Raw genomic sequence first — 54426 nt, 5'->3', positions numbered from 1 at the left:
GGAGTATTGAAAAACAAATCCTCCACTCGAATGGTGGTGCCAAGATTACAGCCTGCCGCCCCTATCTCTGTGGTTTTGCCACCAGTGATTTTTATCTCCGTCCCCAGCTCAGCTCCAGCCTGTCTAGTCTGAAGGTTAAATCTGGAAACAGAGGCAATGCTGGGCAAAGCCTCTCCACGAAAGCCCAGGGTGGCAATAGCCTGCAAATCATCTACCTGAACAATTTTGCTGGTAGCATGACGCAAAATAGCCTTTTCCGCATCCTCCCGGCTCATGCCGATACCATTGTCTGACACCCGCATAAAGCTGGTGCCCCCAGCCATAATCTCCACCTCAATACGATCGGCTTTGGCATCAATGGCATTTTCCACCAGTTCCTTAATTACAGAAGCAGGCCGTTCTACTACCTCGCCAGCGGCGATTTTGTTAATGGTATTATCATCCAAGACATGAACAAAGCTCATCCCAGACCAGCCTCCTTCTTCGCCTGCTGCTGCAGCTTGTACAGCTCATTCATAGCCTCCAATGGCGTCATGGTCATAACATCCAGTTTAAGCAAATCCTCGGTGAGAGTATTGCCAAAAAGGGAGCCCATGCCATTTTCCTGCTCCTGAGCAGGGTGATCTTTTTCCTGCTGTACTCTTGCCACCTCTGCCACAGTATCCAAGCCGTTTTCCTCCAAGCTGGCCAAAATCTTTTCAGCCCTGTTGGTAACAGCCTTGGGCAGTCCAGCCAAACGAGCCACATGAATACCATAGGATTTGTCTGCTGCCCCAGCAATAATCCGCCGCAGGAAGGTAATATCTCCCCCCTTATCCTTAACAGCAATACAGAAATTCTTGATTTTTTCATTTTCCAAATCTGTCAGCTCATGATAATGGGTAGCAAAAAGAGTTTTGGCATGAATCTTGGCCTCCATATGCTCAATAACGGCTCTGGCAATGCTCATACCATCAAAGGTACTGGTTCCACGACCTATTTCATCCAAAATAACCAGACTATTGGAGGTAGCGTATTTGAGAATCTGAGCCACCTCGTTCATCTCCACCATAAAGGTACTTTGACCACTAACCAAATCATCACTGGCACCTATGCGGGTAAAAATCCTGTCCACAGGAGAAATATAGGCCTCCCTGGCAGGTACAAAGCTGCCAATCTGAGCCATAAGCACCAGCAAAGCAGTCTGCCGCATATAGGTAGATTTACCAGCCATATTAGGGCCGGTAATCAGCATAATCTCACAATCATTGTGATTCAATTTGGTATCGTTAGGCACAAACAGCTCCCGCTGAAGCAGCCGCTCCACCAAAGGATGCCGTCCCTCTCGAATATCAATCTGGCCATTAGCAGTCAAAACTGGACGGACATAATTATAATTATCTGCCGCCTCCGCCAAGGCTGTAAGCACATCCAATACAGCTATCTGACGGGCAGTATTCTGTATATCTCCTAGCTGAGCCTTAATGGTATCCCGCAGCTCCACAAAAAGATTATACTCTATGGTAACAATTTTTTCCTGGGCTCCCAAAATCTTGGTTTCAAATTCCTTTAGCTCCTGAGTAATATACCGCTCTGCATTAGCCAAGGTCTGCTTGCGGACATAATGCTCCGGCACCTTGTCTGTACCGCTGTTCCGCACCTCAATATAGTAGCCAAATACCTTGTTGTAGCCAATCTTCAAATAGCGGATACCAGTTTTTTCCTTTTCCTGCTCCTCCATAGACTGCAATAACTGCTTGCTGTTGTGGGCAATTTGACGGTATTGATCCAGCTCCTCATTGTAGCCATCCTTAATAATGCCACCCTCCCGAATAGTCAGGGCTGGATCATCTACAATGGCCTGTTCCAACAAATCAGCCAATTCATCATAAAGATGTATCTCCCTATGACAACCTTGCAAAAGGCCAGCTTGACACTGCTCCAAGCTGCTGCGGATAGCTGGCAAGGCCTGAAAGGAGCTGCGGATAGCTACCAAATCTCTAGCGTTGGCACTGCCTACCTCTATGCGGGTAAGGAGGCGTTCAAAATCATAGATATTTTTGCAAGCCTCCTGCAGCTGCTGGCGCAGGAGGAAATTTTCCTTTAGCTCCCCCACAGCATCCAAGCGTTTGTTAATGGAAGCTATATTCATCAAAGGATATTCCAGCCATTTTCTTAGCAATCGAGTCCCCATGGCAGTATGAGTAAAATCCAATACCGCAAAGAGAGTGCCCTTTTTGCCTCCATCCCGCAGATTCCTAGTAATTTCCAGATTTCGCAGGGTATAGGTATCCACCACCAGATTGTCTGCATAATCCAGCTTGGTAAGCTGAGACAGCTGGGACAAATCCGTCATAACCGTGTTGTGGAGATATTCCAACAGGGTAGCTACCGCAATTTCCCCAGCCCCCTTTTCGGGCCGATTATTAATATCAAAATGTTGAACAATAAGATTGTCAATCTCCTTGGCTGGTTCAGCAATTTCCGTAAAAATACAATGTTCCAGCCTTAGCTTGACAAATTTCTCCAACTCCTGCCTCTGGCTAAGCTGGCCCAAAATCAGAATCTCTGGCAGCATTAATCTATACAGCTCGTCGCAAAGAACCTGCAAGCTGTCACTGCCCTTGTAGATACCATAAAAACACTCACCAGTGGAAATATCTGCCCCAGCCAGCACCAGCTCCTTGTCCTGCTCATAGATCAGGGCAATATAATTATTCTGAGCTGCTTTCAAGGCTCCCTCCTCCAAAATGGTGCCGGGAGTAACTACCTTGACTACCTCTCTTTTGGTTAAGCCCTTGGCCTTGGGATCTCCTATCTGCTCTGCTATAGCCACTCGATAGCCCTTGGCTACCAGCTTGGCCAGGTAGCCATCTACAGCGTGATAGGGTACACCACACATGGGATTTTTATTTACATCTCCACTTCGGCTAGTGAGAGTCAGCCCCAACTCTCGAGAAACCACCGCTGCATCCTCAAAGAACATTTCATAGAAATCACCCAAACGAAAGAAAAGAATCTCCTTGGGATGCTTCTGCTTGATTTCCATGTATTGCTTTTGCATAGGGGTAAGTTCCATAATATCTCCTGTTCTATCTGAATCTATTTTCAGGCCTCCAAAGCACCCTTCAATATCCAGGTCTGGGCCTGCTGTATATTTACCTTAACCAAATCTCCCGGCCTTTCCTTGCCAGTATACTGCCAAAGCACCAGCTTGTTGGTATCTGTACGGCCATTCCACACCCTTTCATCCGTATGACTTGGCCCCTCTACCATAACCTCAAGAGTCCGGCCCACCAACTGCTGGTTGATTTCCAGACTAATGCTGTTCTGCAGCTCCATCAGGCGGTTCAAACGCTGATGCTTAACTGCATCCTCCACCTGATTGTCCATTTCTGCTGCTGGTGTACCAGACCGCTTAGAATAAATAAAGGTGTAGGCCTGGTCATAACGAATTTCCTCAATAAAGGCCATAAGCTGCTGGAAATCCTCCTCGGTTTCCCCAGGAAAGCCTACGATTAAATCCGTAGTAAGACTGGACTCTGGCACAGCAGCCCGGATACGAGCGACCAAATCCCGATACTGCTCCACCGTATAAACTCGATTCATAGCCTTGAGAATCCGATTACTGCCGTACTGCACTGGCAAATGAAAATGTCGGCAGATATGCTTGCTGTTTTTGATGACCTCAATAACCTCATTGCTAAGATCCTTTGGATGGGAAGTCATATAGCGTACCCGCTGAATGCCCTCTACCTTGTCTACCATCTCCAAAAGCTGGGCAAAGGTTGCCTTTTTATGATCTTTGCCATAGGAGTTTACATTCTGTCCCAGCAAAGTAACCTCCTTGTAGCCCTGAGCCACAGCCTCCTGTACCTCCCGCACAATATCCTCTGGCAGTCTGCTGCGCTCCCGGCCTCTTACATAAGGAACTATGCAATAGGTGCAAAAGTTGTTACAGCCATACATAATAGGAATCCAGGCGGAAAGGGCTGTATTACGCTGAATGGCCACATCCTCTGGCATTTCGCTTTCCCGCAGCTCTGTGTCCACCACATGCTTTACATTGGCAGCCTCCAGCTTCTGGATAGTGCTAACCACCTCATGAATTTTATTGGTGCCCAGTACAAAATCAATATGTGGTGCACGCTTGATTAGCTTTTCCCCTTCCTTCTGAGCCATACAGCCGGTAATGCCTAGAATCAAATCCGGATTACGGCGCTTTAGAGCCTTGATTTCTCCGATTTTGCCATATACCTTATCCTCTGCTGTTTCCCGAACGCAGCAGGTATTAATAATAATTAAATCCGCCTGGTCCATCTCTTCCACAGACTGATAGCCCAGCTTGGCCAGCTCTCCCTCCATGCGCTCTGCATCACTGAAGTTCATCTGACAGCCGTAGGTTAAAAATTTTACGTGTTTTTTGCTCATTTATCCTTTGCTCATCCTTTATATTTATTGTACATTATATCTAAAGCTGATATACTATTTTACACTAAAAAGGGCAAAAATGGAATACCAGAACAAGGGGGAATTGGCTTATGACAACAGGGATAATTGCAGAATACAACCCATTTCACAATGGACATAAATATATGCTAAAACAAATCAGGGAGCAATTCCCCCAGGAACCAATTATTATTTGTCTTAGCGGCAGCATTACCCAGCGGGGAGAAATGGCTCTACTGGACAAATGGACCAGGGCCAAATTGGCTGTTCTGGGAGGAGCCAATCTGGTTATTGAACTGCCTGCTGTTTTTGCCTGTCGTAGTGCCGAAGCCTTTGGGCAGGGAGGGACTGCATTACTAACTGCCACAGGTGTAGTGGATAGACTGGCCTTTGGCACAGAATACCCTGATTTAGTCCAGCTGAAAAAGGCAGCTTCCTTTGAGCCAGATGTATATTCTGGAGAACTGCAACAACTGTTACAACGGGGCTTGTCCTATGGAGCTGCTATTACCACTCTAATGAGTGAAAAACTCCATTTGCCAGAAGCCATGCTTTATGAACCTAATACTATCTTGGCCTTGGAATATATGCGAAGCCTTGGAAAACTGCAAAAGCAGGGACAGCCTGCCCCTAAGCCTTGGGCTGTTAGACGGCAAGGGGCAGGGCATGGAGATACTCTCCCCAAAGGGAAATTTGCCAGCGGTACTACTCTGAGACAAATGACCGCTAATAGCCCGGACAAAAATTCTCTAAAGAAAGACCTTGAACCTCTAGTGCCTCCTGCTGTCTGCCAGGCTATTGTATCCTGTACAAGCTATCCAGACAAGGCAAAAATCTATCAGTTGCTACGATACAAACTGCTTAGTACCGCTCCCCAGGGGCTTCAACAAATCCTTGGCATAAGTGAAGGATTAGAGCAAGCCATGTTACAAGCCATCAATTTCCCTAGTTATGATGAATTTGTCCATCACCTAACCAGTCGTCGTTATCCCTCCACCAGAATCCAGCGCTTGATTAGCCATTTACTGCTATCTATGAACAAGGAGCTAGTGGAAAAAATGGATAATGCTGGCCCTCTCTATCTGCGGGTTTTGGCTATGGACAGCACTGGACGACAATTATTACGGCAAATAAAAAACAGAGGCAGATTGCCTCTGTTAAATAAAGTAACTTCTCTAGTAAATCGCCGTGATTTGCTTCATCCAGAAGCTATGAACCTGGCCCAGCAAATGCTGTCAATGGATATAGCTGCCACCAATCTACGCAGTCTTGCTCTTGGCGAAACAGCCTCCCTATATGAGGACTATCTCCACTCTCCCTGCTATATAGAAAATTGAATCCTCCCATACCTAATAGGAGATTCTAACTTCAATCCACCGGCACTTATCCAGCGTAAAAATTCAAGGTAAATTTGCTGGATAATCCCTCTGGCTGCTGTTTTAGCTCCATATTGCCAATTTGTACCAAGGGAGCCCCCTTATCCAGCTGTCGAAGAAATTCCAACAGAGGAAAATATTCTCCCTGCAATCTTACCTTAACGGGCTGTATTTGCAGCTTGCCTAAAGGCTTGCTATCCATAGGCATTAGCTCCTGCAATTCCAACCCGGAATTTCTCGCTGTCTGCTGTACATAGGCTAACAGCTCTGCCATTTGAATATTCCTTGGCAAAAGCTTTTCTGCCATTTGCCGCTGCTTGACTACTTCCATTTGATAAACCTCCAAATTGGTATGATCCATTTGCAGCTGATTCAAGGCCGCTACTCGTGTAGTGGCTTTTTCTATGGTCTGCCTTTGCTCCTGATAGGCTTCCATCTGTTGATGACCATACCAGATACCCATCCCCAAGAGGAAAGCTAGGAAAATCGTGGAGGCCATAAATATCCGCCATGCTCTTAACATTTATAACATCCTCCCCTTTAGCTGAAAATCCACCATGCCATCCTGACCTCTGTCCGCTGTATCCAAAACCATGGCTTGCTCCCCTTGCTGTGCTTCCTCTTCTCCTTTGGGGGACAATTTATCCAGCAGTTGGGAAATCTGATTATAGGCAGCCGCCCGGCCCTGCAGCTGAACCTGTCCATCCTCCTGCAGCTTCACGCCTGTTAACCAAATACCTTCCTCCATACTACTGCCCAATCTTACCAGCACACTATAAGCAGGTTTGCCGCTGCCATGAATATCTGCCAGCAGCTTGTTCCGCCCAGCAATAGCTTCCTTATCAGCCTCTATGGCCTCCTGCCGCTTAGCCACATCCTCCAACAGCTGAAGCTCATGAACCTTCACGGCCAGCTCTTCCTTAGCCTGATAATCAATATACCACCCCAGAGTCAAGGCAAATACACTAACCCCAGCAACTGCTCCCCACAGCAGCTTAGCTGCCTTAAGCCAATGCCATTGATATTTATAGGTATCTATATCCCCTAGAATCAACCCTTGCTTATGTAAGCCACAAATAGCAGCATAAAATGCCTCCTGCATACCTGTAGGCCAGCTTTTCCATTCCTCTGGCAATGCTACATTATCTGGCACTTCCCCCGGACAAATCAATATCCCCTGAACAATGTCAAAAAATTCCCGGCAGACCTTTGATTTCTCTGCCATAGCTTTTTTGCTAATGCCACCTATACGCATATTACCATCAGCCAGCTCTGTATAGCTCCACCAATAAGGCTCCTGCCAAGCAGTAGCAGAAACAAAATCCAATTTTACAGCCTGAGCCAATTCCTTGGCCTCCAACTCAGGAAAGAATTTTTCATAAAAATATACATCCTGCTGGGACAGGCCCAGACAACAAATAACATTTCTCTGCTGACTGCTATCAGCCAAAAGGCAGGCCTTTTCCAGCAATTCCTCCTGAGCTATATCCTCTGTTATTTGATTTTGCCAGATTATTTCATAGTCCTCTCCCTCTTTTTCTGCCACCATAATCATATAAACACTATTTTCTCTTTGTTGTATGCCTAAATAAGATATATCCTGCCTGCGGAACCAATTCCCTATTTTTGCCATGCCCATTTTAACCAATTCCCTCCAAGATTACCTTTTCCCTTGCTTCATCTATATGAAGCCGCCATCTTAGACCAAAAACATTCTCCATTCTTACATCTTGGCTGTTGCGAATTTCCCCCAGAAGCCAAAGACTGTTATTGCGGGAAATATACTGCACCTGATAATGCCAAGGCCCCATATCTCCTTCGTCCATAAGCTCTGGATACTCATTAACCCTATGGTATAACTCCCTGGCTCTAGGAAAATCCCCTTGCAGCTGCAGCAGCTCCCTATCCATAAGCCCCTCTGTTAGCAGCTGCATTTTGTAGCCCTGTCGTTCCACCACGCTAACCTCGGTTTCCTTGTTGCTAAAGATATACAGCATGGCTGATACAAACAGCATAATACTTAGCATCCAGATACCCAACAAGGTCATACTGCCTCTTTCCCAATCCTGCATTATACCGTTGCACCTTCCTCCTCCACTATAGGTGTCAAGCCATAACCATAGCTATAAAATACCCTTTCCAAAGCAAATCTATGACCTGTTTTTTGATTGAGGCCGGCAATAGATACCTTTACCCGTTTTTCGTCTAACAGCTTGATGGACAAGTGCTCCAGATATACATCTGTTAAGTCTGTAGCACCAATCATGGGCTGGGTATTTTTGTTAATCCAATAACTTCCATCCTGACGACGGCGTATTCTATACCTTTGCCAATAATCCTCATGATTATATTGCTCCATTCGCAGATAATGACGGCGTATGTAGAAGGTATAATCATCCTCATTATCCTGCTCCAGCCTCCATTCACCACTATAACGGATGTCCCGGCCGATTTCCTCCATAGGAATCCTCACCTGCTGGATAAGCTCCCAATCCCCCAAGAAATCATAATAGCGGCTAGCTGCCATAGCAAAGAGATTCAGCATAGCTGCAGTTAGCAGCAGCATCAGAGGCAGCGTCACCATCAGCTCCAGCATGGAAAAACCAGCTTCATATTTCTGTGGCCGGCATATCCTTTGCAAATTCAATCTCCTGCTGCCCCCTTCTATTCTGCCATTGCACCTTTACCTTATAATGCACAAGTAAATCATTATCTCCCTGCTGTCTTTGGGAAATAATGGTATATTCATGCTGGTTAGCCGTTACCTGCCGTGTATTTAGTCTGGCCGGATTGTCCTCCAGACAGATAATATCCAACTGTTCTCTAGCCAATAAATCTGCTGTAATATTCCCCTCCAAATCAGACATATAGGTACTTTGCACCTGTATGTACAGCAGCACTCCAGCCAGCGCAGCCATAACAGCCATAGCTCCTAGCAGGTCAAAGAAAAAATATCCCTTTTCATCTACACTCATCCAGTTTCCACCCTGGCCCTTCCTACTGTATCAATAATGATTCTCTCCTCATAGTCACCCTTCCAAATTCTTATGGTGGCCCCCACAGATTGTCCTCGGCGATTAAATCTAATATACCTTTGGTTACTTTTGATTCTTACCTGATGACCTGCATTGTAGGGATGCCATGTGTGATAGCTGGTTTTAATATTATAACGATTAGTTGCCATATAAAGCCTAGGTGCATGTTCCCGAATAGCATTGGTATAATCCCATTGGTGGGCCCAGGTCTGGGTATAACGTATAGTATTCATTAAACGCAAGGTTTCATATTTCACATACAGCTTATCCATATTAACCAGCTTAGGCAGAGCCGCACTGCATATTATCATCATAATCCCAGTACATACCAAAAGCTCCAGCATACTATGACCTGCTTCATCTAAAACATCCTTATATACCACCCTATCAGCTCCTGTCCCCAAAGCAGCGTTATATATGCCCCGCAGGCCATAAATGGACCTAAAGGCAGTATGCGCCGCCGCCATTTTCCATAAATAAAATAATATAGATATTCTCTCAAAGCTGCTGCCAAGCCTAGTGCAAAGGTTAGAACAAAGGTCAGCAATGCTCCCTGACAACCTAGAAAGATTCCCAAGGCTGCCCCATAGCAAACATCCCCAAAACCAATTTGACCAGTGGCAATATACAACAAAAAAAACATCCCTCCTAGACAAATCATTCCCCCAAAAGCCTGATACCAATGATAATCTGGCAAAAATATTGCCAATCCCACAGTCAGCAGGCCTCCCCATATAATCATAGATATGGTAAGCCTATGATAAAGCTTGCCATATCTACCATCCAGATAGGCTGCTGGCACCATAGCCATAACTCCTCCCAGGGCCATATAGATTCTATTATCACCCCACAATACCACTGTTGCTCCCACCACAGCTATGATTATAAGGGACAATATTCTATATTTATCCAGCCTTAGCTGCTCTCCTATGATTTCCCAATCTGTGCCCATCCACAGCCTCCCCTTATTTTTAACTTAGGATGCCTTGGCATCTCCCTTACCAAATTTATCCAAGGTATGTCCTTGCAGCTCCGCCTCATCTCCTGAATCAGCTATGGTATATTCCGTAGCTGTAATAGCTTCTATACCGCTATCCTTTAATATACATTTGCCAGTAGGAGGTTTAAGCTGATCAGAATGAGTTATGTATTCTGACAAATCATTGGCAATATCATCAGGATTACTGCCGTTTTGTAGCTGATACATGGTAATGGCTGCATCTATGGCCTGTAAATCAGCTTGAATTTTGGCCGTATTGGCCATGGCTACAGCATTGTTATACTTAGGCACGGCAAAGGAAACAATTACCCCTACAATTCCCACATAAATCAACAGCTCCAGCATGGAAAAGCCTTCCTCTGCTTTTCTTAACCAAAATAAATACTTCTTCATTTTATTACCTCCCCTAAAACAATGTCATCATATCCAAGATAGGCAAAATCGTACTCATAACAATTCCTCCTACCACTAAACCAAGCAATAGGATAATCATCGGCTCCACCATAGTAGAAAACCTATCCATACTGCCATTGGCCTCCTGCTGACAGATTTCCCCCATATAAGCCAGCATACCAGCCAACTCACCGCTTTTCTCACCTGCCCCTACCACAGTCATTTCCATATGGGAATATACCCCTGCCACTCTCATGGCTCCAGATAGGCTGCTGCCTTGAGCCAGCTGACGATTCATGGATTTGTATTTAAATTGCAAATACATATTTTGGCATATATTCTCCAATAGCTCCAAACTGCGGCGTATAGAAATACCGCTGTTTATCAACATAGCCATAGTATTAAAGAACACCGCCTGTTCCCGCTGACGGCATAACCTGCCTAGCAAGGGCATTCCCAGTCTAAGGCGGTCAAGAAATATACCACCTTTATGGGTATGATAGATTCTATATAGAATGCCCCCTACTAGCAGAAAAACAACCATTCCCTGCCCTAGGTACAGGGTAAGATTATCCCCCAGCTTCAACAACATGGTAGTAATCCAGGGCAGCTGAGCATCAAAGCCGGCAAATACGGTGGCAAATACTGGCAGTACTTGATAAAGCAATAACAGCATCAAAAAGCCACTAACACTGCAAAGAAAAATGGGATAAATCATAATCCCCTTAAGCTTTTCCTTGCTATCATGGTTTTTTTTTAGAATTTCATGGAGCTTGGACAGCACCTGGGGCAGATTACCGGACAATTCACCAGCTCTCACTACGGATACCATAAAATCCGAAAAATATCCCTTGCTCATTTGCATGGCCGTTGATAAGGCATAGCCCTTGGCTAGATTGTCCTTAAGCATCCCCTTGACATCTTCTCGATTCCCCATAGAGATATCTACTGCCTGCATGGTGGGAATACCAGCCTCCAGCATTACAGCCATTTGCTTGCAAAAATTAATGCGAAATTTTTCTAAATTATTTTTTTGCTGGGGCAGCCAGCTTCGCCTTACCTTAATAGGGACTATCTGCTGTCTTCGCAGCTCTGTCATGGCCTCCTTAACGGAATCAGCTTGAATATAGCCCTTTTCTCTGCTGCCAGCCTTGTTCATTCCCTCATAAGTGTATTTATGCATATCCTCACCCTGCTTTGCTTCCTATAACCACATTTTTCTTGAGCAAATTACTACGGCGTAATTTTTCCTCTGCCAAGGCCATAGTCTGCATACCTTCCCCTACACCAGCCTCCATAATATTGTAAAGCTGATCATATTTGCCGCTGCGAATAATATTCCGCACTGCCCCATTAGCCTTTAGACATTCCAATGCACATTCCTTCAAGCCTCGCCGTCCTGGCAACAGTTTCTGGGTGCAGATTCCCACCAGAGATGAGGCTAAAAGTGATTTTGCCATAGACTGCTTTTCTGTAGGATACATGCTAACCAGTCTTTCTACTGCCTCTATAACACTGCCTGCATGCATAGTGGCAATAACATAATGACCAGAGACAGCGGCATTCAACACCGCCTGAACGGTTTCCACATCCCGCATCTCCGATACCATGATAATATCAGGGGCTTGTCGCATAGCATTTTCCACGGCTTGACCGTAGGAAAAAAAATCCACCTCCTTTTCCAGCTGGCTAACCAAGCTAGTCTCTGAGGGCAGCTCATATTCTACCGGGTCCTCCAAAGTAAGAATATGTAGACTGTTGCCACGATTCAGTTCATCCAACAAGGCTGCCACTGTAGTGCTTTTGCCTGCTCCCGTCGCTCCTGTTATCAACAATAATCCCTGACGATAATCTGCAAACTGTCCCACCATACCAGCCTGGCCCAAATTTTCCAGCTGGGGAATCTGCATGGGCATTACCCGGATAGCTATAGCCATCCGGCCTTTTTTACTATAGCAATGAACCCGATAGCGCCAGGAATTAATTCTGATGGTTAAATTGGCATTTTCCCCATCCACAATCTTTTCCTGTATGCGTTGGGGAAAATATTGCTTCACAAAGGTAAAGATATTTTCTCCATTAGGTACATACTGCTTCAAAGGAGATAAAACCTCTCCTCGACGCCAAAACACCGGCTCATTAGCGGTAATATGTACATCTGTAATTCCTGCCTCTGAGGCACAACGCAAAATTCTTTCCAAATCCCTAATACTAACACACATTCCTACCCTTCCCCTCTAAAATATATTCATCAGCTCCTCTAGCTGAATCTCCCCTGCCAATGCCTTGGCTATACCATCCTCCCTCATGGTGCTAAGCAAACAATCTGATGATATAAGAATTGCTCCAACCTCCTTGTCCTTTGGCTCCTCTGACAGTTCCTCACTAAAGCAAAGGATTTCGTGGATGGCTATACGGCCAATAAAACCTGTATGACCACATTGAGGACACCCTTGTGGATTGTGATGATAATAAATATCCTCCAGCCTATATGCCTCTCCTAGGAAATGTCCCTCCCTGCTATTCTGCTGTACCTGATAGGGAAGCCTACATATTGGACACAGCCGCCGCAATAATCTTTGGCCCACAATAGCCCTAATAGCCGCCCTGATAATATAGGGGCGTATCCCCATATCCAGCAGCCTATATACAGTTTTCACCGCCCCAGGAGTGTGGATGGTACCATAAATTCTGCGACCTGTAAGAGCAGCACTAATCAGTGTTTCTGCCACCTGGCTGCTGCGAATTTCCCCCACTGCCAGACAGTCAAAATCCTGTCTTAGAACAGCCTCCAGAGCCTTTTCAAAGGTAAAGGCAATCTTCTCATTAACCTGTATCTGATTGATTCCCTCTATTCTGTATTCCACCGGGTCCTCAATGGAAATAATATTATTGCCCTCCTGATTAAGCATACTGAGAATCGCATATAGGGTGGTGGTTTTGCCGGAATTAACCGGGCCAGCAATCAGAATAGCTCCATGACCACTGGTGCATTTGTGCTTCAGCAGTTCCAGATTCCTCTCTGACAAATCCAGCTGAGCCAAGCCCTTGAAATTGTCCTTATTATTTAACAGCCGCAGAACTATTTTTTCCCCAGTAATCATAGGCACCACTGACAGCCGTACATCCAAGGAATTTTCCTGCTTTCTCCCAAAGGAAAAACGGCCATCCTGAGGGAGGCGATGCTCCGCTATATCCAAGCCACAGATAAGTTTGAAACGGGAAACCAGATTCCCATATAGCTCCAAGGGCATATGGGCAAAAAGCACCCTCATTTCTCCCTTTACCCTCATGCGGATGCGCACTTCCTCCTCTAGTGGCTCAAAATGAATATCACTGGCTCGCTCATGCAAAGCTGTCTGGAGGATAAACTCCAATAGCTCTGTTAGAGGTGTTCTCTCCCGCTGTAAAGCAGCTGGTTCCTCCCTAACCAAGGGCAGCAGTTCCTCATCCATATTGTGTCTTGCCCGGGTTATTAACTGAAAATATTTCTCCTGTACTTCCATTATGGCCTCCTTTATATAATATTAATATATTATTAACTCTATATAGTATTATATATTAAATACTTCGTTACTTTACCGAATTTTATAAAGTTTACCCACCACAATAATACCATATCAGAATTTTTTTGCAAGGATTTTTCTGATTTTTTGCAAAAAAAATCAGCCTCCTAGGCTGAGTGAACATAAAAAGGCGGCAGCCTTAACAAAAATTTTGTCAGGCCATACCGCCAAATTGATATGATTATTGATTTTCCAAGCACTTCCGCAAAGCCTGAGCCATTGGCTCTGTAGGCAGCTGGTGTCCTGTCCAGATGCGGAAAGCCTCTGCTCCCTGACCTACCAGCATATCCTCTCCGTTGAGAGTCTGACAGCCATGCTCTCTGGCCATACGCAAAAACATGGTTTCTGCCGGGGTATAGATAATATCATATACAAAGATTCCCGCTGGTACTGCTGCCCAATCTATTGGGGGCATGGTAAGAGTATTTGGCTCCATGCCCAGAGGTGTAGAATTAATCAACAGCTGGGATTGTATCAGCATACGGCGAAATTCCCAGCTTTGCCAATCCATAACCTGAATCTGCATATAAGGCCGGAAGTAATCTGCCACAGCCTGAGCCTTGACCACATTGCGAACACCAATGGTTAAGGAGGCAACTCCCTCCTTGATTAGACCCCAGATAATGGCTCTGGCTGCTCCGCCAGCTCCCAACAGCACAGCATGCTTGCCAGCAGGGGAAAAGCCGTGATTGTGCATACCCTGCAAAAAGCCTACTACATCTGTATTGTAGCCGGTCATAAAGCCATCCTGTATAGCTACAGCATTTACGGCACCAATAACCCTGGCATCCTCATCTATAGCATCCAGGAAAGGCATAATCGCCTGCTTGTGGGGAATGGTAACATTGAAGCCCTGAAAGCCCAAGGTTTTCAGCCCTGTTACAGCCTGAGCCAAATCCTCTTCTTCCACAGGCATGGCTATATAGACACAATCTAAACCTGCAGCCTGAATCCCTGCATTTTGCATGGCAGGAGATAGAGAATGACCAATTGGGTGGCCTATAACACCAAAATTTTTTGTCTGACCTGTTATCATTCTAACATTCTCCTTAGTCCTTGGCTATTTTGGCATCCGTCTTGGCCTGGAATTTCTCCTTAAAGACAATAAATCTTTCATGGGTGCCTGCACCGATTTCGCCAGCCTGATCCCTAGCTGTAACCCGGAAGGATATTTTGCGCCCTTCCACAGCTGTAATCTCCGCTGTGGCCACTACCTCCATGCCTATGGGAGTAGCGGCAGTATGGGCAATATTCAGTGCCGTTCCCACTGTGGTACTGCCCTCCTCCACCAGAGAATCCATTAAATCAGAGGCGGCCTTTTCCATCAGACAACACATAGCTGGTGTAGCAAAAACCCGCAGGGAGCCGCTGCCCATAGTGCTGGCAATATTTGCCTCAGTTACCTGAGTTCTAGCCTCGTTAACAAGACCTACCTTTATTTCCTTTGCCATATTAACCACCAAATACCTCAGTGAAATAAATAACGGTTACGGTATCATCCATGGAAATGCGCTTCTTGTAGATACGCTCAAAATCTGCAATTAATTCCTCACGGGAATTGATTTCAGGATTCTGCTGTCCCAAATCTTCAGAAGTAAGATTTTCCATGGTCTTAACCCGTACCTTGTCCAGATAGGCTGTATACAGATGCTTTTTAGGTGTAAACTTCTTGCCGGAAGTAATCCAAACAATAGAGCCCTCTGGGTACTTATCGCTAACATCCCCAAGACGTACTGTGCACTTCTTTTTCCGTGCTACAATCAGTTTTTCGTGCTTCTCGGCCTGAAAATTCAGTGACATCATTTTTATCAAGTCCTTCCATATGCAGTATTGGTGATTTATTACTGAAAAAAAGCAAATCAATTCAGTTTCTATCATTTTAGCATACTATCGTACTAAAATAAATATTATGGCCAAAAAATATTATTTGACTTGAAGCCTGCTTTAGGTGGTAAACTTAAATTGTGTATTAATCGAGGAGGTTGTTAAAATGAGTAAAAAAGTTCTTATTATTTCCACCAGCTTGCGACGCCACAGCAATTCCCATGCTTTGGCAGAGGAATTTGCCAAAGGTGCTAAGGAGGCTGGCCATCAGGTTGAATTAATCAGCTTAATTGGCAGACAGATTGAATATTGTGTAGGCTGTCTTTCCTGCCAGCGGACCGGCCAATGCGTTATTGAGGATGATGCTAATCTCATTGCAGAAAAAATGCTAAATGCTGATGTGGTCTGCTATGCTACGCCTATTTATTACTATGAAATGGCTGGACAGATGAAAACTCTGCTGGATAGAATGAATCCTCTTTTTTCTGCGGACTACAAATTCAGAGATGTTTATATGCTGTCCACAGCAGCAGATGATGGCCCTCATGTGGCAGATAGAGCTGTTAACGGTCTGGAGGGCTGGATAGCGTGCTTTGCCAAGGCAGAGCTGGCTGGCAGTCTCTTTGCTGGAGGGGTCACCAGCCCAGGGGAAATCGCCAATCACCCAGCCCTTGCCAAAGCCTATGACATGGGGAAAAATATCTGATAATTTATTTTAAGAAAACAGGCCCTAGAGAATTCATAACATTCTCTAGGGCCTGTCATAATTAGTGGTATCAGTTTTACTTAATAAGACGAATAACTCCTGCCAGCATAAACAGCTTCAGTGCTCCATCAATAATTGCCATATCCATAACACATACCTCCGTAATGATAAAATTCCGTAACCATACAAAATACACATAGTATACATCTATGAAAATTGCTGTGCGGTTTGTATTCATAATCCCCTATGTATTAATTGTGTACTTTGTATTCATTTGTGTACATTATACGGCTTTGTCTTATATCTGTGAACAGACCTTAGTCCCATATTGAGGTATTCCATTATAGAAGTTTAGTATGTATAATTTAGCAAAAAAGGTATAGTTTTCTTTATATTGTTTCTATGTTATTTTGTTATTCTTTATATTTGTTGTTGTATATAACCATCTACAAGGCTGACAATGGCTCTGGAAAGCTGATTCAAGGATTGAATATGAACATAGTTATGACCAAATAGCCGCCTGGCTAAGGCTGGCTGAAAGGGTACTACAGTCTGGATAATTCCTGCTAGGCGCGCCCCTTCCTTTCTCAATCCCTGCAAAGATGTTTCCGTATCAGCAATAGCTGCTTCTTCCGTATACTGCTTCAATGATTTCAACCCTGCCATAGGCAGGCCCTTTTCATCACTGGGCATCATATCTGTCAGCATAAATATCAAAGAATTGCTCAAATCATTGCCTAGATATTGACCAAGGATATTCAAGGCTAGACCGTCTCTATTCCAGCCTCTGGCCTCATAATTCCATATACCGGATACATCCTGCTCCTTGGCCTTTAGCACCTGCAAAACAGTATAACTGCCTATGGTGGAATAGGATAGCACGGTAATAGGAATACCACACCGCCTCATGCTTTCTGCTATAACATAGCTCTGGGCACTAAGCTGTTTTTGCTGACTATGCCTAGAATAGGAACCATCCAATAACAGCACTACAGAAAATTCCTGATATTGCTCTGGCAAAGGACGACGAAAAATACGCTCATCCCCATTGATAATTCCCTGCCAGGCCAAATCTGCTGCCAGCTTTCCCTGGCCAGCTCTAGCACTGTAGCTTCCCTTAGCCAGTTGGAGAGAGTTCTGCAAGCCATGTGATAAATCCTCTATAATCCGTCTATATTTCCGTCCCTGCTGTAGAAAATGGCCATGGTTATCCCTATAGGCTTCTCCCTTAGTAGCTGTCCCAGCTAAATAAATATGACTATAGCGATGATTCCCCACACATACCTGCTGCTCTATTTCCAGCCTTTTGCTTTCACCCAAGGCCCCCACTGGATAAATAGCCTTGATTTCTGCCAGCTCCTTAGCCGCTGATTTGCTGCCTATCCCGGGCAGATACCAATTCTTTTCCTGTTTTCTTCTCGCTTCTTCCTGAGACATTAAAGCAGATTTTTCCCGCAGTCGTCCGGCCTGCGTTTGAGATGCTCCCTTCCCCTGATGCTCCATAGGCATAATCCGTCGCAAAAGTTGGCTTAAACCAGCCCCTAGCATCAAATGCCAGTGGCCTGGCTGCCAAAGAAGCTGTGGCTTTAGCAGAAAATATTTTTTTATCAGCTGTTGAAAATTTTCCTTTAGCTCCGGCAAATTCTGCTCCTGCTGAAAATAAAGACCTTTATAAAGGCCCTTTTCCCAAGGATTCAGTAAGCCATTATTTTTCCCTTGTATCTCCAAGCACCGAGCCTTTTTCAAGCTATGAGACAGCTCCTGCCGCATCATTAAGTACTGCATACTATCCTCATGACTATCATCCAGATAATCTGCAGCCCATTCCTGCCGCAAGTTCTCCAAGGTTAGCATATTCCCATAAGAACGCTGATAGGTGGCATGTTCCAGCCCCAGCCAAAACATATCCACCAGCACTGCACCCAGCCAGCAATGGCCTAGATACATAAGATAGCCATCCAGTTCCTGAGCACCATAATGACCATAGGCAAAGCCCATAATGGTATTAAAGTATAAATCTGGACTGCCATCCTTCAGGTAAGCAACAAATCCCGGTACTAGGGTATAGTCTCCTGCAGCTGTCCAAATCATATTTAATGCCCGCCGCTCTACACTGCCTCTAGCTGTTCCCATATTTTCTGCCGACATCTGTTACCACCTCGCTTTAATATAATTACAGGGGAAAATGCTTATTAATCCTTGCCAATGCGCAAATCTAGCAAATCTTGTATAATCTGCCGTTCATCCTCGTTGAATACCTTGTTTACCAAGCCCATTTGTAGAGCAGAACGCAAGCCCAAGCCTTGCTGATAAATTCCCAAGGCTCCTAATAGTCCCCGTAAATCCACAGCCTTGCTGGATATTTCTCCCTGCTGATATTTTAGCTGTAAATCCATAAATAGAGCAATAACGCTGCTGCGAATTTTGTCTGACAAATGACCGTATTGCTTTTCTAATAAATTAGCCAGCATATGCTCATTGGCAGGTGGCAAAGCAATCACCGCAAATCTTGAAGCCAAAGCCTCATTTAGCTCTCTAGTACCAGCATAGCCATAATTCATGGTGGCAATAAATCTGGTAGCTGGGTGCATTTTGAGACGGCCGTAGCCGGGAATATCCAAGATACGACGAAAATCCAACATAGAATGCAGAGCTGCCAAGGCTTCGTTCCGAGCCATATTGATTTCATCAAAAATACAAAAGCCACCTTGACTAGCACATTCATAAACAGGACCAGGCCGAAATTGCACCTGTCCATCTCGGAAGGTATCTGAACCCAGCATCATAGCTGCATCCATATTTACATGAAAGGAAACATTCCAATCTCCCCTGCCAAAGCAATAAGCCAAATTCTCAGCTAATACATTCTTACCTGTGGCCTTGGCTCCTACCAACAGAAGATTTTCCCCTGCCAAAAGCGCTCCTAGAGCCTGCTCCCATATTTCCTTGCCATAGTATTGAAATCCTGGCGCCAAAAGCGGCCTATCCTGATTGCTCCAGGGATAGGCCGCCTTATATGCTTCCAGGCTATCTATGAGACAGGGAGCAATCCCTTGTTCCTGCAAAAAAGTCAACATAAACAGCCCCTTTTTTTATATGTTTTTACCTAATTCAACCATTTGAAAAAGTCCATCTTCAGCATTGCCCTACTGCTCAGGTATTGCCTCTCCATCCTGACGGATACGGCGTCTGCCCCTAGGACTCTTTACAGGAATATTGGCCTGAACCTTGTTTTCCTCGGACTGATCCTCTCCTGCCAGACTGGCCTGGTAAATCCCCCGAATTGGCTTATATACAGCCTTCACCTTCTGGTACAGCTCGCCACCCTTTTTACGGCCTAAAGACTGCAAAAGACGATGATAGAACTGCATCTTGGTTTCGGAATCCTCCAAAGCCTCACAGATATCCTCAGCCTGCTTGTATACCAAAGGAATTTTCTGAATCAGCTTAATATGATTTAATATTTTGGTACAAATAGACTGATGAGCCCGGCGCTTAATCTCCTCATCTGTCAAAACAGCTGCTTCTGCCTCATTTTCAGCCTCTGCTGTATTTTCCTCTGGCATCTGGGACTGCTCCTCTTCCTCTACTGGAGCTATCTCCTGGTCCTCAGCTGTAATTTTCACCGCCTGAGCCGGCTCTGGATCCTCCTCCTGCTGTGGAACAACAACTACCTCTGGCTCAACCTCTATGGCCCCCACTGGAGCCTCTAAAGGCTCTACAATCATGGCAGGCTGTGCTACAGGCTGTTCTACAGTCTCTGACTGAACCTCTGGCATTTCCTCAGTAAATGTCTTATCCTCAACCTGATAATCGGAAGCTAAATCCCCTAAATCCACAATAACTTCCTGATCGCTTTCATCAATCCCCAGGCCATCCTGATGCTTGATAGCTCCATCAATATCCCGACAACGATAGATATTATCACGGTTCTGCTTGCCAGCCATCTCAATAGCTGCATCATATCCCTTGTCACGACTAATGATATAATACTTTTCTTCGGCACTGTAATTGCACATCAAAGCTGTAATCAGTTGGAAATCCAAAGCATTCTCCACTCCGTTAACAATCTTGTCGAAACAGATGGTTGCTGGACAATCCATCAGCTGGCGCACCACATCAATCTTTAGGGTATCAGCCTTGATACTGTAGAAAAGATGTAGTTTATCCTCCTGCTGCAGCTTTTGCACGCCCTTCAGGCCCTCGTTGTGTACGTTTTCATAGTCTATATAGTAATTTGCCACACTAGCACCTCACAAAAAAATTTTTACTTACATACTATTTTACTCGTATTCATGTCAGTTTGCAAATATACATTTGAAAACTATTTTGATAATCAAAAAAGCCCCCCCATTAAGCGGTGCAAATTAGGGATTTTCAATCCCGGAAAAAATATCGGCATAGTTTGGTATGTATTTACCGGCTATGCCGATTTTTCATTGTCAGTAATAGTTGGCGGCGTAAACTCGCCTATGCAGTTCCATACGATTTTGATTCGCTGTGCCTTGTGTCCGTCAATGCGCTCAGACTGATACACATAGATTTTCTCAACGAACTCCCGGATAATCTCAGCAGTCAGTTTTTTGACGTCTGTGTACTTCCGTACAAGGGCCAAGAAGCGGTCAACATTCACGGAGCTTTCCTTTTCGGCAGCGATCAGTTTTTTCAGCTCGGCTACCCGGCTTTCCAGACCTTTCTGTTCTTCCTCATAGCTGGCGCTCATCTTCGTAAAACGCTCATCGGAAATCTTGCCTTCGACATTGTCCTCATAAAGCCTTTGAATAATCTCATCCAGCTTGCGAATACGGGTCTGCGCCTGTTCCAGTTCACGCTTACCGTCCCGGAGGCTGCGGTCAAGTTCGGACTGAGATTTTTTCGTAATCAGCTCAACGAAATCTGCCTCGTGCTCCCTTACGTAGGTGGTCACAGTCTGAAGCTGGTCAAGAAGAATCTGCTCGATCACCTCGTTGCGAATCTGGTGAGAACTGCAGCCGCCTTTTATTTTCCGGTAGGTGGAGCACACCATATATTCCTTCTGCGGGAGATTGCGCCCTCGTACTTGGTAGAGCTTTTTGCCGCAGTCTGCGCAGAATACCATTCCGGAGAGAATCGGCATCTCGCCCATCGGTGTAACCCGGCGTCTGCCGTTCCGGATGCGCTGCACAATGTCAAAGGTTTCTTGGTCGATGATTGCCTCGTGGGTATTCTCAAATATCTGCCACTGTGACGGATTGATATTGTCAATATTGGTTGACACATTAAACTCGTATAAAGAAGATAGCTATGCCGCTATAGGTAGAGCAGCATAGTATCTATCTCTCTTAACCTTGGGTGGAAGCCCATCATTGGATGAGCAGATTCTCCTGTTGTTCCAGTAGCTCATGAAGTATCTCCAGATTATTGTCTTGAGCTGAGCTACAGTAAAGTCAGTAGACTTAAGATTACGGCTATAGAATAGTTCATCCTTTAGCCTTGCCCACATACTCTCACAGCGGGCATTATCGTGACACCTGCCTCCATCACTATTCATGCTTTGGATAATACCAAGCTCATTGATTTTATCCCTGTAGAGTTGGCTGGTGTACTGTGTACCCCTGTCTGAGTGGCATATACATCCTTTCATACTTGGATGCGTAGTGTAGGCATTTTCAAGGGTTGTTACACACAATGGAGCCTTCATGTTTGTATCCATTGCCAACCCTAAAACAGTTACATCAAAACAATCAAAAATAGCTGAGACATATAGTTTATCATCACTGCCTTTTATTTCAGTGATATCGGTAACGCATTTGGTTAAAGGTTTATCTGCCCTGAAATTACGCTTTAGCTTATCATCAGACTTTCTAGCATTTCTATCATCCTTTGTAATGCCTTTAGGATTACGTCTAGGGCGATGTATAAGTCCTACAGCCTCCATTATACGGTAGATAGTTCTTTCTCCAGGTATGTGGAAATCAGGATCATCCTGATGCTTGAGCTTTAAAGCTGCAAACATTCGATATCTGCCATAGGTATCATTATATTGATCCTCATTAAGGATTTCATACATGGAATTAACTATATAATCATACTTCCATGGAAGGTCTTTGCGTTCAAGGTATTTATAAAAAGCCTGCCTAGATACATTTAAGACCTTGCAGTAAAGACTCAGCTTACCTTTGATTTTGCCGTCATCAGTTTTAAGTGCTAGGAACCTTAATCGTGTGTTCTTGCTGACTTCCGACGGCTCGCTGCAAAAAAAGCGCTTGCCTCTTCAAGAAATTCATTTTCTTCTTTGAGACGTTTGTTTTCCCTGGCAAGTCTCTTGTATTGCTCGCGAAGCATAGCTATCTCTTCTGCAAGAGACATTGCATCACCAGGTGTTTGCGAACCAGGGGTAGAAATAAGACGTCCTTCACGAGTGGCTTTTATCCAGCCATTTAAAGTGCTTGGAGCAAGACCAAGCTCACGAGCAGCTTTGCTAAGACCTATTTCCTTAGCTAAAGTTACAGCCTGTACCTTATAATCTGTATCATAGTGTTTCTGATTTCGTGCCATGAAAAGCACCTCCTTTTCCTCGTATTATATATCATCATATACGAGTAAAAAGTGTCAACAATTATGATACAGCATCAGATCGTTATGAAGCTGCTTTTTGTTCTTGTAGGATTTGCGGTAGGTCTTGAAATTGACCGTATGCCCCAAATACTCCATTCTGGTCAGCATATGAGAAACGGTGCTGTCCTGCCATGTGTAATCGTCACCGACAGTCCGATTGTCCGGTGTGCCTCGGCCCTTTGCTTTCGCATGAGCTGTTGGATTCATATAGCCTCGTTTCATCATTTCTTTACCGATCTGCTGCGGTCCGTAACCGGAGACACAGAGATGAAATACCTCGCGCACCACCTTGGCGGCCTCCTCATCAATTATCCAGTGGTTTTTATCCTCCGGGTCTTTGATGTAGCCATAAGGTGGATTGGTGCAGAGCGGCTTTCCGGATTGACCTTTGGATTTGAACACGGCCCGGATTTTACGGCTGGTGTCCTTGGCATAGAACTCATTGAAGATATTGATGAACGGCGTCATATCGTTCTCGGTGCCGTTGATGCTGTCAACACCGTTGTTGATTGCAATGAAGCGGATGTCGGCATTGGGGAAAACCATCTCGGTATACATACCGACCTGCAAATAGTCTCTGCCAAGCCGGGACATATCCTTGACGATGATCGTTCCGATAAGGCCGTCATCAATCATACCGCTGAGCCTGTTCCAGTCCGGACGGTCAAAATTCGTACCGCTGTAACCGTCATCCACAAAGAACTGTGTGTTCCGAAATCCATTGTCATCAGCGTATTTCTGAAGAATGGACTTCTGGTTAATAATACTGTTGCTGTCTCCCTGCAGCTCGTCATCACGCGACAGGCGGCAGTAAAGAGCGGTTATTTTATCGTTTGCAGCAACGCAAGACTGTCTGTTATTCATGTTTTCCTCCTTTCCGACAGTCTTCAAGCGGTACTACATATTCGCTCTTAACTGTACTTTTATCAAGTGTTTATGACGCTTTTCTTTGTAAAATATCTGTGTCATTGAGGATCAGCCGTTTCACTTTTTCGTAGGCTGTCTCCTTGGCATTTTCGCTGATGGCGTTCTCTATAATGTAAACCGTGTCACCGATGATCTTCGTGATGACAACAGGCGTGTTTTCCTGCATACTGGCCTCCTTTCTAAACTTACGGCCTATTCCCTGTAAAACTTATGCGAAAATATCTGTGAGGCCCCGGCACCGTTCCCGGCGGCAAGAGCCACAGAGATAATCACTCCCCCTTAGGGTTATCTATTATGCCAGCGGTCACCGCTCTCGGCAGTGATGCGGCTGTGACATGGCTTACAAAGAGCCATGAGGTTATCATAATCATGTGTGCCGCCTTTGCTGAGCGGAACGATGTGGTGTACCTCCTGCGAAGTCGTGAGCCGTCCCTGCCTGTAGCATTCCTCGCAGAGCGGGTGAGCAGCGATGTACCTGTTTCGTATCTGCCGCCACTGAGAGCCGTACCGCTCCGAAGGATTGTAGGGACGTTGGTATTGATTGTATTCTTTATTTCTGAGTCGCTCGTGCTGCTCGCAGTACCGTCCTTCGGTAAGGTTAGGACAGCCCGGATAGGCACAGGGCTTCTTCGGTTTTCTCGGCATGGTGTGTCTCCTTTCTGCTGACGGGGAGGGGCGGTCTCAATCTCTGCAGCCTTTCCACATAGCAACGGTGCCGGGGTCTCGTGTGCACAAACGCGATTTCAAAGGGGTAATTAACCCATAAATCGGCTATAAGCGAGTAATAATGTGATAAATCTGGTGTAAATGTTTCTTTGAATTTTTGAGAAAAACAGACGCAGTAGCATAAACCGCTGCGCCTGTTTCCCAAATGACTATATCTGAACTGCGTTATGCAGAGGCAGACTCCTCGGAGGCCATTTCAATGACCTTCACAGCATCGGTGCGGATGAGCTTTCCGTCAATGAACTCGAAAGCCAGATACCCGGTCTGGTGTCTCAAAGCAAACAGCTCCTGCAGTATCTTGCAGCTGACGGGAGTGCGCTTCACGATCCAGTAATACGAAAAATCACCGAAAGCAATAGGCTTGTTTCCTTCCTCAGCGTCCGGCATATACTCGGAAATAATAACCGGCTTGCCGAGGATGGTATTGTCGGCATTGTTCCAGATATAGTTTCCGGTATTATCTTTCAGCTTGCGAAGGGCCAGAGCGGTCTTGTCGTTCATCAGCCAGACGGCGTTTGTGCGGTACTCGGCCTTTACGGAGAAATAGAGTGAAATCACATCATCGTAGGTGATGGTTTCAACTGTGGCAGCCGTTTCAGCACCGGCGGTGGCGTGTAAGATACCCACAGGCTCATCTGTACCGGTACCGTTGATAAAACCGTTATCCTCGGCTCTTGCAAAGTTTCTCGCAAGGTGTTTTGTAAGATAACCTTCGAGATTGAAGGCGGCATCGGTAACGAACTCGGTGGGCAGTCTCAGAAGCGTAGCCAGCTTGTTCCCGGTCACTCTGACCGTGTTGAAATCATCAATAGCATCCTTGATGTCGATGCTTTCGGTCTCCGGGACAAATTCTGCAATATCATCGCTGTTGGCTGTGATGATATCCACAGCGCCGTTATAGCGGGTGAAGACGGAGGCGAGCTTTCTGAAAACGCTCACCTTGCCGATTTCTTTCTCATAATTGTTATCTGTGTTTACCGGCAGATTGTATGTACCGGTTGCGGACGAGCGTCCTTTTTCAAGACGATCCTCGGCATAAGGTGCGCCCTTCATGCAGTTCCAGAACTGCGTTTCATAATCCGGATGGCCGGTATGGATTCTGTTTTCTGCGTAATTCATTGCCTGTACCTCCTTAATAGCTGCTCTTGCGCTTCTCGCAGACCGGGCAGATATAGAGGCCAAGCTCGTGAGAATTGAGGCATCTGCCGACCTGTTTCAGCCTGCCGCTATTGCACTCCGGGCAGTTGATCTCGTAGCGCAGCGCCATTTCGATGGTGTGCGGACGGTAGGCATGGAGCCTGTAATAGCGCTGAAGGTGGCCCTTGGCATCCTCGTGAAGCTCGTCACGCAGGTGAAGGTCGCACATACTCTCGGCGCATTCGTCAGAGTAAAATGAAGTGGTGGCACCGAGCAAAGTGTCATTATCTTTGCACATGCGGTGAATGGGATAGTTAGCCATGTTAAATTTCCTCCTGTAAATGTGTTTTCCCGCCGCAGTCGCAGCAGGTGTAAAGTGAATGTTTATGGGTATCGGCGGATGAAGAAATCGCCTTCATCACTTTTCCGCAATACGGACAGTGAATCTGGTATTCTGCCGCCGTCTCGTTGGAAACGGCATCTTTGCTGCAGAAACGGTAGTAATGAGAGACGAACTCCGTCAGATATAACTTGGTAGAAACGGCGCTCTCATTCGTAGTAAAGAACATCGGCACCATGTCCGGGCTGCTGCCGTCATTGATAAGCGGATGGTATTTGATTTCGTCCATGCCTCAGACCGCCTTCCCGTCAAGGTCCATGAAACGACCTTTGCAGAAAGCGAGAGCCTCATCGTAGGTGTTGAAGACCACACAGGAAAAGTTGTATTCCACTCTCCATGCCGGGTAATCCGTGTTTTCGCATTTTGAAATAATCACGGGATCGCCCTTTCTGGTCTGAAGCAGGGCTTTGCACTCATACTTGCCGCGAGAGAACATACTTCTGTCTTTCTGCGTGAGCTTCGGTTTCGTTCCGTAAAAAATCTTCATTATGAATTCCTCCTTGTTAATTCCGGATGCAGCATATAGAAAATCGCATCCCTGTTGTTGTAGCCGTGTAAAACAAGACCGCTTGAATAATCCTTGAGGCAGTCAGCCTCGCTGCCGATTGCTCTGACTGTGCGTTCAACATCACGTACAGTTTTCACAATGAGGCAGTCCGGAGCGGATTCTCCGTACCAGAGGTAAAGTGTAGCTTTCTGGTCCTTCCTCCGGGAATTGACACCGCTGATCTCAACATTGAAGCCGTTACCAAAATCCCGGTACAGGCAGCGTTCAAAATCAATGGTGCGAATCCGGTATTCCGGGCCGAGCTGCTTTTTAAGCTGGTGAATGGTCGGTGTTTTATTGTCCATTGTCGTTTCCCTCCCTTCATTAGTATTTTGGGGTAGCAGAGGTAGCAGTACGGGTAGCAGACTTCCGAATGACTGCTACCTCGAAAAAGCCTTGAAACATAAGGCTTTTCAGCCGCCGGGTAGCAGAGGTAGCAGTAATCACAGATTGCTCCTCATACTCCCATAAACCTTGTATCTACATATATTGCCTACAAAGTTTTTTGAAATTCCGCTGAGAAGTTGAAAGAACTGCTACCTAAGCCTCGAAAGCGTTGATATACGGGCATTTTTGCGGGTAGCAGTTGTGAATATTACTGCTACCCACTGCTACCCGGTCAGAGAAAATCGGTACCGTCATCGTAGCCATACTCCCTTGCAAACTGTTCTTTCGCCTCCAGTGTCAGTGAATAATCCCTGTAATAGGTATTGCCTTTCTGCCGAGAAGTCATATCCGTGAATGTTGTACCGAGATAATCGGCAAGCTCCTCCCGGAACTCTTTGGCGCTTTTTGCATAGCCGTTATTGTTTTCCCGGCACCATGCTTGATAAACCTTGTAGATGCGGCCTGTGGTGCAATGCCGGTTGATTTTCCCGTTCTGCCAAGGGCACATACATTCCTCAAAGAAACTGATGACGGTGCTGTTGGTGCTTTTGTATTCCTTTCTGGCAGCCGTAACGCTGGCAGGCTCAGAAAAGCGGTAGCCATTTGCGATTACTCTCTGTAAGGCTGTGACCGCCTTATATACAATCCCGTCCCGCTCGGCATACATCTTGTCCAGAAGCTGTTTGTCCTGTTTTTCCTTCGGTATGACATTGGGGCAGCTGACTACCATAATGCGGTCATAAACCCATTGCCCGTCATCGCCGCCGAACTTTGGCAGCCTGTTCATGCAAAACCAGAGCAGACCATTGTAGGTGTACTGAAAGCCCTGCATCCCTTTGAACTCTGCAAAAATCGCATCGCCGCCGGTGATCATTTTGAAGGCTTTCAGCTCGTTGACAGAGAGAAAGCTCATATCCGAGGAACCGGCGAGGCGTGTGCCGTAGATAGCACCGGTGCCGAAACGGGCCTCAATCTCTTTGAGGTCAATGCCGATGAAATTTCCTCTGCCGAGGAGCTTCTCCACAAGGCTTTTCAGTTGAGATTTTCCGGTATCACCGTTACCGACAAGAAATAGAGATTTTTTCATGCGGCTGCCTTTCACATTGGAGATACAGGCACCGATGAACTCCAGCAGGAGCTGTTCGATTTCTTTATCTCCGTTGGTAAGCGTGTGCATATATCTGTCGAATACCGGTGTCGGAGACGGGACACCTTTCCAGTCACAGGGGATCTGAATGGTGGAAAGGATATCCGGGCTGTGCGGAAAAAGCTGCAGACTGTCCTCGGTTACCCGCAGGAGACCGTTTCTGAAATTGATAAGGTCTTCATCGCCGTTCAGATCGTCCTGTGTCACATAGTTAAGGTCTGTGGTGATATGATTCAGCGTCTCGGAAACCTGTCCCATTTTCACAAGCTCCTCATCGTAATCGGCAATGAACTGCTTGATACGGCCCATCAGCATACTGTCGGCATAAAGCCGGTAGCAGCCGTCCTCATATACATATTTGAGGAGCCCCTGCTTGCCGTTATCCCGTACAAGCAGATAACAGAGGTGTTCCCGGACATATTTCGCAAGCAGCGGAACACTGATGTACGGTGCACCTGTCATTTCATTGAATTTAACGAAATACGGGTGATCCATCTTGGATTTATGGAAGGTGCCGTGACAGGCTTCAATGCCAGCCTCTATGGTGCTTGTCCTGTAATCATCACGATTCCACTTATCCCGGAACAGCGCCGAGCCTCTGAAAATCTCGTCAATAGCCTCCGGGTCTGGCCCGGTGCGAAATGCGATCATGGCACAGAGCGCGGCATCGGCTTCGGACTGTGAGTTATATTCGTTGAAATCTCCGCTGTCGTAGAGCTTACTGAATTTCTCACCGTTTTTCTGCTTTCGCAGATTGCATACGATGTCAAAATCCGCTTTGCTGCCGTCACGCTTTTCGCTGTACTTGGTCTTCGGCTTTCTGCGCATATCCTTGTCCAGCGTGGTAAGGATTGCTGCGGTACATTCCCGGAGAGGCTTGTCCTCTATGACGTTTCCGGTATAGACAGCAAAGCGGTTTGTAATGCCGCCGATATACAGCTCCATCTTGTTATTGGGGTTTTTCTGATAAAACTGCCGGTCGAGGCACAGCTTTCCGGTCTTGTCCGTATAGGTAGGTACCTGCGCGAAATCACATTTGCCGTACTGGTGGATGCCGGTGCCGCTGACGGACTGTTCTGCGTAGGAATCGTGCCGGGAGAATATCGTCTGCACGAGCGGATCGGAAAGCTCCCGGTCATCAATATCTATGAAGTAGTAGCCCTCCGGGATTTTGAAACCGATACCGGCGGCACCGGAGACAGTTTCCTTAGCTGCGGCAGCCTCATCGTAGGTAGCCCAAGTGCTACACCATTTTTTATCTGTACCGCAGGGACCGCCGCTGACGGACATCGGCACCTTTGTGCGCTTTCCGTCCGGTTTTATTTCCCAGCGCCATAACATCCATATTTTCTGTTGTTTCAGCTCCTGCATATTGTCGGCCATTTCCTGCACCTCCTTTCCGTCAGATTTTTCTCTGCCTTACACATTGGCAGAATTGATAACAAGCCATTCTTTAAAGGCATCAACGGGAATGAGAATTCTCGTTCCGATCCGGATAACCGGAAAGCCGGGAGTCTTTACAAGCTCATACGCCTTTGGAAGGCTGATGCCGAGCTGCGTAGAAAGCTCCTGTACGCTGATTGTCTGTTTTTCCATCTCTGGCGCTCCTTTCTTCTGAATTTTGAGCAAACAAATACCACCATCGTTTCCGAAGGTGGCAGTTGCAGGTTTATCTGAGGACTATGGCCGCTTTTCCATTGGTCTTTATCTGAAGAACTGCATTGTAGGCTGTGAGGTCTTTGACACCACAATTATTACGCCTGTCGATCAGTTCTTCTTTGCTTTTCAGCCGCCGGTTTTCACGCTGCCGTTTTCGATCCTTCATTACTGATACCTCCTATCCAAATAGATAGACTGCTCCCTCGGTTGCGGGAAACAGCCTTTTCGGTTGACGTCCGCTGTAAGCAAGAAAGTTTTTTACAATTTGCTCTTGTTTACGATGTAATTATAACGTATAATATTACCGAAGTACAATTCTCATCGGTAAGACTAACGGTAAGAAAAGGATGAATTCAAATGAAGCAGCTACCAACTGATTTTTTCTCTTTTACGGAAATAGGCGGCGTGGGAGAGATGATATATAAGGCTGTCCGTTTCCCGGAATGTGTCCCGGAGTATGATCACGAGCGCAAAGAAGATATAATTGTGCCGATATGCACATTTTTCAATCGTCCGGAGGCAGGGACTGATTATTCGATAACCGGGCAGGATCTTCTGGTCAGCCTTTGCAATCTCTATAAAAAAATAAATGCCCCGGACTATTCTGTGGGTATCACAGAGATGGTCTGGGACTGGTGCCGCAGGAATGTTGCTCCGTATAACATTGAGCAGCTGTGTAATCTGATGGAGCAGGAAAATTATATGGAGCTTTATCTGAGCGGGGAGATTATTAATTGGGGAACTTTCGATGTAAAGGACTTCGTAAATGACCTCTGCAAGCTCGGCTCCGCATTTGAATATTATGATGTTCTCAAAAGAGTCCATGTCAGTCATGACGTTGCCAGCGGCAGGGCATTATATTATGAGGGGAGAATCTGTGACAGCAAGCCGTTCCTTGAGAAATTCCGTCATTGCGAAACGGATGAAGAATACCTTACAGAATTCAACAAGGAATATGATGACCTCATGCTCAATGTAATGGAGGCTATTCCAGACATAAGGATGAGGCTCCAGAAAAACAAGAGAACAGGAAAAATAGAGCTGGGAGCCGATGTGCAGTCGGTATTTGATATTGCGTGGTACACCTTCGCCCGTCTGGTAGCGGATGTGGCACCGCCGATTGATAAAGACATGGACTATTTTGAGTCTCAAGGCTCCATTCTGACCTGCATGGCCTGTGGTGAATATTTCGTCCGTCATTCCAGCAGACAGCGGTATTGCAACAATCCGAACTGCCAAGCCGAGCGTAATAACCGGAAGGCCAGAGCGTATTACGAGCGAAAAAAGGAACAACAATAAAAATGATTTGCTACAATACTTGTTTTGAATGCGACGGATACAATGTTGTCAGCCAAATACTTTAATGCCTTAATTAAAGTGAATAAATATTGACATCTCGATACTTTCGCTGCATAATATATTTATCAACAAATAGAAAGGAGCTGCAAAATGTCTTTTTCTTACAAACCCTTGTGGAAATTGCTGATTGATAAGGATATGTCTAAAAAGCAGTTGATGGAGGTAACGAGTATTTCAAAATCCACAATGGATAAAATGGGGCGAAGCGAACAAGTTTCTATGGATATAATTGACAGAATTTGTTCTTATTTCCATTGTAATATAAACGATGTTATTGAACACGTTAACAGCGGAGGCAAAAATGAAGACAGTAAACACGCTAATTAAATGGCCGGGAGGAAAGGCAAGAGAAATCAAGTATATTGAGCACTTGATACCAAATCATGATAGATACATCGAGCCTTTTTTCGGCGGCGGGGCTATGTTTTTCTATCTGAAGCCGGCTTCAGCAGTTATCAACGATATTTCATCTGACTTGATTGACTTTTATTCTCTTGCAAAAGAACAGAATTTAAATTTCAAAGCTACGCTTACAGCATATAGCACTATTTTAGATAACATTATCTTATCTTGTGAAACTCACTATAATGAGCTACTTGCAATATATGGCGATATAAAACAATGTAGTTTTAATCAAGACGGATTGCAAAACTTCGTTAATACGATATTTGATTGTCTCAATATAGGAGCTGTGGAAACTCTGGTTTTGGATACCGCAGCATTTAAAAAGCAGCTATATTCTAACGCGTTGGATAAAATGCAACGAACCGTGAAAAACGAAATCAAGGCTCCGTTTAACGCAGAAGATTTACGAGAAAACCTTATCACGGGATTTACCAGCGGGACTTATATGTACTTTAGAGATATTTATAACGATATTCTTTTAAAACGTAATTCTACAGTAAGCAAAGAGTATCGCGTGGCAAACTTCTACTTTATCCGTGAATATTGTTATGGCTCCATGTTTAGGTATAATAGTAAAGGCGAATTTAATATACCCTATGGAGGAATGTCCTACAATCGTAAAGATTTCAAAACCAAAATCAATGGCATCTTTTGCCCGGAAACGCAGAAGCTGTTTTCGGAAACCGATATTCATTGTCAAGATTTTGAGGAATTTTTTTCTTCTGTCGAAATGACCGAAAATGATTTTATGTTCTTAGACCCTCCGTATGACACGGATTTTTCCGATTATGAAGGCAAGGATTTTACTAAGGAAGATCAACGGCGCCTGGCTGAAGCACTAAAAAAAACAAAAGCAAAGTTCATATTGATTATTAAAAATACCGATTTCATATATTCTCTTTATGACGGGTTCTTCAATATTCTGTGCTTTGATAAAACATATACATATAATGTTCGGAGCAGGAATGAACGTAATGTCGAGCATCTTATAATCACAAACATAGCGATATAAAGAAAAAGTGCTAAGGCCCATTGACCTTAGCACTTTTTCTTTTTGGAGGTCTATTTCTTCTTGAAAAATCCATCTTCGTAATCCACATCATCCGGAAGGTTATTGTGGCTTATGAGATTTCTGACTCTTTGTTCAAACATCGGCTCTGTTGGTCTTGTTGATGAATTCTCTTCATCATAGTCACTTAAATTGAAGGCCTGCGGAATTCGGTCAATAAAATCATTCAATGAAATCTTGTTTTCAACAGAAAGAAGAGAACTTAAAAAATTTTTGATAACACTCTCTTTAATATTATTGCTCATGACAACTTCTCCTTTATATTTTGTACTCATGATTTAAGCGGCTACTTAATTTGATTAGAGATTTTCTATTGCACTTTCTATTTTTGAATTTTCAAACGCCACTTTGAATTTATCAATAAAATCCTTAAAGGTAAGCTCTAAGGGCAACACTTTTGCCCAGAAATCGTCCGGTGTCAGTAGTTCGCAGTTTTTCGTTTCCATAGCACTTTTTACCGACTGTGAACATTCACCATAGCAAGTAGCAAAAAATGAATGACTGTTAGCTACAAAAGAAAACATATTCTTGTTTTTCAAAACTTCATCTGCGTTACTTGGGGCATTTTTAGTGTCAAGATTCCCGCCCATTTTTATTTCATAAACAAATAAGTCTTCAATTATCTTTTTTTCGCTGGTACCTTCTTCCTTAATGCTAAGCGTCAACAGATCAACCGGATAATTTTTCCCTTTCCAGTTTGAAAGTTCTGATTTAGCGGTAGGTGAATTTAAGTCCATTACGATTTTTGTAGTTGCTAATTTGTCGCATTTGGATTTTATTTTTAGTTTTCGTTTTACGTCCTTATCCGATAAGTTGCTCGAAATATAAACATATTGAGCAAACGGGTTGAAGTTTTTATTTTGCCATTTTTTATCGACATCAAGAGGAACAGAAAACAAGGTTACAGTTACCTGCCCGGAAAGTTCATCATAATTAAGCACAGTGATGTTAGGCGCTCCAATAACTCCAAATTTTTGGCGAGACAAAAAGAAAATAATACGCTGAATCCTGTTGCCCAGCTGAGAGTCAACACTTCTTCCAAGCGCCATATACTTCTTTATGTCATTGTTGATTAGAGGCAGAAACGGATTCTTCTCTCGATTCCCCATATTTTCTTCGTAATTATTACAAACATTGTCCGACATTGCCTTTAGTTCTGTGAGCAAAAAATCTTCAATTTTCATAACTGTTCACATCCTCCCATCCTTAAACAGGCAGCATCGTAATAAACCTTATCAATTTCGCATCCAACAAAACGTCTGCCACACTGTCTTGCCGCAACACCTGTAGAACCCACGCCCATAAACGGATCAAAAACTATGTCGCCGGGATTAGAGGCAATATTAATAATATGAGATAAAAGGCTTACAGGTTTTTGAGCTGGATGTTTGGGATTCTTCAATCGCTCTGGGGTCATGCATATTGGAGATTCAAAAAAATTATGCATCTCGTTCTGTGTTGTAAAATTCCATTTGTGACCCTTGTTCCAAAGACAAATAATCATTTCGCAACTATTCAAAAACCCATTTTTGTAGATTTTCGGAGCTGGATTTGTTTTGTGCCAGATAAAAAACTGAAAGGTATCAAATTCGCTATCAAAAACCTCATGCCATTTTCCGATTAAGTTATAGCTTGTAAAAACAAATATGTTTCCATCCGGTTTTATTATCCGCTTGAAATCGTATAATAAATCTTTCGGGTCGAGAGGTACGTTGTCCCAGTCTGCAATATCATTATTCAATGCATCTCTGCCGGGAAGAGGAATATTCCCAGTTGAGTACTGAGCGATATTGTAAGGAGGATCGGTTAGTATTAAATCAATGCAATTGTCCGGAAGGCCTTTCATATATTCCAGACAATCCTTGTTGATGAGCCTTGACATTTACTCTCCAATACATTCACTAATCATATCGTTGATGCGTTTATTTAAATCAATTTCCTCTAACGCTTCACGATAGACTTCAGTGAATTCTTCATATGGCATTCCAGCGGGTAAAATCCGCTCCCAAAAATTCTTACCTATTAAAAACATAGACGGATAATTCAAATGTTTTTTTACTGCACCAGTCCAAGTGTTTCTTTCTCCGTCTTTATTATATAATGTGGCAAAGTACGCCTTGCAATTTTCGATGCCCATATCGACATATATTGTCAAAAGTTTTTCAACATTAGAAGGAGCATTAGAACTATCTAAATCACCGCCTGCTTTCAATTCCATAATGTTCCAATTTGTACCATCAAAAAATGCCAAATCAACGGGCTTTGTATAAATGCGTGTTGATTTATACTTCCGAGAGAGCGGCAGCAAAGTAGATTTGCATGTCGCATGCGTCACTCGGCTTTCTTCACGCATTCTACCTTTCCCGGTTGCTTCATTGTTTGCTCTGAAAGAAGCGATTTCTCCTCGTAAATCTCCGTTGTGGGTATCTACATCAGTTACTACAACTTGACCCGTAACACTTGCAGGATCAATACTGTGATGCAGATTACGTGGATTAACTATCGCAGGAACATTTTCTTCTCCAAATGTCAATCGCGCAATTCTTTTAGCGCATGTTTCGATTGCAAACCCACTCTTTGATTCAAAACTACTGACAAAAACCATGCTTGCAGTTATTCTCTCATCCATTTGACTTAAAAGGAAATTATTAACTTTACGTCTATAGTTGGAAGAAAAGTCTGCCTCTATAAGGGCGGTCAGATTTGAAAATTCTTCAATTACAATTCTTTTTATTTGGTCTCTCATAATATTCACCCTTCTTCAATGAATAATTTATATGTATCGATTCCGAGAGCGTCGGCAATTTTTTGTACATTATCAAGAGCAATGCTTCTTTGGAAGCGTTCTATGTCGCTTATATATGTCCTGTGCAAACCACACATTTCTGCGAATTTTTCCTGTGAAACGCCCAACTCATTTCGGTATTTTCTTAAATTCGTTCCAAAAACTTTTACTATATCCACCTTGACAAACACCCCCCATGTAACGTAATATATTATATTTTTGAGCACACAAAAAGTCTACAGACAATAAGTTACTGAATGTAAATCATGTTTAAACAACAAAAAGACCACACTAAAGGTTTTATCCTTCGGTGTGATCTTTAGTTTGTGCCTCCGCTTGAAGAGTGCCGGTCAAAAATTCTCTTGTTTTAGAAAATCCCTAAGCAGCACTCCCTTTACTGGGAGAGCTTTTCTTATAACCCCTACATTATTCAAAGAAAATGCCTCTGCATTTTCTTTCAATGGGGTTTCGACGAGGGTGGAGATATTAGCTCAACCCTGTCATTAGCACAACACCCCGCCACCCATAGAGGTGGGGGACATCGGACACCTCGTTATAGTTCGTACTGTATATTACCAGCTAGCCTTAGTTACGCCAGGAATGGCACCCTTGTAGCTCTGCTCTCTGAAACAAATACGGCACATATCGAACTTTCTGATATAACCGTGCGGACGACCGCAAATCTTACATCTGTTATACTGGCGAACAGGGAACTTAGGCTCCTTGCTCCACTTTTCAATCATTGCCTTCTTGGCCACAGTCAGTACCCCCTATCCTTATGCTTTGAAAGGCATGCCCATGAGCTTCAAGAGCTCGCGAGCTTCCTCATCGGTCTTTGCAGTGGTAACAACAACAATGTTCATACCACGGAGCTTATCAATCTTATCATACTCAATTTCAGGGAAAATGAGCTGCTCCTTCAAGCCGATTGCGTAGTTGCCACGACCGTCGAAAGAATTGGCACTGATACCACGGAAGTCACGAACGCGAGGCAATGCTACGTTCATGAACTTGTCCAGGAACTGATACATGCGAACACCACGCAGAGTAACCTTTGCGCCGATAGGCATGCCCTGACGAAGCTTCCAAGCAGCCAGAGACTTCTTAGCTCTGGTGAGGATTGGCTTCTGACCAGCAATAATGGTCAAATCGTTAACAGCAGCGTCGAGAGCCTTAGGGTTGCCTACAGCCTCGCCAACACCCATGTTAATGATGATCTTTGCGATTTTAGGGAGTTCCATAACATTCTTGTAGCCGAACTTTTCAGTCAATGCAGGAACAACCTCATTGATATACTTTTCCTGTAATCTATCCAACTAGATATCCTCCTTTCCTTTCTTATTTAGTCTGATCGATAACTTCGCCGCACTTCTTGCACGCACGAACATTTTTGCCGTTTACTTCCTTGTGAGCAACACGAGTAGCCTTGCCGCAAGCTGGGCAAACCAACATAACCTTTGCTGCAAACATAGGAGCCTCCTTGGTGATAATGCCACCCTGAGGAGCGCTCTGGTTAGGCTTAGTGTGACGCTTAATCTTGTTAACGCCCTCTACTACAACCTTACCCTTCTTTGGCAGAGCCTGGATAACCTTGCCCTGCTGGCCTTTATCTTTACCGGACAATACCAGAACGGTATCACCCTTCTTTACATGCAGTTTTGTAATTGCCAAAGTCGCACCTCCTCACATTAAAGAACTTCTGGAGCCAGAGATACGATCTTCATGAAATCCTTCTCACGAAGCTCTCTCGCTACTGGCCCAAAAATACGGGTACCCTTAGGAGTCTTATCCTCCTTGATAATAACGGCTGCATTCTCATCAAAGCGAATGTAGGAACCGTCATTGCGACGCAGGCCCTTCTTGCTACGAACTACTACGGCCTTAACAACGTCGCCCTTCTTAACGACGCCGCCAGGGGATGCAGATTTTACTGCAGCCACGATTATATCACCAATGTTAGCATACTTGCGATAAGAGCCGCCCAATACACGGATGCACATGATTTCCTTAGCACCGGTGTTGTCGCCAACATTGAGTAAAGTCTGTTGCTGAATCATCAGTTAACCTCCTCAACCAGAATTTCCCAACGGAAATTATCTTGCTTTCTCAACGATCTCTACAACTCTCCAACGCTTATCCTTGGACAGTGGGCGGGTTTCCATCAGGGAAACGATGTCGCCAACATGAGCCTCGTTATTTTCATCATGGGCCTTGAACTTTACAGTCTTCTTAACGGCCTTCTTATAAAGTGCATGCTGCTCGATATCCTCAACTGCTACAACAACAGTCTTGTCCATCTTGTCGCTTACTACCTTACCAACTTTAGTCTTGCGTTCATTTCTCTCGCTCATTAAGGAGCCTCCTTCCTAATACGTATCTTATTATGTCGAATCAAATCAAGCCTTAGCCTGCTCAGTCTGTACAGTCTTAATGCGGGCAATAGTCTTCTTTACTTCCTTGATACGCATTGGGTTCTCCAACTGACCAGTAGCCAGCTGGAAACGGAGGTTGAACAACTCCTCTTTGAGAGAAGCAAGTTTCTGGTTAAGTTCCTCAGCGCTCAAATCTCTAATCTCATTAACCTTCATTTACTTCACCGCCCTCTGCCTTTTCAGTCTCTTCGCGAGTTACAAACTTGCACTTGATTGGAAGCTTGTGAGCTGCAAGACGCATTGCTTCAGCTGCTACTTCCTTAGTCACGCCATCCATCTCGAAGAGAACGCGACCTGGCTTTACTACTGCTACCCAGTACTCAGGTGAGCCCTTACCGGAACCCATACGGGTCTCAGCTGGCTTTGCAGTTACAGGCTTGTCAGGGAAAATCTTGATCCAAACCTGACCACCACGCTTGATGTAACGGGTCATAGCAATACGGGCTGCCTCAATCTGACGGTTAGTAATCCAAGCTGGCTCCAGTGCAACAAGACCATAATCACCATGGGAAACCTTGTTACCGCGCTGTGCCTTACCCTTCATACGACCACGGAACTGCTTGCGATATTTAACTCTCTTTGGTAATAACATTAAGCTTCGCTCCCTTCAACAGCAGCAGTACGCTGCTTCTTCTCAGGAAGGACCTCACCCTTGAAGATCCAAACTTTAACGCCAATACGACCATAGGTAGTTGCTGCCTCGTAAGTACCATAGTCAATGTCTGCTCTCAGGGTGTGCAGAGGAATGGAACCCTCACGATAGGACTCGCTACGGGCAATTTCAGCACCGCCGAGACGGCCGCTAACCATAACCTTGATACCCTTTGCGCCCAGACGCATAGTGCGGCCTACAGCCTGCTTCATAGCACGACGGAAGGCAATACGACGCTCCAGGGACTCAGCAATGCTCTTTGCTACCAAAGTTGCATCCATATCTGGCTGCTTAATCTCTGCAATATTGATGTCAACATTGCAGTCGGTGAACTTCTTCAGTCCAGCCTTTACCTGCTCGATTCCGGAACCACCACGGCCGATAACCATGCCTGGCTTTGCAGTATGGATAGTCAGCTTCAGACGGTTCTTGGAACGCTCAGTCTCAATCTTGGAAACTCCGGCGCTCTGCAGAGTATTCTGCAAATGCTCACGGATTTTAATATCTTCATGCAGGTTTGCTGCAAAATCTTTGCCAGCATACCACTTAGCATCCCAAGTCTTTACGATGCCAAGTCTTATACCATGCGGATTTACTTTCTGACCCAAAGTTAATACCCTCCTTTATTAGTTTTCTTCTACTGCTACAGTGATGTGGGAAGTGCGCTTCAAAATCTTGAAAGCCTGACCACGAGAGCGTGGATGAATACGCTTCATAGTTGGTCCCTCATCTACGAAACAGGAAGATACATAGAGGTTATCAACGTTCATGTCGAAATTGTTCTCAGCGTTTGCTACTGCAGACTTGAGAACCTTATATATAGCTTCACTACCTACTTTTGGAGTGAACTTCAAAATCGCAAATGCATCAGCAACCTTCTTGCCACGAATGAGATTCATAACAACGCGAACCTTGCGAGGTGCAATGCGAACATTTTTAGCAACTGCTTTTGCTTCCACAGAGGAATCCTCCTTTCAAATCAACTTATCTAAGACCGGTCTTTCTCTCTTCACCGGCATGGCCCTTAAAAGTACGGGTTGGTGCAAACTCACCAAGCTTATGGCCAACCATGTCCTCAGTTACATAAACAGGAACATGCTTGCGACCATCGTGTACTGCGATAGTATGACCAACAAAAGTTGGCAGAATAGTGGAGCTTCTGGACCAGGTCTTTACAACCTTCTTGTCGTTAGCTTCGTTCAGGGCATCAATCTTCTTAGTTAAGCTTTCATGAACATAAGGTCCCTTTTTAACAGATCTTGACAATTTATTTCCTCCTTCCGGTGATTATCACTTATTTGGTACGGCCTTTAATAATTAACTTATCAGAAGCCTTCTTACGACGGGTCTTGGCACCCATAGCGCACTTACCCCATTTAGTAACAGGATGCTTGCGGCCAACTGGGGAACGACCCTCACCACCACCATGTGGATGGTCATTAGGGTTCATAGCAACGCCGCGGTTCTCTGGACGCTTACCCATCCAACGAGCACGACCTGCTTTACCAATAGTGATGTTCATGTGCTCAGCATTGCCAACTACGCCGATAGTTGCACGGCAGTTAACATGTACCTTGCGCATTTCACCGGATGGCATACGGAGAGTAGCATAGTCACCCTCAATAGCCATGAGCTGTGCATAAGCACCAGCGGAGCGAACCAGCTGAGCACCAGCACCGATCTTCAACTCAACGTTGTGGAGCAGAGTACCAACTGGAATGTTCTTCAGTGGAAGAGCGTTACCTGGCTTAATGTCAGCCTCTGGGCCGGACATAACCTGGTCGCCAACCTTCAGACCGTTAGGAGCGATGATATAACGCTTCTCACCGTCTGCATAGTTCAAAAGTGCAATACGTGCACTGCGGTTTGGATCGTACTCGATAGTAGCAACCTTGGCTGGAATACCATCCTTGTTGCGCTTGAAATCAATGATACGATACAGACGCTTATGGCCGCCACCCTGATGGCGAACGGTCAATCTACCCTGCTGATTACGGCCACCGTTCTTCTTGAGACGCTCAACGAGGGATTTTTCAGGCTTATCAGTAGTAATCTCATCAAAAGACGCTACAGTCATGAAACGTCTACCTGCGGAATATGGTTTAAAACTCTTTATTGCCACTTAATTAACCTCCTTTTCCCTATTAAGCTTCAAAGAACTCGATAGTCTCGCCAGCAGCGAGCTTCACGATTGCTTTCTTGTAGTCAGAGCGCTTGCCGATGGAACGGCCCATGCGCTTTACCTTACCCTCAACGTTAACGGTATTTACAGATACAACCTTTACGTTGAAGATCTGAGAAATTGCCTTAGCAATCTCAATCTTGTTGGCAGCCTTAGCTACCTCAAATACATATTTGCCCTCAGCCATGAGAGTAGTGCTCTTTTCAGTAATCAGAGGACGGATAATGATGTCGCGTGCTTCCATTATGCATATACCTCCTCAATACGAGCAATAGCATCCTTAGTGATGAACAGCTTGTTAGCGTTCAGGATGTCAAATACATTCAGGCCGATAGTGTTAATAGTCTTAACACCAGGGATATTACGGGAAGACTTATCAACATTCTCAACATAATCAGCTGTAATGATCAGAGCCTTCTTATCAACATCAAAGCTATTCAGCATCTCAACAACTGCCTTGGTCTTTGGAGCTGCGAAATCAATGCTGTCCAATACTACCAACTGGCCGTTGGCTACCTTGTCGGACAGTGCGCACTTGAGAGCAAGACGACGCTGCTTACGAGGCATGCTGAAGGAATAGGAGCGAGGAGCAGGACCAAATACAGTACCGCCACCTACCCAGATAGGGGAACGGGTGGAACCACTGCGTGCACGACCGGTACCCTTCTGCTTCCAAGGCTTACGGCCGCCGCCTCTTACCATACCACGAGTCTTGGTTGCATGATTACCAAGACGCTGGGAAGCCAGCTGCATAACAACTGCCTGGTGCAGGAGGCCTGCATTCACTTCTACGCCAAAAATATTTTCATTCAATTCGATATCTCCAACCTGCTGGTTCTTGATATCATAAACTGCTACTGTAGGCATTATTTCTTATCCTCCTTCCGAATTAGTTTTTGCCCGGCTTAACGGTGCTCTTTACAACTACGAGGCCCTTCTTTGGACCAGGAATTGCGCCCTTGATGAGGAGCAGGTTGCGGTCAGCATCAACTCTAACAACAGTCAAACGCTGTACAGTAACCTTCTCGCTGCCCATATGACCTGGCAGCTTCTTGCCCTTCAATACACGGCCACCGTGACCACTGATCATCGCACCTGTAGAACCAGGCTCACGATGAGACTTGGAACCATGTCCCATTGGTCCACGTGCAAAATTATGACGCTTGATACCACCGGCAAAACCCTTGCCCTTGGAAGTACCAGTTACGTCAACTAATTCTCCGGCGGAAAATATGTCAACGCCGATGGTGTCACCAACGTTATATTCAGAAGCATTCTCCAAGCGCATCTCGCGAATGAACTTTACTGGAGCTACGCCAGCTTTTGCGAAATGACCCTTCATTGGGCTATTTACCTTGGATTCTTTGATTGCGCCGAAGCCAATCTGAATTGCATTATAACCATCATTTTCAACAGTCTTATTCTGGACAACAACGTTGTTACCAGACTCAACAACTGTTACTGGAACGACCTGACCTTCTTCAGTAAAGATCTGAGTCATGCCCAGCTTTCTACCTAAAATTGCTTTAGCCATCATTCCACCTCCTATTACAATTTAAGTTCGATATCCACACCTGCTGGCAACTCAAGACGGGTGAGTGCATCTACAGTCTTGGAAGTTGGGTCCAGCACGTCAATAAGGCGCTTGTGAGTTCTCATCTCGAACTGCTCACGGGAGTCCTTATTTACATGTGGGGAACGCAGAATAGTGTAAATCTGCTTCTCAGTTGGGAGTGGAATTGGGCCGGATACACTAGCGCCGGTTCTCTTGGCAGTCTCAACAATCTTTACTGCGCTCTGGTCCAGTGCTTTGTGATCATAAGCCTTTAAACGGATTCTGATTTTCTGCTGCTTAGACAATTTATTTTCCTCCTTCTCGTCCGGGCTCCAGGCCCAAACATTTCTCCGTAATAGTTCCCTTGATCAGGCCCATATGTCCTGTCAAGCCATCTACCACGTCATCGCATCAGGGGTACTTTTACTTAGAAGCACACCGCTTCTTATTGTAACATACACATATTATTTCCGTCAATAAAAATAATATAAAACCTTAATTATAAGGGCGACTAAGATAGCCGCCCTTATATTAAGGAAATAATTTACTTGGACTTTACCAAAAAGCGCAAATTAAGCGTCGATCTCGGTAACACGGCCAGCACCTACAGTGTGACCACCCTCACGGATAGCGAAGCGCAGACCAGCCTCAATAGCGATTGGAGTGATGAGCTCTACAGACATCTCTACGTTATCGCCAGGCATAACCATCTCAGTACCCTCTGGCAGACTTACAACACCGGTAACGTCAGTGGTACGGAAATAGAACTGAGGACGATAGTTGTTGAAGAATGGGGTATGACGGCCGCCTTCTTCCTTAGTCAGTACATAAACCTGACCCTTGAACTTGGTGTGTGGATGAATGGAACCTGGCTTTGCCAGAACCTGACCACGCTGAATCTCCTTACGGTCAACACCACGGAGTAGAGCACCGATGTTATCACCAGCCTGTGCGCTTGGCAGCAGCTTGCGGAACATCTCGATACCAGTTACAACAGTGGACTTAATCTCCTCAGCGATACCAACGATCTCAACAGTATCGTTCAGGTTCAGCTGACCACGCTCTACACGGCCAGTAGCAACAGTACCACGACCAGTAATGGTGAATACGTCCTCTACAGGCATCAGGAATGGGAGATCAGTGTCACGGGTAGGAGTAGGAATGTACTCATCTACTGCATCCATCAGCTTCATGATGTTAGCCTTCTGCTCCTCGTCGCCATTCAGAGCACCCAGAGCGGAACCAGCAACTACAGGAATGTCGTCGCCAGGGAAATCGTAGGAGCTCAGGAGCTCACGAACTTCCATCTCTACCAGCTCAAGCAGCTCAGGATCATCAACCTGGTCTACCTTGTTCAGGAATACAACCATAGCAGGAACGCCAACCTGGCGAGCCAGCAGGATGTGCTCACGAGTCTGAGGCATAGGACCATCAGCAGCGGAAACTACCAGGATAGCACCATCCATCTGAGCAGCACCAGTGATCATGTTCTTTACATAGTCAGCATGGCCTGGGCAGTCAACGTGAGCATAATGACGCTTGTCAGTCTCATACTCTACGTGTGCAGTGTTAATGGTAATACCACGCTCTCTCTCCTCTGGAGCCTTATCGATGTTAGCGTAGTCCTCAAACTGTGCCATACCCTTCTCGGACAGAACCTTAGTGATTGCTGCAGTCAGGGTAGTCTTACCATGGTCAACGTGACCGATAGTACCAATGTTTACATGTGGTTTAGTTCTTTCGAATGTAGCCTTTGCCATTTAGAAATTTCCTCCTTATTCACCTTTGTTTTTAGCAATGATGCCTTCTGCAATATTCTTAGGAACTTCCTCATAGTGAGAAACTTCCATGGAGTAGTTACCGCGGCCCTGAGTCTTGGAGCGCAGGTCGGTGGAATAACCGAACATGCCAGACAGAGGAACAAATGCATTGATTACCTGTGCACCGTTGCGGGCTTCCATACCTTCGATACGGCCGCGACGGGAGTTCAGGTCACCGATTACATCGCCCATGTACTCCTCAGGAACGATAACCTCTACCTTTACGATTGGCTCCAGAATAACAGGGTTAGCCTTGAGTGCACCGTTCTTGAATGCCATGGAACCGGCAACCTTGAACGCAGCCTCAGAGGAGTCAACCTCATGGTAGGAACCATCATATACGATAGCCTTTACATCAACAACAGGATAGCCGGCGAGAATACCGCCCTCCATAGCCTGCTTGATACCTGCTTCGATAGGGTTGATGAATTCCTTAGGAATAGCACCACCAACAACCTGATTCTCGAAGCTGAAGCCTTCACCAGGCTCCTGTGGAATGAGACGCAGCTTACAATGACCATACTGACCATGACCACCAGACTGACGCACGAACTTGCCTTCGCACTCAACTTCCTTGCGGATAGTCTCACGGTAAGCAACCTGTGGGTTACCTACTGCACAGTCAACCTTGAACTCACGAAGCATACGGTCAACGATAATCTCCAGATGGAGCTCGCCCATACCGGAAATAATAGTCTGACCAGTTTCCTCATCAGTGCGAACGCGGAAGGTAGGATCCTCCTCAGCCAGCTTCTGAAGGGCAACGCCCATCTTCTCCTGGTCGTTCTTGGTCTTTGGCTCTACAGCTACGGAAATAACTGGATCTGGGAATTCCATGGACTCCAGAATGATTGGATGTGCCTCGTCGCAGAGGGTATCACCAGTGGTGGTATCCTTGAGACCAACAGCAGCAGCAATATCGCCGCTATAAACGATGTCCAACTCCTTACGGTTGTTAGCATGCATCTGGAGAATACGGCCGATACGCTCCTTCTTGCCCTTAGTGGAGTTAAATACATAAGAGCCGGAGGACAAAGTACCGGAGTATACACGGAAGAATGCCAACTTACCAACGAATGGATCAGCCATAATCTTGAATGCCAGAGCAGCAAATGGCTCGCTGTCACTGGATGGACGATGATCCTCCTCACCAGTCTCAGGATTTACACCCTTGATTGGAGGGATATCGGTAGGAGCAGGCATGAAATCAACAATAGCGTCCAGCATAGGCTGTACACCCTTGTTGCGATAAGAAGTACCGCAGGTTACAGGGCACATGTTGCAGGCAATAGTAGCTTTGCGGATAGCGGTCTTGATTTCCTCCTCGGAAATCTCCTCGCCACCAAGATACTTCTCCATGAGGCTGTCATCAACTTCTGCTACAGCCTCCAGCAGTTTCTCACGATATTCCTCAGCGAGATCCTGCATATCCTCAGGAATAGCTACCTCATCAGCAACCTTGCCCAGGTCATCCTCATATACGATAGCTTCCATCTTTACGAGATCAATGATGCCCTGGAAGTCATCCTCAGCACCAATTGGCAGCTGGATTGCAACTGCATTGGCATTCAGACGCTCCTTCATCATCTTGATAACGTTGTAGAAATCTGCACCAGTAATGTCCATCTTATTTACGTAGGCCATACGTGGTACGCTATATTTCTCAGCCTGACGCCATACGGTCTCAGTCTGAGGCTCAACGCCGCCGCGAGCAGTCAGAACTGCTACAGCACCGTCCAATACTCTCAGAGAACGCTCAACCTCTACAGTAAAGTCAACGTGACCTGGGGTATCAATGATGTTGATACGATGATTCTTCCAATGGCAGGTGGTAGCTGCGGAGGTAATGGTAATACCACGCTCCTGCTCCTGAGCCATCCAGTCCATGGTAGCTGCGCCTTCATGAACCTCACCGATTTTGTGATTGATACCAGTGTAGAAGAGAATACGCTCGGTAGTAGTAGTCTTACCGGCATCGATGTGCGCCATGATACCGATGTTACGAGTCTTTTCAAGTGAAAACTCTCTAGCCACTATTTATCGCTCCTTAATTACACAAACAATATTACCAACGATAATGAGCGAAAGCCTTGTTGGCCTCAGCCATCTTGTGAGTATCTTCCTTCTTCTTGATAGCTGCGCCGGTGTTGTTAGCGGCATCCATCAGCTCGCCGGACAGTCTCTCATCCATGGTCTTCTCGCCACGCAGTCTTGCGTAGTTTACGATCCAGCGGATGCCCAGAGTCATGCGGCGGTCAGGGCGAACCTCAACAGGTACCTGGTAGTTAGCACCACCTACACGGCGTGCACGAACCTCCAGTACAGGCATAACATTTTTCAATGCAGTCTCGAAAACCTCGAGAGGATCATTGCCGGTCTTAGCACGGATGATCTCGAATGCATCATATACAACTCTCTCAGCAACGCCCTTCTTACCAGAAAGCATTACCTTGTTGATGAACTTAGTGACGATCTTGGAGTGGTATACCGGATCCGGTAAAACGTCACGCTTAGGTACAGAACCTTTTCTTGGCATCTATTTTGCCTCCTTCCATAATCTTTCAGTGTCAGAAATTATTTCTTCTGCTTAGCGCGCTTAGCACCGTACTTGGATCTACCCTGCTTGCGGTCCTGAACACCTGCAGTATCCAGAGAACCACGAATGATGTGATAACGAACACCTGGTAAATCCTTTACACGTCCGCCTCTGATCAGAACAACGCTATGTTCCTGAAGATTATGGCCAATGCCAGGGATATATGCGGTTACTTCAATGCTATTAGTCAAACGAACACGGGCAACCTTACGGAGTGCGGAGTTTGGCTTCTTAGGAGTTGTGGTATAAACTCTTGTGCAAACGCCACGTTTCTGTGGGCAATTCTTTAATGCCGGTGCTGTGGATTTCTCCTGCATGCTCTCTCTGCTCTTGCGAACTAACTGATTAATTGTAGGCATACATGCACCTCCTTCCTTCAAAATGAGTATTTAGTATTTATTAAAACCGCCAACTTAGTCAGCAGTTTTTGACTTATTCTGCTGTTATTTCAAAACAGCAACTGCGGCAGCTCCTACTTCGATGGAACAGGTCTTTCCCAATTCTCCCATAGTATGAGCTATTTCCATATCTATGGATTTCTCCTCACAGAGGCTTCTCAGCGGCTGCACCACCCTGCCATCTGCATCTGAGGCCAGGAATACGCATAACACCTGATCCTTGTTGATGGCCTTGGTTACCTGCTTGACACCGATAACCCTCTGAGCCTTCTTCAAACTCTCCAGCGTCACACATCTCACTCCTTCGCCTGAAAACATCCATAACTTAGGCGCATTAGTATAATATCACCCCTCCAAACCTTTGTCAACCCCTTGTATATCAGCTTTTACATTGCACACCCTACCCGGTGTATCATAAATCTATGTTAGTGCGTTTAAAGTGTGCCTTTGTATTTTCTATAGATACACTTTGTAACATTACGCGGTAAATAATAAAAAAAGTCCTACCATATCCACCAACTGTAAACCAAAAAAATTTAAAAAAATTTTTCGCCTGAAATAAAAAACAGGAAGCGTTGCCTGAAGCTGCTTCCTGTTCATTATCTCACTATAAAATTATTTTTTGCTCTTCTTGCCTTTAGAAGCTTTCTTGACATTAACTGCATCCTTCAAAGCTTTGCCTGGCTTAAAGGCAGGGCTCTTGGCGGCAGGAATCTTAATCTCTTCCCCAGACTGTGGATTGCGGCCAGTACGGGCTGCTCTCTCCCTTACCTCAAAAGTACCAAAGCCAATAACCTGTACCTTATCCCCTGCAACGAGAGCCTCCTGAACGCTGGCAAAAATACCTGCAACAGCCTTCTCAGCATCCTTCTTGGTAATACCGGCTTTCTCAGCAACCTTAGCAATTAACTCAGACTTATTCATGTCATTTCCCCCTCAAAAAAGTTAAAAATTGCACGGGAATCTGCCGATATAGGCTTACTCCCTCGGTAATTGCTTTCAATATACCACAAACACTAGGATTTTGCAAAATTTAGCCACAATTTTTTCGGTTTTTTCCCAAATCCTTCCAAGTCAGTCTGTTATGGTATTTTTTGCTTCATTCCAGTAGGCATCCAGCTGTTCCAGGGAGAAGCTGCTCCAATCTCCTCCCTGGGCATTAACCTGACCTTCCACATACTCAAAACGCTGACGGAATTTCTTACAACAAGCCAGCAAAGCCAGCTCGCTATCCACCTTGTAGAACCGGCTAAGATTTACCACAGAGAACAGTACATCTCCCAGTTCTTCCTCAATATGCCTCTGCTTGCCTTCCTTAACGGCCTGTTCCAATTCCTGCAGTTCTTCCTTGATTTTCTGCCACACAGGCTCTGGCTTCTGCCAGTCGAAGCCCACCTTGGAAGCCTTGGACTGCAATTTTTGAGCCGCCATCAGGGCAGGCAAATCCTTAGGCACTCCATCCAGGATATGCTTCCGCTCCTTTTTCTCCAGTTTCTTCATAGCCTCCCAGCTAACTAAAGCTGCTCCAGCATCAGTAGCCTGCACCTGGCCAAAGACATGAGGATGACGGCGCACCAGCTTTTCCACCACGCCTTGAACCACATCCTCCATAGAGAATGCTCCCGCCTCCTCTGCCATACGGCCGTGGAATACTACCTGCATCAGCAGATCCCCCAGCTCCTCGCAAAGCAGGTCATAATCCTCCAAATCAATGGCCTCCAAAACCTCATAGGTTTCCTCAATGAGATTTTTGCGAATGCTTTCATGAGTCTGAGCAATATCCCAAGGACATCCCCCCGGCTCCCGCAGTGTTTTAATAATATCCTGCAAAGGCTGCAAATCAAACTCCTTTTTACCAGGATAAGGCTTGATGTACAGACTGGTTAAATAATCTATATCCGGCTGTCTGTCCAGCTCATAGAGAGGAATCTCCCGAATGGATTCATCAGGCATGCCCAGCTTGTGAATATAGGTAATAGGATATTCATCTGGCAAGGCCTCCATCAGGCTCAGCTTGGCATCAGAAGCAATTTGCTGATTGTAAACCTGAGTTACCACCAAGCCAGTTGGCATATCCACAGGCAGCTGTTCAAAATCCTCTGCATCTATAATAGTAAGACCATCAATAGGATCTATACCCAGCTTGCCATACAGCACTTCCACAAAACTCATGCCTGGCAGGATTTCCAGCTGAATTTTATCCTGCAGCCCTGCCACCAATTCCCGGAGAAGCACCACAGTCTTTTCTGCCACCATTGGACTGCCCGGCACTGCATAAACTATATCCATGCCAGACAAAGCTTTGGTCACAATATCCTTGGCAATCTTCTCATAAAGATGGGAAAAATCCTCAGCTTCCTCGTAAAAGCTATCATAGGTGGCAAAGGTAATCCCCCTCTGCTGCAGCATAGGCACTGTAGGATGCTTGGCTGTACGCAGATAAAGATTCTTAGCCTCCTGCATCAATTCCCAACATTCCAAGGTAATATAGCCAAAATCTCCCGGCCCCAAGCCGATAACCTTAATTGTATTCATGATTTTTCTCCTTAATAATTTACCTTATATAGATAGAGTCCCTGAGCAGGAGCTGTAGCCCCGGCCTGATTTCTATCCAGAGATTCCATAATTTCCTTGAACCTCTCCACACTGGTCCAGCCCAGTCCCACATTGGCCAGAGTTCCCACCAGATTTCTTACCATATGATATAAAAACCCATTGGCAAAAAAGCTTAGCTCCACAATCCGTCCCTGCTGCTTCAAACCAGCTTCATAAATCGTCCGCACCGGACTAACTGGCGGCCCTCCTGCTGCCCTAAAGGCACTAAAATCATGGGTGCCCTCAATCATACTAAGGCAAGCCTGCATAGACTTTACATCCAGTTCCTTTCTAATATTCCAGCTATAATTACGCTCAAAGGGATCTGGAATATATCCCTGCAAAATTCGATAAATATAGGTTTTGCTTTTGGCACTATGCCTGGCAGAAAAATCTCTATCTGCCTCTGCTGCCTCCAACACTACAATATCTGGTGGCAAAATACTGTTTACCGCCCTTGGCAATCTATCTACAGGAATTCTGCCATCGGTAAAAAAATTCACTACCTGCCCCAAAGCATGAACTCCTGCATCCGTCCGCCCAGAGGCTGCCAGCTCAATAGTATCGCCACACACCTGCTGCAGCTTTTCCTCTAACACATTCTGCACCGCTATCTGAGGTGGATTCTGTCTCTGAAAGCCATTATATGCGGTTCCATCATAGGACACTGTCAACCTGATATTCCGTTTGCGGGCCTTCATTATCTCCTTATGCTCCGGCTTCATTCCATCCCCCTATAACATAAAATACACTGTACCACAAATAATCATATACAGGCTCATAACCACAATAGCCCTGCCATCAACATTATGCATACGCATGGCCTTCATGCGGGTACGCCCCTCTCCTCCATGATAACATCTAGCCTCCATAGCCATAGCCAAATCATCAGCCCGACGAAAAGCAGAAATAAACAAAGGCACCAGAATAGGAATCATGCTTTTTACCTTAGCCAGGAAATTTCCCTCACCAATATCTGAACCACGGGATTTCTGAGCCTTGATAATCTTATCAGTTTCCTCCATAAGAGTAGGAATGAATCTAAGGGCAATGGTCATCATCATGGCCAGCTCATGGGCTGGAAACCCAAAGGGCTTCAAAGGTCTAAAGAGAGATTCCAAGGCATCTGTCAGCATTAAAGGCGAAGTGGTCAACATCAACAGAGAAGATACACCTATCAGCAGCACCAGCCGCAAACTGATAAGAAAACCTTTTACCAAGCCCTCGTAGGTAATATTGAATATCCATAGCTTCGCCATCACCTCACCAGGCACAGTAAAAAGCTGAATAACAAAGGTCAAAATCAAAATCCACCACAAAGGTTTAATGGATTTTAGCACCATGCGAGGAGATACCCCAGAAAGGAAAACCAGCAAAACAGCCAGGGCTGTATTCAATCCATAGCATATATTATTATCAAAAAGGAAAATCCCTACAATATAGAAAAATAGCAGGATAATCTTGACTCTGGCATCCATGCGATGCAGTAATGAATCACCGGGGAAATACTGCCCCAAAGTAATATCTGTCAACATTTGCCAGCACCTCCTGCCTTTTTCTTAGCCAAGGCCTGCCAAATAGCTTTGACTGCATCCTCCATATTATATACATCTGTAGCAACAGCCACACCCTCTGCCTTGAGAGCCTTAACTATCGCTGTCACTCTGGGCACCTCCAGCCCTGCCTGATGGATAAAATCCTCTCGGCTGAATACCTGGGCCGGAGTCCCCTCCAACAGTACCCGTCCATGTGCCATAATGATAACATGGTCGGCAAACCTTGCAATATCATCCATGCTATGGGAAACCATAATAACCGTATTGTTCTTTTTTTTGTGCAGTTTGACAATACCATTCATCAGTTCCTCCCGTCCCACGGGATCCAAACCTGCCGTAGGCTCATCCAAAACCAGATAAGGAGTTTCCAAAGCCACTACCCCGGCAATGGCTACCCGACGCATCTGACCACCGCTAAGCTGAAAAGGAGAACGGTCTTTGTAGGTATCATAATCCAGCTTAACAAAATCCATAGCCGCCTTTACTCTTTGCTGGATATCTTCCTCGCTGCAGCCATAATTCCTTGGCCCAAAGGCAATATCCTTGGCCACCGTTTCCTCAAAAAGCTGATGCTCTGGATATTGGAACACCATACCCACAGAACGGCGAGCCTTTTTATTCTCAGGCTTTTTGCCTATGACACTAACGCCATCCACCAGCACCTGTCCCTCAGCAGGCTCCAACAGGCCATTAAGATGCTGAATCAAAGTTGATTTACCAGAGCCAGTATGCCCAGCAATAGCCGTAATCTTTCCCTGTGGAATAGTGAGATTCACATCATCCAAGGCCAAGCGCTCATAGGGAGTTCTAGGCATATATATATGTTTGAGATTTTTTATTTCAATTGACATAATGCTTCTATTAATGCCTCCTGATTGGTAATCGCCTTGGTTATGGGCAAACCCTTCTTTTGCAATCTATAGGCCAGCTCCGTAGCCACTGGCACATCCAGCCCCAGCTTTTTCATGGCCTCAATATTCTGGAAAATTTCCTCCGGCTTGCCTTCCTGCACCAGCTTTCCCTGCTTCATAACCAGCACCCTGTCAGAAAGAGCTGCCTCCTCCATAAAATGAGTAATATTAATAACCGTAATCCCCTGCCGTTGATTCAACCGCTGTACTGTGGAGATTACCTCCTGCCGTCCCACTGGATCCAGCATGGCGGTTGGCTCATCCAGCACAAGACATTCCGTATTCATAGCCAATGCCCCAGCTATGGCAATTCTCTGTTTTTGACCGCCACTAAGTAAATGGGGGGCGAAATGACGAAATTCTTCCATATTTACTGCTTTTAGAGCGGCAGTTACCCATCTGCGAATCTCATGAGGCTCCATGCCGATATTCTCTGGCCCAAAGCCTACATCATCTTCCACAATAGCAGCAATAATCTGGTTATCAGGGTTCTGAAAAACCATGCCCACCTTGCCACGAATATCCCAAAGATTCTTCTCATCCCCAGTGTCCATGCCCTCTACCAAGCACTGACCAGCAGTAGGCTGTAGGAGCGCATTAAAATGCTTGGCCAAGGTTGATTTACCAGAGCCATTAGTTCCCAGAATGGTTACAAACTCTCCTTTGTGGATTTTTAGATTAATACCATCCAAAGCCTTGTATTCATTTTCCAGTCCCTTGTTGTACACATGAGATAGATTTTTACATTCAATAAAAGCCATAATATCCTCTTGGATTGACTGCTTCCCTGCAAACTGAATTACAATTCGTCTACTGAAACCGCCAAATCATACTAAAAAACTTCTCAAAACACACCAAAGACTCTGTAGTTGCCAAGGGTGTGTTTATCTATTGTCAACCAACATTATACATACGTTAACCCTAAATATCAATAAAAGAAAATAACCGCCCAGGTCTCTAAACTTGAGCGGTCATTGTGTCGCCTCTTGCTTTCTCATTATTATACAATTCCACAATATATGAGGGCCCAGCACACCATAATTTTGACGATGCATTATAAAGAGCAGTTCCTGTTTTTGAATTTATAAATTCATTTAAAATTACTTTAGGATCTCGTCCTGTATTCTCTGCAATCTCCTCTACCACCATAGTAACCAATAAATCAATGGTATATGCTAATCTATCCTTGGATATGGTTTCTTCATGCATATTTTTTCACATCCTACAAAACGCAAAGCCTTTAAAGCTTTTTCGGTTTTAAAGCAATACTGATCCTTTAACTTATTAGGCAACAATCTGGAAATACAAAATTCATCTGTTTTTTCCTCCCCAGCTTCGCCAAACACTCCTGAAAGATATGCTGTTAAAGTTGCATTTGTAGCATCATCTGCTATTTTGCCCACAACAATATCATAATCGGCCATCTTTTTCACAATATCCGGAAATAGTTTTCTTTTTCTATGTGCAGCCACACAATGTAGCCATTCCTGATCTGCATCTCGAAAGGCTTTTACTAATAAATCTTCAATATCTTCCACTTGAAATACAGATACATATCCATAATTTTGCATATCGTCTATCAATCCACTAGATAATGCCTTGATTATAGATATATTCAAAAACTTTACAGCTTGGCTTTTCGAAGATGTCAAATAAAAACCTTTACCAAAATCCTTATGCTTTGCGCATTTTTCCAGCAACGGATGCTGAACCTCACAATAGCTGCCGTGATAAAGCATTTTACCTTCCGTTAATTCAAGCACTGAATTTCATCCCCTTGCTAGTTAGCAATTTGGAAATATCTTCCAAAATAGCTTCATCACCCTCACAATGGAAAATTCCATATCCGGCCTCTATATATTCAAGAACACCATATTGGATAAATAAATTCATGACTTGTTTTATTGATATATTCCATGTTGCTGCAGCCAATCTGAGCAGGCGCACCTGCATAAATATAATTTGACTTTTCTCGTTCATACAAGCGCATCCCTTCTTCAAACATACTACGAAAATATATTTATATTATAACACAAAACTATATTCATTTGGATATTTGCAAAAAAATAACCGCCCCAAGCGTCCTAATCTTGAGCGGTTATTTTCTGCTTAAAACATAAGGCTAACCGTCTATCGGTAGCACTTTCTTTGTATTCATTATACTACAAACCTCAATAGTGTGCAATAAATTCTGATTTATCGAGATGCCTATCTCTCTACTATCGTAAATATGAAATCAAAATTTTCTCGAAATAC

75 protein-coding genes and 1 pseudogene (1 of these 76 only partly in view) are annotated in these 54426 nt (G+C 45.1%); 5 read left to right on the top strand and 71 right to left on the bottom strand.

Annotated elements, in window-relative coordinates; all coding sequences use genetic code 11:
• The 3 genes in view from mutL to miaB are tightly spaced (at most 29 nt apart) and all read right to left on the bottom strand, a layout consistent with a single transcriptional unit that may run on beyond the window.
• Positions 1–464 carry the 5' end (the start) of a DNA mismatch repair endonuclease MutL gene (gene mutL, locus I6E26_RS05740; protein ID WP_235320906.1) on the bottom strand. Its footprint begins 1321 nt before the window's first position, so the window shows 464 of its 1785 coding nt (coding positions 1–464); its start codon is at positions 462–464; its stop codon lies off the left edge, out of view.
• Positions 461–3058: a DNA mismatch repair protein MutS gene (gene mutS / locus I6E26_RS05735; RefSeq protein WP_235320905.1), complete on the bottom strand. Its 2598-nt coding sequence runs from the start codon at positions 3056–3058 to the stop codon at positions 461–463. The genes mutL and mutS overlap by 4 nt, the downstream gene beginning before the upstream one ends.
• 29 nt (positions 3059–3087) lie before the next feature.
• Positions 3088–4410: a tRNA (N6-isopentenyl adenosine(37)-C2)-methylthiotransferase MiaB gene (miaB, locus tag I6E26_RS05730; RefSeq protein WP_235320904.1), complete on the bottom strand. Its 1323-nt coding sequence runs from the start codon at positions 4408–4410 to the stop codon at positions 3088–3090.
• Positions 4411–4520: 110 nt separating this feature from the next.
• Between miaB and I6E26_RS05725 the strand changes: the two genes are divergently transcribed.
• Positions 4521–5765 carry a tRNA(Met) cytidine acetate ligase gene (locus I6E26_RS05725; RefSeq protein ID WP_235320903.1) on the top strand — a complete coding sequence of 415 codons (1245 nt, stop codon included), beginning with the start codon at positions 4521–4523 and terminating at the stop codon, positions 5763–5765.
• A gap of 46 nt (positions 5766–5811) precedes the next feature.
• On the opposite strand, the gene pilO is transcribed toward I6E26_RS05725, so the two are convergent.
• The 14 genes from pilO to I6E26_RS05655 form a co-directional block, all read right to left on the bottom strand.
• Complete coding sequence (pilO, locus tag I6E26_RS05720; protein WP_235320902.1) at positions 5812–6327, bottom strand: type 4a pilus biogenesis protein PilO; 516 nt, start codon at positions 6325–6327, stop codon at positions 5812–5814.
• On the bottom strand, positions 6328–7443 hold the full coding sequence (locus I6E26_RS05715) for a PilN domain-containing protein (protein WP_235320901.1): 1116 nt from the start codon (positions 7441–7443) through the stop codon (positions 6328–6330).
• Position 7444: 1 nt separating this feature from the next.
• Positions 7445–7876 (bottom strand): hypothetical protein, encoded by a 432-nt coding sequence (locus tag I6E26_RS05710; RefSeq protein ID WP_235320900.1) that lies wholly within the window; start codon positions 7874–7876, stop codon positions 7445–7447.
• A complete protein-coding gene (locus I6E26_RS05705; protein WP_235320899.1) occupies positions 7876–8445 on the bottom strand; it encodes a hypothetical protein in 570 nt (189 codons plus the stop codon). The genes I6E26_RS05710 and I6E26_RS05705 overlap by 1 nt, the downstream gene beginning before the upstream one ends.
• Positions 8414–8779 (bottom strand): hypothetical protein, encoded by a 366-nt coding sequence (locus I6E26_RS05700; RefSeq protein ID WP_235320898.1) that lies wholly within the window; start codon positions 8777–8779, stop codon positions 8414–8416. Before I6E26_RS05700 ends, I6E26_RS05705 begins: the two co-directional genes overlap by 32 nt.
• Positions 8776–9222, bottom strand: a complete 447-nt coding sequence (locus tag I6E26_RS05695) for a hypothetical protein (RefSeq protein ID WP_235320897.1) — start codon at positions 9220–9222, stop codon at positions 8776–8778. The genes I6E26_RS05700 and I6E26_RS05695 overlap by 4 nt, the downstream gene beginning before the upstream one ends.
• Positions 9201–9791: a prepilin peptidase gene (locus I6E26_RS05690; protein WP_235320896.1), complete on the bottom strand. Its 591-nt coding sequence runs from the start codon at positions 9789–9791 to the stop codon at positions 9201–9203. Before I6E26_RS05690 ends, I6E26_RS05695 begins: the two co-directional genes overlap by 22 nt.
• A gap of 24 nt (positions 9792–9815) precedes the next feature.
• Positions 9816–10232, bottom strand: a complete 417-nt coding sequence (locus I6E26_RS05685) for a type II secretion system protein (RefSeq protein WP_235320895.1) — start codon at positions 10230–10232, stop codon at positions 9816–9818.
• A 13-nt stretch (positions 10233–10245) separates the two neighbouring features.
• Positions 10246–11415 carry a type II secretion system F family protein gene (locus I6E26_RS05680; RefSeq protein ID WP_235320894.1) on the bottom strand — a complete coding sequence of 390 codons (1170 nt, stop codon included), beginning with the start codon at positions 11413–11415 and terminating at the stop codon, positions 10246–10248.
• 4 nt (positions 11416–11419) lie between these two features.
• The gene (locus tag I6E26_RS05675; RefSeq protein WP_235320893.1) at positions 11420–12454 is read right to left on the bottom strand and encodes a type IV pilus twitching motility protein PilT; all 1035 of its coding nucleotides are present in this window, start codon (positions 12452–12454) and stop codon (positions 11420–11422) included.
• A 15-nt stretch (positions 12455–12469) separates the two neighbouring features.
• On the bottom strand, positions 12470–13738 hold the full coding sequence (locus tag I6E26_RS05670; RefSeq protein ID WP_235320892.1) for a GspE/PulE family protein: 1269 nt from the start codon (positions 13736–13738) through the stop codon (positions 12470–12472).
• A gap of 241 nt (positions 13739–13979) precedes the next feature.
• Positions 13980–14834 carry a shikimate dehydrogenase gene (locus I6E26_RS05665; protein ID WP_235320891.1) on the bottom strand — a complete coding sequence of 285 codons (855 nt, stop codon included), beginning with the start codon at positions 14832–14834 and terminating at the stop codon, positions 13980–13982.
• Between the two features lie 13 nt (positions 14835–14847).
• Complete coding sequence (locus I6E26_RS05660; RefSeq protein ID WP_235320890.1) at positions 14848–15249, bottom strand: thioesterase family protein; 402 nt, start codon at positions 15247–15249, stop codon at positions 14848–14850.
• A gap of 1 nt (position 15250) precedes the next feature.
• A complete protein-coding gene (locus I6E26_RS05655) occupies positions 15251–15601 on the bottom strand; it encodes an ASCH domain-containing protein (RefSeq protein WP_235320889.1) in 351 nt (116 codons plus the stop codon).
• Positions 15602–15788: 187 nt separating this feature from the next.
• Between I6E26_RS05655 and I6E26_RS05650 the strand changes: the two genes are divergently transcribed.
• A complete protein-coding gene (locus I6E26_RS05650) occupies positions 15789–16328 on the top strand; it encodes a flavodoxin family protein (RefSeq protein WP_235320888.1) in 540 nt (179 codons plus the stop codon).
• A gap of 76 nt (positions 16329–16404) precedes the next feature.
• Here the strand turns inward: I6E26_RS05650 and I6E26_RS05645 are convergent, their stop codons facing one another.
• From I6E26_RS05645 to I6E26_RS05560, 20 genes and pseudogenes are all read right to left on the bottom strand, one after another.
• A complete protein-coding gene (locus I6E26_RS05645; protein ID WP_235320887.1) occupies positions 16405–16566 on the bottom strand; it encodes a hypothetical protein in 162 nt (53 codons plus the stop codon).
• Positions 16567–16748: 182 nt separating this feature from the next.
• Complete coding sequence (locus I6E26_RS05640) at positions 16749–18476, bottom strand: hypothetical protein (RefSeq protein ID WP_235320886.1); 1728 nt, start codon at positions 18474–18476, stop codon at positions 16749–16751.
• 44 nt (positions 18477–18520) lie between these two features.
• Positions 18521–19405, bottom strand: a complete 885-nt coding sequence (locus I6E26_RS05635; RefSeq protein WP_235320885.1) for an AAA family ATPase — start codon at positions 19403–19405, stop codon at positions 18521–18523.
• Between the two features lie 69 nt (positions 19406–19474).
• Entirely contained in the window at positions 19475–20572 is a 1098-nt protein-coding gene (locus tag I6E26_RS05630; protein WP_235320884.1) for a PIN domain-containing protein, read from the bottom strand.
• Positions 20573–20751: 179 nt separating this feature from the next.
• On the bottom strand, positions 20752–21426 hold the full coding sequence (locus I6E26_RS05625; RefSeq protein ID WP_235320883.1) for a DUF4368 domain-containing protein: 675 nt from the start codon (positions 21424–21426) through the stop codon (positions 20752–20754).
• A gap of 54 nt (positions 21427–21480) precedes the next feature.
• A pseudogene (locus tag I6E26_RS11380) lies at positions 21481–21585 on the bottom strand (recombinase family protein); the annotation flags it as partial.
• Between the two features lie 24 nt (positions 21586–21609).
• Positions 21610–22479, bottom strand: coding sequence for an IS3 family transposase (locus I6E26_RS05620; RefSeq protein WP_235320908.1), 870 nt, complete (start codon positions 22477–22479; stop codon positions 21610–21612).
• 44 nt (positions 22480–22523) lie between these two features.
• The gene (locus I6E26_RS05615) at positions 22524–22865 is read right to left on the bottom strand and encodes a transposase (RefSeq protein WP_235320882.1); all 342 of its coding nucleotides are present in this window, start codon (positions 22863–22865) and stop codon (positions 22524–22526) included.
• A 54-nt stretch (positions 22866–22919) separates the two neighbouring features.
• On the bottom strand, positions 22920–23789 hold the full coding sequence (locus I6E26_RS05610; RefSeq protein WP_235320881.1) for a recombinase family protein: 870 nt from the start codon (positions 23787–23789) through the stop codon (positions 22920–22922).
• A 70-nt stretch (positions 23790–23859) separates the two neighbouring features.
• Positions 23860–24018 (bottom strand): transposon-encoded TnpW family protein, encoded by a 159-nt coding sequence (locus I6E26_RS05605; protein WP_235320880.1) that lies wholly within the window; start codon positions 24016–24018, stop codon positions 23860–23862.
• Between the two features lie 119 nt (positions 24019–24137).
• Positions 24138–24497 (bottom strand): HNH endonuclease, encoded by a 360-nt coding sequence (locus tag I6E26_RS05600; protein ID WP_235320879.1) that lies wholly within the window; start codon positions 24495–24497, stop codon positions 24138–24140.
• 246 nt (positions 24498–24743) lie between these two features.
• Positions 24744–25760 (bottom strand): phage major capsid protein, encoded by a 1017-nt coding sequence (locus tag I6E26_RS05595; protein WP_268824814.1) that lies wholly within the window; start codon positions 25758–25760, stop codon positions 24744–24746.
• Positions 25711–26037, bottom strand: coding sequence for a hypothetical protein (locus I6E26_RS05590; RefSeq protein ID WP_235320877.1), 327 nt, complete (start codon positions 26035–26037; stop codon positions 25711–25713). Before I6E26_RS05590 ends, I6E26_RS05595 begins: the two co-directional genes overlap by 50 nt.
• A 1-nt stretch (position 26038) precedes the next feature.
• Positions 26039–26344: a hypothetical protein gene (locus I6E26_RS05585; RefSeq protein WP_235320876.1), complete on the bottom strand. Its 306-nt coding sequence runs from the start codon at positions 26342–26344 to the stop codon at positions 26039–26041.
• A 3-nt stretch (positions 26345–26347) separates the two neighbouring features.
• Positions 26348–26602 (bottom strand): hypothetical protein, encoded by a 255-nt coding sequence (locus tag I6E26_RS05580; protein ID WP_235320875.1) that lies wholly within the window; start codon positions 26600–26602, stop codon positions 26348–26350.
• The gene (locus I6E26_RS05575) at positions 26602–26967 is read right to left on the bottom strand and encodes a hypothetical protein (protein ID WP_235320874.1); all 366 of its coding nucleotides are present in this window, start codon (positions 26965–26967) and stop codon (positions 26602–26604) included. The genes I6E26_RS05580 and I6E26_RS05575 overlap by 1 nt, the downstream gene beginning before the upstream one ends.
• A gap of 19 nt (positions 26968–26986) precedes the next feature.
• Positions 26987–27109, bottom strand: a complete 123-nt coding sequence (locus tag I6E26_RS11215) for a hypothetical protein (RefSeq protein WP_268824813.1) — start codon at positions 27107–27109, stop codon at positions 26987–26989.
• 172 nt (positions 27110–27281) lie between these two features.
• Positions 27282–29579, bottom strand: coding sequence for a phage/plasmid primase, P4 family (locus I6E26_RS05570; protein WP_235320873.1), 2298 nt, complete (start codon positions 29577–29579; stop codon positions 27282–27284).
• A gap of 36 nt (positions 29580–29615) precedes the next feature.
• A complete protein-coding gene (locus I6E26_RS05565) occupies positions 29616–29792 on the bottom strand; it encodes an excisionase family DNA-binding protein (protein ID WP_235320872.1) in 177 nt (58 codons plus the stop codon).
• Between the two features lie 73 nt (positions 29793–29865).
• Entirely contained in the window at positions 29866–30021 is a 156-nt protein-coding gene (locus tag I6E26_RS05560; protein WP_235320871.1) for a hypothetical protein, read from the bottom strand.
• A 191-nt stretch (positions 30022–30212) separates the two neighbouring features.
• Here I6E26_RS05560 and I6E26_RS05555 point away from each other — a divergent pair, with 191 nt between their 5' ends.
• From I6E26_RS05555 to I6E26_RS05545, 3 genes are all read left to right on the top strand, one after another.
• Positions 30213–31154, top strand: a complete 942-nt coding sequence (locus tag I6E26_RS05555) for a hypothetical protein (protein ID WP_235320870.1) — start codon at positions 30213–30215, stop codon at positions 31152–31154.
• A gap of 150 nt (positions 31155–31304) precedes the next feature.
• On the top strand, positions 31305–31541 hold the full coding sequence (locus tag I6E26_RS05550) for a helix-turn-helix domain-containing protein (protein WP_235320869.1): 237 nt from the start codon (positions 31305–31307) through the stop codon (positions 31539–31541).
• Positions 31516–32631, top strand: coding sequence for a DNA adenine methylase (locus I6E26_RS05545; protein WP_235320868.1), 1116 nt, complete (start codon positions 31516–31518; stop codon positions 32629–32631). Before I6E26_RS05550 ends, I6E26_RS05545 begins: the two co-directional genes overlap by 26 nt.
• A gap of 50 nt (positions 32632–32681) precedes the next feature.
• Here I6E26_RS05545 and I6E26_RS05540 read toward each other — a convergent pair whose 3' ends face one another.
• The 34 genes from I6E26_RS05540 to I6E26_RS05375 form a co-directional block, all read right to left on the bottom strand.
• The gene (locus I6E26_RS05540; protein WP_235320867.1) at positions 32682–32933 is read right to left on the bottom strand and encodes a hypothetical protein; all 252 of its coding nucleotides are present in this window, start codon (positions 32931–32933) and stop codon (positions 32682–32684) included.
• A 54-nt stretch (positions 32934–32987) separates the two neighbouring features.
• On the bottom strand, positions 32988–33872 hold the full coding sequence (locus I6E26_RS05535) for a hypothetical protein (RefSeq protein ID WP_235320866.1): 885 nt from the start codon (positions 33870–33872) through the stop codon (positions 32988–32990).
• On the bottom strand, positions 33869–34570 hold the full coding sequence (locus I6E26_RS05530; RefSeq protein ID WP_235320865.1) for a DNA-methyltransferase: 702 nt from the start codon (positions 34568–34570) through the stop codon (positions 33869–33871). The genes I6E26_RS05535 and I6E26_RS05530 overlap by 4 nt, the downstream gene beginning before the upstream one ends.
• Positions 34571–35434, bottom strand: coding sequence for a hypothetical protein (locus I6E26_RS05525; protein ID WP_235320864.1), 864 nt, complete (start codon positions 35432–35434; stop codon positions 34571–34573).
• Between the two features lie 5 nt (positions 35435–35439).
• Complete coding sequence (locus tag I6E26_RS05520) at positions 35440–35652, bottom strand: helix-turn-helix domain-containing protein (protein WP_235320863.1); 213 nt, start codon at positions 35650–35652, stop codon at positions 35440–35442.
• 393 nt (positions 35653–36045) lie between these two features.
• A complete protein-coding gene (locus I6E26_RS05515) occupies positions 36046–36231 on the bottom strand; it encodes a type Z 30S ribosomal protein S14 (RefSeq protein WP_235320862.1) in 186 nt (61 codons plus the stop codon).
• Positions 36232–36249: 18 nt separating this feature from the next.
• Positions 36250–36789, bottom strand: a complete 540-nt coding sequence (rplE, locus tag I6E26_RS05510) for a 50S ribosomal protein L5 (protein WP_235320861.1) — start codon at positions 36787–36789, stop codon at positions 36250–36252.
• A 22-nt stretch (positions 36790–36811) separates the two neighbouring features.
• Positions 36812–37144 (bottom strand): 50S ribosomal protein L24, encoded by a 333-nt coding sequence (rplX, locus tag I6E26_RS05505; protein ID WP_235320860.1) that lies wholly within the window; start codon positions 37142–37144, stop codon positions 36812–36814.
• Between the two features lie 17 nt (positions 37145–37161).
• The gene (gene rplN, locus I6E26_RS05500; protein ID WP_235320859.1) at positions 37162–37530 is read right to left on the bottom strand and encodes a 50S ribosomal protein L14; all 369 of its coding nucleotides are present in this window, start codon (positions 37528–37530) and stop codon (positions 37162–37164) included.
• 36 nt (positions 37531–37566) lie between these two features.
• Positions 37567–37824: a 30S ribosomal protein S17 gene (gene rpsQ, locus I6E26_RS05495; protein ID WP_235320858.1), complete on the bottom strand. Its 258-nt coding sequence runs from the start codon at positions 37822–37824 to the stop codon at positions 37567–37569.
• Positions 37825–37869: 45 nt separating this feature from the next.
• A complete protein-coding gene (gene rpmC, locus I6E26_RS05490) occupies positions 37870–38061 on the bottom strand; it encodes a 50S ribosomal protein L29 (RefSeq protein WP_235320857.1) in 192 nt (63 codons plus the stop codon).
• Positions 38051–38497: a 50S ribosomal protein L16 gene (gene rplP, locus I6E26_RS05485; RefSeq protein ID WP_235320856.1), complete on the bottom strand. Its 447-nt coding sequence runs from the start codon at positions 38495–38497 to the stop codon at positions 38051–38053. The genes rpmC and rplP overlap by 11 nt, the downstream gene beginning before the upstream one ends.
• Positions 38497–39165: a 30S ribosomal protein S3 gene (gene rpsC, locus I6E26_RS05480; RefSeq protein WP_235320855.1), complete on the bottom strand. Its 669-nt coding sequence runs from the start codon at positions 39163–39165 to the stop codon at positions 38497–38499. The genes rplP and rpsC overlap by 1 nt, the downstream gene beginning before the upstream one ends.
• Positions 39166–39183: 18 nt before the next feature.
• The gene (rplV, locus tag I6E26_RS05475; RefSeq protein ID WP_235320854.1) at positions 39184–39516 is read right to left on the bottom strand and encodes a 50S ribosomal protein L22; all 333 of its coding nucleotides are present in this window, start codon (positions 39514–39516) and stop codon (positions 39184–39186) included.
• Positions 39517–39541: 25 nt separating this feature from the next.
• Entirely contained in the window at positions 39542–39823 is a 282-nt protein-coding gene (gene rpsS / locus I6E26_RS05470; RefSeq protein WP_154405989.1) for a 30S ribosomal protein S19, read from the bottom strand.
• Positions 39824–39851: 28 nt separating this feature from the next.
• Positions 39852–40679, bottom strand: coding sequence for a 50S ribosomal protein L2 (gene rplB, locus I6E26_RS05465; protein WP_235320853.1), 828 nt, complete (start codon positions 40677–40679; stop codon positions 39852–39854).
• Positions 40680–40701: 22 nt separating this feature from the next.
• A complete protein-coding gene (gene rplW / locus I6E26_RS05460) occupies positions 40702–40983 on the bottom strand; it encodes a 50S ribosomal protein L23 (protein ID WP_235320852.1) in 282 nt (93 codons plus the stop codon).
• Positions 40983–41606 carry a 50S ribosomal protein L4 gene (rplD, locus tag I6E26_RS05455; RefSeq protein ID WP_235320851.1) on the bottom strand — a complete coding sequence of 208 codons (624 nt, stop codon included), beginning with the start codon at positions 41604–41606 and terminating at the stop codon, positions 40983–40985. The genes rplW and rplD overlap by 1 nt, the downstream gene beginning before the upstream one ends.
• Positions 41607–41628: 22 nt before the next feature.
• Entirely contained in the window at positions 41629–42273 is a 645-nt protein-coding gene (rplC, locus tag I6E26_RS05450; protein ID WP_235320850.1) for a 50S ribosomal protein L3, read from the bottom strand.
• 14 nt (positions 42274–42287) lie between these two features.
• On the bottom strand, positions 42288–42599 hold the full coding sequence (gene rpsJ / locus I6E26_RS05445; RefSeq protein ID WP_154405997.1) for a 30S ribosomal protein S10: 312 nt from the start codon (positions 42597–42599) through the stop codon (positions 42288–42290).
• Positions 42600–42866: 267 nt separating this feature from the next.
• Complete coding sequence (tuf, locus tag I6E26_RS05440; RefSeq protein ID WP_235320849.1) at positions 42867–44054, bottom strand: elongation factor Tu; 1188 nt, start codon at positions 44052–44054, stop codon at positions 42867–42869.
• A gap of 15 nt (positions 44055–44069) precedes the next feature.
• The gene (gene fusA, locus I6E26_RS05435; protein ID WP_235320848.1) at positions 44070–46148 is read right to left on the bottom strand and encodes an elongation factor G; all 2079 of its coding nucleotides are present in this window, start codon (positions 46146–46148) and stop codon (positions 44070–44072) included.
• Between the two features lie 31 nt (positions 46149–46179).
• Positions 46180–46650 (bottom strand): 30S ribosomal protein S7, encoded by a 471-nt coding sequence (rpsG, locus tag I6E26_RS05430; protein ID WP_235320847.1) that lies wholly within the window; start codon positions 46648–46650, stop codon positions 46180–46182.
• 38 nt (positions 46651–46688) lie between these two features.
• Positions 46689–47069 carry a 30S ribosomal protein S12 gene (gene rpsL, locus I6E26_RS05425; protein WP_154406003.1) on the bottom strand — a complete coding sequence of 127 codons (381 nt, stop codon included), beginning with the start codon at positions 47067–47069 and terminating at the stop codon, positions 46689–46691.
• Between the two features lie 84 nt (positions 47070–47153).
• Entirely contained in the window at positions 47154–47399 is a 246-nt protein-coding gene (locus I6E26_RS05420; protein WP_235320846.1) for a L7Ae/L30e/S12e/Gadd45 family ribosomal protein, read from the bottom strand.
• Positions 47400–47723: 324 nt separating this feature from the next.
• Positions 47724–48032 carry an HU family DNA-binding protein gene (locus tag I6E26_RS05415; protein WP_235320845.1) on the bottom strand — a complete coding sequence of 103 codons (309 nt, stop codon included), beginning with the start codon at positions 48030–48032 and terminating at the stop codon, positions 47724–47726.
• Positions 48033–48182: 150 nt separating this feature from the next.
• Entirely contained in the window at positions 48183–49643 is a 1461-nt protein-coding gene (mazG, locus tag I6E26_RS05410) for a nucleoside triphosphate pyrophosphohydrolase (protein WP_235320844.1), read from the bottom strand.
• Between the two features lie 11 nt (positions 49644–49654).
• Positions 49655–50428, bottom strand: coding sequence for a tRNA pseudouridine(38-40) synthase TruA (gene truA, locus I6E26_RS05405; protein ID WP_235320843.1), 774 nt, complete (start codon positions 50426–50428; stop codon positions 49655–49657).
• Positions 50429–50437: 9 nt separating this feature from the next.
• Positions 50438–51238 carry an energy-coupling factor transporter transmembrane component T family protein gene (locus I6E26_RS05400; protein ID WP_235320842.1) on the bottom strand — a complete coding sequence of 267 codons (801 nt, stop codon included), beginning with the start codon at positions 51236–51238 and terminating at the stop codon, positions 50438–50440.
• Positions 51232–52110 carry an energy-coupling factor transporter ATPase gene (locus tag I6E26_RS05395; protein WP_235320841.1) on the bottom strand — a complete coding sequence of 293 codons (879 nt, stop codon included), beginning with the start codon at positions 52108–52110 and terminating at the stop codon, positions 51232–51234. The genes I6E26_RS05400 and I6E26_RS05395 overlap by 7 nt, the downstream gene beginning before the upstream one ends.
• Positions 52095–52931 (bottom strand): energy-coupling factor transporter ATPase, encoded by an 837-nt coding sequence (locus I6E26_RS05390; protein ID WP_235320840.1) that lies wholly within the window; start codon positions 52929–52931, stop codon positions 52095–52097. The genes I6E26_RS05395 and I6E26_RS05390 overlap by 16 nt, the downstream gene beginning before the upstream one ends.
• A gap of 196 nt (positions 52932–53127) precedes the next feature.
• Positions 53128–53379: a hypothetical protein gene (locus tag I6E26_RS05385; RefSeq protein WP_235320839.1), complete on the bottom strand. Its 252-nt coding sequence runs from the start codon at positions 53377–53379 to the stop codon at positions 53128–53130.
• Complete coding sequence (locus I6E26_RS05380; RefSeq protein WP_235320838.1) at positions 53346–53933, bottom strand: DUF3990 domain-containing protein; 588 nt, start codon at positions 53931–53933, stop codon at positions 53346–53348. Before I6E26_RS05380 ends, I6E26_RS05385 begins: the two co-directional genes overlap by 34 nt.
• Positions 53926–54150, bottom strand: coding sequence for a DUF3791 domain-containing protein (locus I6E26_RS05375; RefSeq protein WP_235320837.1), 225 nt, complete (start codon positions 54148–54150; stop codon positions 53926–53928). The genes I6E26_RS05380 and I6E26_RS05375 overlap by 8 nt, the downstream gene beginning before the upstream one ends.
• Positions 54151–54426: the final 276 nt, after the last annotated feature.

The sequence above is a fragment of the Anaerovibrio lipolyticus genome (assembly GCF_021531495.1).
GTDB lineage: Bacteria > Bacillota > Negativicutes > Selenomonadales > Selenomonadaceae > Anaerovibrio.
Note: the sequence above shows the minus strand (reverse complement) of the source record. Positions and strands in the feature narration are given on the sequence as shown.

What these genes read in the sequence shown, in the direction of transcription:
- mutS (WP_235320905.1), bottom strand. Translation starts at nt 3,058, where the DNA reads ATGGAACTTACCCCTATGCAAAAGCAATACATGGAAATCAAGCAGAAG.
- miaB (WP_235320904.1), bottom strand. Translation starts at nt 4,410, where the DNA reads ATGAGCAAAAAACACGTAAAATTTTTAACCTACGGCTGTCAGATGAAC.
- I6E26_RS05725 (WP_235320903.1), top strand. Translation starts at nt 4,521, where the DNA reads ATGACAACAGGGATAATTGCAGAATACAACCCATTTCACAATGGACAT.
- pilO (WP_235320902.1), bottom strand. Translation starts at nt 6,327, where the DNA reads ATGTTAAGAGCATGGCGGATATTTATGGCCTCCACGATTTTCCTAGCT.
- I6E26_RS05715 (WP_235320901.1), bottom strand. Translation starts at nt 7,443, where the DNA reads ATGGGCATGGCAAAAATAGGGAATTGGTTCCGCAGGCAGGATATATCT.
- I6E26_RS05710 (WP_235320900.1), bottom strand. Translation starts at nt 7,876, where the DNA reads ATGCAGGATTGGGAAAGAGGCAGTATGACCTTGTTGGGTATCTGGATG.
- I6E26_RS05700 (WP_235320898.1), bottom strand. Translation starts at nt 8,779, where the DNA reads ATGAGTGTAGATGAAAAGGGATATTTTTTCTTTGACCTGCTAGGAGCT.
- I6E26_RS05690 (WP_235320896.1), bottom strand. Translation starts at nt 9,791, where the DNA reads ATGGGCACAGATTGGGAAATCATAGGAGAGCAGCTAAGGCTGGATAAA.
- I6E26_RS05685 (WP_235320895.1), bottom strand. Translation starts at nt 10,232, where the DNA reads ATGAAGAAGTATTTATTTTGGTTAAGAAAAGCAGAGGAAGGCTTTTCC.
- I6E26_RS05680 (WP_235320894.1), bottom strand. Translation starts at nt 11,415, where the DNA reads ATGCATAAATACACTTATGAGGGAATGAACAAGGCTGGCAGCAGAGAA.
- I6E26_RS05675 (WP_235320893.1), bottom strand. Translation starts at nt 12,454, where the DNA reads ATGTGTGTTAGTATTAGGGATTTGGAAAGAATTTTGCGTTGTGCCTCA.
- I6E26_RS05670 (WP_235320892.1), bottom strand. Translation starts at nt 13,738, where the DNA reads ATGGAAGTACAGGAGAAATATTTTCAGTTAATAACCCGGGCAAGACAC.
- I6E26_RS05665 (WP_235320891.1), bottom strand. Translation starts at nt 14,834, where the DNA reads ATGATAACAGGTCAGACAAAAAATTTTGGTGTTATAGGCCACCCAATT.
- I6E26_RS05660 (WP_235320890.1), bottom strand. Translation starts at nt 15,249, where the DNA reads ATGGCAAAGGAAATAAAGGTAGGTCTTGTTAACGAGGCTAGAACTCAG.
- I6E26_RS05655 (WP_235320889.1), bottom strand. Translation starts at nt 15,601, where the DNA reads ATGATGTCACTGAATTTTCAGGCCGAGAAGCACGAAAAACTGATTGTA.
- I6E26_RS05650 (WP_235320888.1), top strand. Translation starts at nt 15,789, where the DNA reads ATGAGTAAAAAAGTTCTTATTATTTCCACCAGCTTGCGACGCCACAGC.
- I6E26_RS05645 (WP_235320887.1), bottom strand. Translation starts at nt 16,566, where the DNA reads ATGAATACAAACCGCACAGCAATTTTCATAGATGTATACTATGTGTAT.
- I6E26_RS05640 (WP_235320886.1), bottom strand. Translation starts at nt 18,476, where the DNA reads ATGTCGGCAGAAAATATGGGAACAGCTAGAGGCAGTGTAGAGCGGCGG.
- I6E26_RS05635 (WP_235320885.1), bottom strand. Translation starts at nt 19,405, where the DNA reads ATGTTGACTTTTTTGCAGGAACAAGGGATTGCTCCCTGTCTCATAGAT.
- I6E26_RS05625 (WP_235320883.1), bottom strand. Translation starts at nt 21,426, where the DNA reads ATGGTATTCTGCGCAGACTGCGGCAAAAAGCTCTACCAAGTACGAGGG.
- I6E26_RS05615 (WP_235320882.1), bottom strand. Translation starts at nt 22,865, where the DNA reads ATGGCACGAAATCAGAAACACTATGATACAGATTATAAGGTACAGGCT.
- I6E26_RS05610 (WP_235320881.1), bottom strand. Translation starts at nt 23,789, where the DNA reads ATGAATAACAGACAGTCTTGCGTTGCTGCAAACGATAAAATAACCGCT.
- I6E26_RS05605 (WP_235320880.1), bottom strand. Translation starts at nt 24,018, where the DNA reads ATGCAGGAAAACACGCCTGTTGTCATCACGAAGATCATCGGTGACACG.
- I6E26_RS05600 (WP_235320879.1), bottom strand. Translation starts at nt 24,497, where the DNA reads ATGCCGAGAAAACCGAAGAAGCCCTGTGCCTATCCGGGCTGTCCTAAC.
- I6E26_RS05590 (WP_235320877.1), bottom strand. Translation starts at nt 26,037, where the DNA reads ATGGCTAACTATCCCATTCACCGCATGTGCAAAGATAATGACACTTTG.
- I6E26_RS05585 (WP_235320876.1), bottom strand. Translation starts at nt 26,344, where the DNA reads ATGGACGAAATCAAATACCATCCGCTTATCAATGACGGCAGCAGCCCG.
- I6E26_RS05580 (WP_235320875.1), bottom strand. Translation starts at nt 26,602, where the DNA reads ATGAAGATTTTTTACGGAACGAAACCGAAGCTCACGCAGAAAGACAGA.
- I6E26_RS05575 (WP_235320874.1), bottom strand. Translation starts at nt 26,967, where the DNA reads ATGGACAATAAAACACCGACCATTCACCAGCTTAAAAAGCAGCTCGGC.
- I6E26_RS05570 (WP_235320873.1), bottom strand. Translation starts at nt 29,579, where the DNA reads ATGGCCGACAATATGCAGGAGCTGAAACAACAGAAAATATGGATGTTA.
- I6E26_RS05565 (WP_235320872.1), bottom strand. Translation starts at nt 29,792, where the DNA reads ATGGAAAAACAGACAATCAGCGTACAGGAGCTTTCTACGCAGCTCGGC.
- I6E26_RS05560 (WP_235320871.1), bottom strand. Translation starts at nt 30,021, where the DNA reads ATGAAGGATCGAAAACGGCAGCGTGAAAACCGGCGGCTGAAAAGCAAA.
- I6E26_RS05555 (WP_235320870.1), top strand. Translation starts at nt 30,213, where the DNA reads ATGAAGCAGCTACCAACTGATTTTTTCTCTTTTACGGAAATAGGCGGC.
- I6E26_RS05550 (WP_235320869.1), top strand. Translation starts at nt 31,305, where the DNA reads ATGTCTTTTTCTTACAAACCCTTGTGGAAATTGCTGATTGATAAGGAT.
- I6E26_RS05545 (WP_235320868.1), top strand. Translation starts at nt 31,516, where the DNA reads ATGAAGACAGTAAACACGCTAATTAAATGGCCGGGAGGAAAGGCAAGA.
- I6E26_RS05540 (WP_235320867.1), bottom strand. Translation starts at nt 32,933, where the DNA reads ATGAGCAATAATATTAAAGAGAGTGTTATCAAAAATTTTTTAAGTTCT.
- I6E26_RS05535 (WP_235320866.1), bottom strand. Translation starts at nt 33,872, where the DNA reads ATGAAAATTGAAGATTTTTTGCTCACAGAACTAAAGGCAATGTCGGAC.
- I6E26_RS05530 (WP_235320865.1), bottom strand. Translation starts at nt 34,570, where the DNA reads ATGTCAAGGCTCATCAACAAGGATTGTCTGGAATATATGAAAGGCCTT.
- I6E26_RS05525 (WP_235320864.1), bottom strand. Translation starts at nt 35,434, where the DNA reads ATGAGAGACCAAATAAAAAGAATTGTAATTGAAGAATTTTCAAATCTG.
- rplN (WP_235320859.1), bottom strand. Translation starts at nt 37,530, where the DNA reads ATGATTCAGCAACAGACTTTACTCAATGTTGGCGACAACACCGGTGCT.
- rpsQ (WP_235320858.1), bottom strand. Translation starts at nt 37,824, where the DNA reads ATGAGCGAGAGAAATGAACGCAAGACTAAAGTTGGTAAGGTAGTAAGC.
- rpmC (WP_235320857.1), bottom strand. Translation starts at nt 38,061, where the DNA reads ATGAAGGTTAATGAGATTAGAGATTTGAGCGCTGAGGAACTTAACCAG.
- rplP (WP_235320856.1), bottom strand. Translation starts at nt 38,497, where the DNA reads ATGTTATTACCAAAGAGAGTTAAATATCGCAAGCAGTTCCGTGGTCGT.
- rplW (WP_235320852.1), bottom strand. Translation starts at nt 40,983, where the DNA reads ATGGAAGCACGCGACATCATTATCCGTCCTCTGATTACTGAAAAGAGC.
- rplD (WP_235320851.1), bottom strand. Translation starts at nt 41,606, where the DNA reads ATGCCTACAGTAGCAGTTTATGATATCAAGAACCAGCAGGTTGGAGAT.
- rplC (WP_235320850.1), bottom strand. Translation starts at nt 42,273, where the DNA reads ATGGCTAAAGCAATTTTAGGTAGAAAGCTGGGCATGACTCAGATCTTT.
- tuf (WP_235320849.1), bottom strand. Translation starts at nt 44,054, where the DNA reads ATGGCAAAGGCTACATTCGAAAGAACTAAACCACATGTAAACATTGGT.
- rpsG (WP_235320847.1), bottom strand. Translation starts at nt 46,650, where the DNA reads ATGCCAAGAAAAGGTTCTGTACCTAAGCGTGACGTTTTACCGGATCCG.
- rpsL (WP_154406003.1), bottom strand. Translation starts at nt 47,069, where the DNA reads ATGCCTACAATTAATCAGTTAGTTCGCAAGAGCAGAGAGAGCATGCAG.
- I6E26_RS05415 (WP_235320845.1), bottom strand. Translation starts at nt 48,032, where the DNA reads ATGAATAAGTCTGAGTTAATTGCTAAGGTTGCTGAGAAAGCCGGTATT.
- mazG (WP_235320844.1), bottom strand. Translation starts at nt 49,643, where the DNA reads ATGAATACAATTAAGGTTATCGGCTTGGGGCCGGGAGATTTTGGCTAT.
- truA (WP_235320843.1), bottom strand. Translation starts at nt 50,428, where the DNA reads ATGAAGCCGGAGCATAAGGAGATAATGAAGGCCCGCAAACGGAATATC.
- I6E26_RS05400 (WP_235320842.1), bottom strand. Translation starts at nt 51,238, where the DNA reads ATGTTGACAGATATTACTTTGGGGCAGTATTTCCCCGGTGATTCATTA.
- I6E26_RS05395 (WP_235320841.1), bottom strand. Translation starts at nt 52,110, where the DNA reads ATGTCAATTGAAATAAAAAATCTCAAACATATATATATGCCTAGAACT.
- I6E26_RS05390 (WP_235320840.1), bottom strand. Translation starts at nt 52,931, where the DNA reads ATGGCTTTTATTGAATGTAAAAATCTATCTCATGTGTACAACAAGGGA.
- I6E26_RS05385 (WP_235320839.1), bottom strand. Translation starts at nt 53,379, where the DNA reads ATGCATGAAGAAACCATATCCAAGGATAGATTAGCATATACCATTGAT.
- I6E26_RS05375 (WP_235320837.1), bottom strand. Translation starts at nt 54,150, where the DNA reads ATGAACGAGAAAAGTCAAATTATATTTATGCAGGTGCGCCTGCTCAGA.